A 56,211-nucleotide genomic window follows, 5' to 3' on the forward strand; every position below is an offset into this window, starting at 1 on the left:
TCGCAGCTGGTCCAGGATCCTCTGTTCCGGACGCTCCTCGCCGCGGCGCCGATCCCGGACGCAGCGATCGAGCTTCTGCTCGTGCAACTTCGGGTCGACCTGTTGACGGCCGCCCACGACGAACCGGCGAGCCTGGAGGAGGAGCTTGACCTTGTCGTCGCGATCGCGCGGCAGGCGTTCCTCAACGAATACGTATTCTTCGCCAACGCTGAAGAGCAGGGCTCCGTGGATACCCTGATCGCCCAGCTGGATCACGACGAGTTTGAGGGCGGGGCGGGCGTGGCCGCCAGGATCGCCGTCGTGGCGGCGTACCGCCCGCTCACTTCCACCCCGCTCGCGGCGCGGCTCCGTAGTCTCAATCAGCCCGCCTTGGCCGACCTCTTGCGCGAACAGCTGATCGAGCCTGCGGAGGAGGGCCGTCTTCGGTCTAGCTTGCCGCTGCTGAAGCCCGCGGTCGACGCCACCTCCCTCGCCGTGCAGCAGCAGTACGAGCAAAACCCCTATCCGCGCTGGACGCGCTGCAGCCTGGGCGCGCCGCTGCCGTTCCGAGAGGCCGTTCAAAGTGCGTTGCCTGAGCTCTCCGCGCGAGAGATTCCCGAGGCTCACGCGCCCCGCGTGCTCATCGCGGGCTGCGGCACGGGGCTGGAAACACTGCGGGTGGCGGGCGCCTATCGTGACGCATCGATCGTGGCGATTGACCTGAGCGGCGCCAGCCTCGGCTACGCCATGCGCAAGAGCCGAGAATACGGCCTCGACGTCCAGCACCTGCAGGCGGACATTCTGGATCTCACTGCGCTGGACGAGCGGTTCGATCTGATCGACAGCTTTGGCGTCATCCACCATATGGCCGAGCCAGCGAGAGGTCTTAAGGTGCTCTCTGGGCTGCTGAAGCCGCAGGGCTTCCTCTTCCTCGGGCTCTACAGCGAGATCGGTCGGCGCGCTGTTGTCGAGGCGCGACGCCACATCGCCCAAAAACAGTACGCGGACACGACGGAGGGGATCCGCGCCCTTCGGCGCGAACTGATGCTCGCCGGCGCGCCCGCGCAGTTGCAAGACGTGGTGAGCCCGGCGTCGGATTTCTGGACGCTATCAGACTGCCGCGACCTCCTCTTCCACGTTGAGGAGCATCGATTCACGCTGCCTCAGATTGGCGACCTGTTGGACGCTGCCGGCTTGGAGTTCCTCGGCGTGCAGTTCGGCCATGCGGCGGATCGCACCCGATACCGTGCCGATAACCGGCAATCCGGCGCCATGCGCGATCTCCAACGACTTCATCGCCACGAGGTGCGGCATCCCGAGATCTTCGGCGACACCTACCGGCTATGGGCGCGTCTGAACAAGATGGTCGGATGACGCGAGACCTCCCACCCCCGCCGGTCGACCTGGCGAAGGAGCAGCGAGCGGTCCGCCGGCAAGCCGCCCTCGCGTTCATCTTCTGCGTCCCGACGCTTGCGCTGGCGAGCCTCGGCCTCCCGCGACTCTTCGAATTCCCGGCGTCCCCGGCCGAACGCATGGCCTTTGGCTTGCGGGCCAACCTGGTGCTCGGCCTCTGGGTCCTGCTGGCCGTGCGCAGGGTGGCGAACGTGCGGTTCGCGTCGGCCGCTGACAACGCCGGCTCCGCCTTCAGCCGGCCAAGCGCACGCCTGGCGGTTCCCGCCGCGTTCCTGCAGAACACCCTTGAGCAGGCCTTCGTGGCCGCCCTGGGCATGTTGGCGCTCGCCACGACCAGGGGTGAAGCCGCGCTGGCCTACATCGTTGGAGCCGTCGTCCTCGTCAGCGTCGGGCGGATTACGTTCCTTCGCGGCTATCCCCACGGCGCCGGCGGCCGCGCCTTTGGAATCGCCACCACAACGCTGCCCACCATAGGCGCCTACGGCTGGGCCATCGTCGACATCGGTGCGAATCTGCTGCGCTGATCCAGTTTGAAGTGTGGAGGCGACCTCGCCCGTGGGTCAGCGGTCCTCGATCGCGCGTCTCAATAATAGCGTTGCAGCACCAGCGTGCGCGCAGATCCGTCCGACAGCGACAGCACAGCCTTCCCGCCTGCCGGCCCGTAGCGCCACCGCGCCAACCCTCCCGTCCCGTAGTCCGGTCCGATCGGCACGCCGTTCACGGCGACGATGCTCTCGCCCTCGCGCCAACCGGCCAGGGCGGCCGGGCCGCCCAGAGCGACGTGGACCACCCGAAGGCGATCGGCTTCGAGGGCAAGCCCCAGGCCTGAAAGGTCGCGTTGAAAGGGCGCGGCCAACAGGCGTGGCGCCGGCCGCAGCCAGAGCGCTCCGCCCGCCACATCCAACGCGAACCCGTAGCGCTCGAGGACCGGCAGGCCCAGTTTGGCCGGCGCCAAGGTGGCGTCGGTCTTCGCCAGAACCTCGCAGGGGACGTCGTTCAGCTGGTCCTGCCCGAGGCGCAGCGTCGACACGGAGATGGTGCGGCTGATCGAGATGCCGTCGACGCCACCCGTGGCGGCAGACGAGACCCTGCGACCGTTCAACAGGCCCAGCGCCTCCGCCAGGGCTGGCGAGACGGTCAGCGGGTTGGAGCTGCCCAGATCGAGGGCGGCGTCGACCGGCGCCTTCCCTTCGAGCACGATCGGAATGAAGAGCTGCCCGCGCGCGCTCCGCGCGACCGCGAACCGTTCGGAGTCCTTGCCAGGCTGGAAGCCCGACCGCGGCCAGATCGCCAGGCGCCGGGCGGGGAAATCAATATCCAGCACATTTTCCTTCAGCGCATCGACGCCGAGGATGAGATGGGGGGCGCCGCTGTCCGCGCCGAAGATCGGCCTGAAGTCCATCACGAAGTAGCGGTCGGTGGCCAGCTTCACGCCGCCGATATCGAACGTGAGAGCGCCGCCCGCGCCGAGTGTGACCGAGCCAACATCACCGCGGACACTACGACTCTCCACAGGCTTCAGACCAAGGCGCTGAGCAAGGGCCGCGTCGACCATCGTCGCGGCCGAGCCGGTGTCGACCAGGACGCGCACGCGCTCGCCGAGCACCGTTCCCGTCACGATCACCGCGTCCGGATCGGCGAGCAGCGGCGTCCAAGGATCGTCGGATTTCGGGGCGGCCGGTACGCTCATCGCTCTGCCTCCTAAGGCTGCCCCGCCCCACAGCAGGGCCAGCGCGCCTACGCCGTGCAGCATGCGACGACGAGAACTTCTTCGGCTGCGCATGGATGGTGCTCCCGGTCGTCGGCTCCTGGCGCCCGTTAGCATGGCCCTAACCGGCTTGTGGCCCTTGAGAATGATCGTAGGACTTTAGCCGAGCCGGTGAATTCGCGATCGCGCTGAGTCGCGTGGGCCCGGGATGAGGGGCGACCATGACGTGGACATATTCAGGTTGTGCTGCGGCGCTGGGACTCGGCTTGGCCTTGTCGGCTCCGATCACTGCCCAGGCCGCCGCGGCCGAAGACTACATCAATCCCGATCGGCCGGGCATCGCCGATGGCAGCAATGTCGTGGGACCTGGTCACGTTCAGATCGAGACCGGCGTGCAGAAAGAGTTTCGGCGCACCGGCGGGGTGTCGGACCGCACCCTTCTCCTGCCGACCTTGGTTCGCCTGGGGCTGAGTAAGGACTGGGAACTGCGGGTCGAGACCACAGGCGCCTACATCTGGGACCGGGTGAGCGATCCCACCTCCGGCGTGATGAAGAGTGAAGGCGTCGACCCCATCTCCCTCGGCGTGAAGTATCACTTCCAGGACACTGCTGGCCCGTCGCAGCCCTCGCTAGGCGTGATCCTGCGGATCTTCGCGCCGTCCGGTTCCGGCCCGTTCAAGACCAGCCACACCACCGCCGACCTGCGCCTGGCTGCGGACTGGGACATCGCGCCGAAGTGGTCCCTGAACCCGAACATCGGCGTGGCGGTCTACGAGAGCGCCGGCCGCACCTATGAGGCCGGGCTCTTCGCCACGACCCTCAACTACAACCCGAGCCCGATCCTGAACTTCTTCGTCGATACCGGCGTGCAGTCGCCGGAGACCAAAGGTGGACGCACGTCGGTGATCTACGACGCCGGCGTCGCCTACATCATCGGGCACGACATCCAGCTGGACGCCAGCGTTGGCACGGGCGCGACCGGCTCGACGCCGCCGCATCCCGTCGTCGCGGCAGGGATCAGCAAGCGGTTCTGAGCGCGCATCTGCACAACGTGCAGCCTCATTGTCCACCCGCGGGACTTAGTCGTCGCGCCCACGAGGGCTTGGCCGAGCACCTTGGTCCCAGGTAGCATAAAGCGCGCTGAACGCCGTGGCGGGCCGTTCGGGCAGTCGCCGTTTCACATGACAAGAGGGTCAGCCGAGCTGAGTACGCCGAGACGCGCAAGTTTCTCCGCCTCCTTGAATGACCGGATCGCCCGCGACAGCGTCTGGGCCACAAGTGGTGTCGGAGGGAAGACAACGAAGCTCGGCCTGGCCCCGGCATCGAAGCCCGCCGCACGCTTATCCACGTCGCCGTGGCCGGTCGGCACGAGCGCCCTTCACCAACCGCCGCAAGGCGCCATCATCCAGCCCGCCGCGGACGAGCCGCGGGCCCACGAGGTAGGCCGGCGTCCCCTCGAGGCCCAGCGCAAAGGCCTGAAGCGCGTGGCGGTCGAGCTGCGCCTCGATCTGCGCGGCGTCACGGGCCCGATCCGCCTGAAGGCGCGACCAGTCGACGCCGGCCGACGCGCCGGCGTCACGGATCCGATCCGCCGACAACGCGCCCCGGCTCGCCATCAGGGCGCCATGGACCTCGGCATAGCGTCCCTGCCGCGCGGCGGCCAAGGCGACCTGTGCGGCGGCCCGGGAGGCCTCTCCGAGGATCGGCCAATCCTTGTAGATGACGGCGACCTGCGGATCTTGCGCCACCAGCTGGCCGAGGGCGGCGTCCGTGCGACGACAGATCGGACACTGATAGTCGGTGAAGATCACGACGGTTACGCTCGCCATCGGCGGTCCGATCCGAGGTGAGCCGGGGTCGTCGACCACTTGGCGAAAGAAGGGCGTGTCGCCGAGCCGTTGCGGCGGCGCCCCGCGCCCCCGCAGCCACGCCGACACACCCCATCCCAGCAGGCCGGCAGCGCCGAGGCCCAGCCACGCGCGCCGATCCAACTGTCGAGGTCCGCTTCTCGGGAGCCCTCCGGGCCGGGTGACCCGCGGCTCGCCGGAGCTCATAGCACCAGCCTGTCCCAGCTCGCATAATGTTCGCCACTGCGGCGGCCGCGCGGCAGGCTGAGCGCAACGAGCGCGAGCCCCAGCGCGATGCTGGCGATGCGGCCCACCGGCGTGTCGCCGCTCAATAGGAAGGGCGCGGCGACGAGCCAAAGGCCCAGCGCTGCGTTCACCAGCCGGAGCGCGCGCGCGACCTCCGAGGTGGCGATGATCGCGACGGTGATCACGAGCGCGCCGATGACATGGTCGCTGTTGGCCATCTCGCCGGAGGCTCCGAACACGACCCGCGTCAGCATCAGGAGGCCGCCGACAGCGACGCTGACCACTAACGTCCAGGGCAGGGTCATCCCCCGCACCGAATCCTTCCAGAAGGCGCTGGGGCTGGCCAGCGCGTCGGCGTCGTCCACCTTGCCCGCGTCCACGGGGCCACCCTGGAAGAAGGTGCGGATCACCGGCTTTCCGGTGCAATGCACCCACCAGAGGTACTGTCCCATTGCGATCACCTCATCCAGCGCGAACGGGATCATGACCAGCATCGCCAGGGCCGCCAGCAGGCAGAGCGTACACCAGGTGCCGATGACGATCGGCTGGATGATGATGAAATAGATGCTGACCACACCCAGCGGGATGACCAGGATGCCGAAGAAGGTCACCATCCACGGCATCGTGCGCCAGCGGTCGCGCCCGCCCATGACCGCCATCAGGATCTCGAGCGTGTAGCTGATCGCGCCCAGGCCCGCATCGGGGACCGGCCACGCCTTCGAGACGGAGGAGGAGATGATCTCCTCTGTGCCGTTCTTCAGGTTGGCAGGATCGCCGCCGAAGAACGGCTCGAACACCGCGTCGATGTGCCCGAGCTGATAGGCGGTGAGCACGCGGGAGATCAGCAGGCCGATCAGGCCCAGCAAGGCGATCGGCACGCGCTGCGCCCAGGTCGAGGGACAGTAGGTCCAGCCTGGGGGAATGTTCTTCGGGTCCATCATCCCGGCCATGCTCATCCCCGGCATCATCGGGATGAGCACCGAGAACGCGATCACGAGCACGCCCACGAGAGTGTCGTTGAGGTATTGCGCGGCGCTGGGCGTCCAGAACAGCATCGGTGCGAAGAGCAGCCAGAGGCCCACGAAGGTATTGGCCCATTGGGCGAACCAGGCCGTTCGCCTGGAGAGCGAAAGCGTCCCGAACCCGGCGATCGCCAGGCCGCTGAGGAGATCGCTCAGGAGGAGCGCGGTGGCCCGCGCATCGAGGCTGGCCAGCCCGCGGTCTTCGGTCACCGCCCGAACCAGCGGGCTCGCCGCGGCCGCGCCCAGCCCGTCGTAGATGAACGGGCTGGCGGCGAGCCAGAGGCCCAGGCCGATATTGGCGAAGTGCGCCCAGCGGACGCGGCGGGCGTCGGCCTCCATCATCGCCATGTGGTCGTGTCCGCCCCCGCCGTGTGTGGCGTGCTGTCCACCTGGCGCGGCGCCTGCCGCTGCCGACGGGTCCGGATGATGCGCCATCTGGTCGCCCGTTCTGGGCGGTTCGGCGGGCACGGCGGCGTCCTGGCCGGGCGCGTGCGACGCGTCATGCGGCCGATTCCAGGCCACGACCGCAGAATCCAGGCCATTGGTCTCGTACCATCCCTGGGGATCGCGCTTCAGCGCGTCCACGATCTTCGGTAGGGTGGCCCTGAGACTGTGCCGCGGCGTCCAATCGAGCAGGGTTTGGGCGCGGGTTATATCGAGCACATAGTGGTCGTTCGACTGGTCGACCATCCAGGGCTTGACGAACTTCTGGTCGCCGAGCGCCTCGGTCTGCAACCAGGCGCCCAGTTTGGCGACGGGCTTGGGGATGCGCACCGTGTCCCAGTCTTCGCCGTGCAGCGTCCGGCCGATGATGTCCTGCACCTCGCCATAGCCGATCGCCTCCGGCTCCCCGAGCAACAGAGGGAGCTCGGGCGGCAGTTGGGCGCGGCGCGCGACGAGCTTGGCGATCGCGTCGACCAGATCCTCGAGATGCATAAAGGACTGCCCGGCGCAGAGCATGCCCGGGTAGACGTGCGCGGTCAGCCGATGCTCGTAGATGCGCGCCACGTGCTCAGCGACGAAGGGGGAGTGGGCCAGGTCGTCGTAGACGCCGGCGATGCGCAGCAGCACGAGGGGAATGTCGCCATGCTCCTCGCGCAGCAGGGCTTCACTCCTGACCTTCGACTCCGGATAGGCCCAGCCCGCCGCGATGGGCGAGTCCTCGTTGATGGTCTTGTCCGGCCGGTCGGTCGGCTGATGCACCAGCATGGTGCTCGCCAGGATGAACTGGCCGACCTCGAATCCACGGAGGCCCTCGATCAGACGTCGCGCGCCCTGAACCGTGATCTTGTCGTAGAGCGGATTGGGCTTGCCGGAGACATCGAAGTAGGCGGCCAGATGGACGACAGAGGCGATCCGGCCGCCGAAACGGGCGCGGACCGCCTCCAGGGCCTTGGCGACCCCCTCGTCGGTTCCGAGGTCGAAATCGACCGCGTCAGCCTCAGCGGGGGGGTCCGGCGGACCGGCGCGGTCCAGCGCCACCACCTGGTAGTCCTGCGCCAGGCGTTTGATCACCGCGCTGCCGATGAAGCCGCTGCCGCCGGTCACCAGCACGAACTCGCGTTCCGCCATCGTGCGTTCCCTTCGCCTCAGTCGTCTGGACTCGCTCTATGGGGATACGCGCGGACCCGCGGCCACCCAGCAGAACCAAGTCGGTTTTCCGCCGCCGCGCCCGGCGCGACGGCTAACGGTTGCGGGCATGCCAGAAGGCGTCGATCATGGCTCCGATACCCAGCAAGGCCATGACCGTGGCGTCGCCGAAGAGATGCTGCCGGGACAGACCAAAGACTGGCCCGCCGCGCATCTCGCTGACCCACGCTGTGACGAGGGCCAGAAAAGCCAAGCCGAGGAAGATCCTCCCGATCACCACCATGACTGTCATGCTGCGAGCCTCCTCTGTGATCGACGTCTCAGGGGCGTCGGAGCCTAACGCTCAATCTCGCCCTCAAGAAGGGTGGACGGGGCGAAGTGACCGGCGCTGGAAAACACCGCATAATGCCTCGGCGTGACCATGGCCGACGCGACGAGCGTGGAGCCCGTGGTCACGCCCATCGCCAGCGCCAGCATGATCGAGGCGACCCGTACCGGTAGGAGCTCCGCCAGAACGCGGGCCTCCTCTCGCAGGGCCACGATTCTGCGGAGGACTTCGGCTTCCATGCTATCGAATCGCGCATCGGCTGGCGTCGCCGCCAGGTCTGCCATCAGCCGGTCCAGGCATTCGCTCATCTGCGCACCTTTCACCCCGTCCTTGGGGATACGCGTCAGGCGAACTCCAGCCCTTAGATCGGCGATCGTATGAGCTGATGTTTGGTTAGAAGAGACGGCGGCCCTGTTGCGAACCGCGTCCGCGGGCCTTGCGCTGCAAGCGCGCAAAGAACGCCGCGACGAGATAGACCGCCAATCCGATCATCGAATAGAGCAGGATGTCGCGCAGCATGGTCAGGATCACCGCGTCGCCGCGGCGTGCTCGCTGCCGTGGGCGGCGCTCCCCGTCGCCGCGGCGGCATCGTGTGATGCGTCCGCATCCTCGGCGCCCACCGCCTTGGAGACGCCGACGCCATGCCGATAGACCATCTCACCGCCGAGCCAGCCAGTGATGGCGAGCAATCCGACGCAGATGGCCGACAGGACGACCCCGAATGGGGCCACGGCGGCTTCCGGTTCGCGCCGGCGTAGGATGAGGTTCATCGCGGCCAGCGCCACAAGGCCAAGGTTCATCAGGCCATGGATCCAGGCCAGGCGCCAGCGCCGCGCATGTTCGATCGTGAGCAGGTCGATCGCACCGGGAACGGCGGCGAGCAGCCCCATCGCGACGCCTGCGGCGAGCAGCCAAACGGAGCTTTGCGCCCAGAACGCTCCGCTCGTTGCGAGGTAGACCACGTCCGTAACGAAGGCGCCGATGAAGAGCGTGATCGGAAATCCGACGAGCATGGGGTGGAGCGGGTGGCCCCCTAGCGCCGCCGTGCTGCCGGTCCCCGATGTGTGGGTGTGATGGTCCATGGTGGCCTGTCCTGGAGAACACCCGCCGGTTCGCAGGCGTCCCGCGAAACCTTCCGGCGGGGTAGTGATTTCTGGCGTTTTGAGGGACTAGACCCGGCTGGGGCGTATGCGTCTTAGAGCAGGCCGCAGCGTCTGGAGCGTACCCATGCCCGAACCCCTTGCCTTGCTGATCCAGATCGGGCGTGGTCCTGCGGCCGGTGAGCAGGATCGCGCCTGGCGCGCGCCAAGACGCTTCGCCGTCACCGCCTCGGCTGCACTGCTGTCGCTCGGCCTCAGTGGGTGCATTAGCGCCGCGGAGATGGCGGCTCGACACCGGCAGGCGTGCGTCACCTACGGCTTCTCGCCGGGCACCGAAGCCTATGCCAACTGTCTCCTGCAACTCGACGTCGGGGAGTACGGCTACGGCCATCATGGCCGGCCGCGGCTGGCGCCGCATCCTTACACCGCGCCGCCACCCATATCCTAGCAATTGCGACAATGCGGTCCTCGTCGCGGCTCAGCTACCAAACTGATCTGCGGAACCCTGACCGCGCAGCGCTCGACGCCATGAGGGCCCCAGCCTAAGTCGCGCGTATCCAGATTAGAGCCCCCGATCGGCTCTGGTGGCTGAGCTGGCCCGATCCCCGCCAGCGACCCATCTCGGTCGCGCCCCGTCTTTCCCGGCGTTTCCGCCACGCGGGCCGCTCGTTCGAAGGGGCGACCTGTGGTGACGACAGGAGGCGCGCCATGACACGTTGTTTGAAGATGATCCTGTTTTGTTCGGCCCTGGCGCTCCCCGCCGTAGCCTCTGCGCACGACCGGATGCCGCGAGACCGGCGGGGAGATGGGTGGAACATGGCTATAGCACCTACCCGCGAGGCGACTATCTGCCCGCTTACCGCGGCTACGCCGGTTACTCGGGCTACTCTGCGCCGTATTGGACGCCGGGCCCTCGGGTCTACGTCTACCCACATGGGACGCGCGTCTGGTACGGGCCAAGCGCTGCGCCGAATTACGGCCACGGCCCGGTCGGACCCCCCGGCTACGCGTATGGTGGCCATCACCGCCCCCACCACGTCGACCGCCACCATGGCTGGTAGGGCCCGAGAACATCCGGACCCGGGTTCAGCCTGCGTCCGGGGCGAGGACAACCTATTGATCCGGCTTTAGATCGGAGGCGGACTCGGCGGCGCCTTCGGTCCAGTCATATTCGGCGCTGAGAAATCCGTTCTCGACGGCCGTGGCGCGAACGGCGATCCCGGTGCAAAGGAGGCGCTCTGCGCCAGGCAGGGCTTCGATCGCCTCACGGGTCGCTAAGCGATTGGCGGAAGTGGGCGCGCCGCCCGCAGGGTAGGTGAAGTGGTAGACCGTGACCATTGACATTGCGCCTCCTTAGCGAGCGGCTCTCGGCCGCGCTGCTTCAGTCATGGACGGCGCGCACAGGCGGCAGGCTATTGTGGATCGCGGTCGCGGCGATCGCCGCTTCGCCGACGGCGACGCTGATCTGGTCGAGACCCCGCACCACGTCGCCAGCCGCATAGACGCCCGGCAAGAAGGTGCGCTGGTGCTCATCGACGAGGATACACCCGGACCCGTCAGTGACCACCCCGATGGTCTCGGCGAGACTGGATTGTGGCTCGACGCCCAGGGCGCCGTAGACCACTTCGAAGGGCTCGAGCTCCGATCCGTCGATCCGCAAGGCGTGCAACCGATTGTCCTGGACCTTAAGGCCATCCGGCTGCACCACGATCAACGGGACGCCCGCGCGGTCCAGCGCCTCGTGGCTGACCCGCGAGACCTTATGGTTGGAGCCCAGCGTCAGCAGGCTGACGCTGGGGCTGTAAGCCCGGAGGAACAACGCCTCGCGTGCGGCGTGATCGTCCATGCCGATGACGGCGATCCTGTCCAGCATGGCTTCGAACCCGTCGCAGATGGGGCAAAACCGAAGCAGCCCCTCACGGATCGCCTGCTCGGGCTCGGAGATCGGCGGTCGTCGGTCAATCACCCCGGTGGCGAAGAGAACGGTGCGGCCGAGCACCGCCCGGTCCGCGAGGGTCGCGCGCCAAAGGGTGTCGTCGACGCTATCTAACCGCATCACCTGACCTACCCAATCCACGGGCCCAAACTGCGCCAGCTGTTCGCGCAGTTGGGCGAGCAAGTCCTGCCCGCGGACACCCCCCGCAAAACCGGGGAAATTGTGACTGCGTGGGATTAAGCCCGCGCGGCTCTGTCCGCCGTCGGCCACCAGCACCGTTCGGCGAAACCGCCGCAGATAGAGCGCCGCAGCGAGGCCGGCCGGACCCGCGCCGAGGATCAGACAATCGAAGATGTCGTCCGCTGAAGGCTTCGGATCGACCCCATCGTTAGGGCGGGGGCTCTCGTGTGTCTGCGGCTCAGTGGCCATCGCCAGTGTGCCCGTCTGACTCCTTGGAGGGCATCGCCATGCCAGGCATCCCGCCTTCCTTCATCATCTCGTCGTGGCCCGCGGGAGCGCTCTTGATGGCGGCTTGGTACTGTGCGGGCGACATCTTGGGCAGCTGGCGGACAAAGGCCACCATGTCCCAGATCAGCTCGTCGCTGTGGGTTCGTCCCCACGCCGGCATCGCGGTCATCTTGATCCCGTGCTTGATCGCCCAGAATTGTTCGCCTGCGGAGAGGTCTGCGTGCCGCCAGAGCTCAGGGGCTTGCGGATAGAGCCCTTGGCTCATCTCGGTTTTTTCGAGGCCGGGCGCCAGATGGCAGCCGCTGCACATCTCGGTGTAGAGCCCCGCGCCGCTGGCGATCCGCTTCGGGTCGTTCAGGTTCGCCGGGGCCTTGACGCCCGCCGCCCTGACGCTGATGGACCGGTCGCGCAGGGTTTCCAGCACCTTGTAGACCGGTCGCGTGTGAGGGGCGTCGGCGCCGATGTTGTAGAGCCCCAGCCCGATCGTCACGCCGACCGCCGCTGCCGCGAGCAGCCCAGCCGCGCCAAGCACGACGACGATTCCGAGGTGCGTCCTCGGATGCCTCAGATCCCAGCCCATCACCTGCATACTCTTGCCTCCCTTAGAGATTCGCTGAGATTGAGGGGCTCCCAGTGGGGGGCGCCTGTCTCGAACATGAATTTGGTTTAATGTCGTCAGGTCCGCCGCCGGGCGGCGCTACATGGCCGCGATCCGCTGCGCGATATTCTCCATGAAGCCTTTCATGAGGGCGGCCATCATCGGCAGGAAGATCAGGAGCGCGATGAAGATCGCCACGATCTTGGGCGCGTAAACGAGCGTCTGCTCCTGGATTTGCGTCAGGGCCTGCAAAAGTCCGATCACGACGCCGACAACCAGGCCGACGGTCAATACCGGCGCCGAGACTAGAACCGTCAGCCAGATGGCGTCGCGCGCCACGTCGAGGACCTCGGCGCCGTCCATCAGCGCCGCGGTGCGGGTGGGGACCCGTGGAAATCCCGATGTGACTCGGAGATCCAGATCCGGCCATCTGCTTTGGGTGTGCTCGTTCCGACGACTTCATAGGCGGTCAGTCCGACAATAACGGCGGCGACGAGGAGCGCCGCCATCCAAAAGAGTGGGCCGCGCCGACGGCCGCTCGCGCGATCGGGTCTTGTCTTCTCGCGGACCACAGGATTCCCCTGCCAGCACTGCTAATGGGTTTACGCGCCGGGTCCCGTCCAACCCTCAGCGCGCGCCAGATCGCCTAAATCCGATGTCACGTCCGCTTGCGGTCCACGACATCCGGGTGGGCGACAACGCTCCTGTTCGCCGACCTTCTGTCGGCCAGTCCAAGGAGCATCCCATGCAACGCCTTCTTGCCGCCGCCGCCGCGACGGCCGTCCTCACGATCGCCTCGGCCGCCTCGGCGCAGCCCTACGGCCATCCCGGCGCGTCTTATGCGCATCGGCCAGCCCCTGGCGCGCGAACCCTTACGGCGCCGCGAGAACGTACCAGGACGACCGTGCCTACTACGGCGGCGCCCGCTATGACTACGGCGCCCGTCACAGCTACGGTTCTGCGGTCGGCTCCACCCGTCCATACGGCGCCTATGGGTATGCGCCCAATCGCACCTATGGCGGCTGGGGCGCGCGCTTCACCCTTCCGTTCCGATCACACGGCCGGTCTCACCGGTGACCTCCTTCGCCGCGCGGGCGGGGCGCAGGTCCCGGTCCGGGCTCAGCGGCAAGCGTAACTCCGCCCTGAGCCCGGGCTGATTGTCCGCCAGCACGAGCTGGCCACGATGGACCCGCGCGACGGTCGCCACGAGGGATAGGCCAAGACCGCTGCCGGGCGTGGAGCGGCTCTCGTCCAGCCGACTGAAGCGCTGCACCGCCCGTTCCCGCGCGTCCGGTGCAATCCCCGGCCCTCGGTCGCCAATGGTGAGGCTGCTGGCCGCACCGTCGATTCCCGTGGCGACGACGATCTGCCCACCTGGGTTCCCATGCTTGATGGCGTTGTCGATCAGGTTGGCGGTCGCGTGGAGGAGCAGGCTCGAAACCCCGCGCGCCGGCGCCGGCGAGAGTCGAAGGAGGAGATGCTGCCCCGCGTCTTCCGCCAGCGGCGCGTAGAGGTCGTAGGCCTCCTGGGCGACCGCGGCGAGGTCGAGCGCCACGAAGCTATCGGCCGTGGTGGCGTCAGCCCTGGCCAGCACCAGCAGCCCATTCACCAGCGCCAAGAGGGCGTCGAGGTCGCGCGCCGTCTCCGCCAGGATGTCTTGTTGCGGAGCCTCGTGCCCGCGTAGCGCCGCCAATTCTAGCCGCGCCTTGATCCGTGTCAGCGGCGTCTTCAGGTCGTGCGCCAGGCCATCGGTGGCGGCGCGGAGCGACCGGACCATGCGCTCGATCTCGTCGAGGCAGGCGTTGAACACCTCGGCCAGGCGATCGAATTCGTCGTCGCGGGGTGAGACCTTGAGCCGCTCATCCAAGTGACCGCTTAGGAATCGATCGCCCGTGTCGGCCGCCGCCCGCACTACGCGCACGCCGCGCCGGCTGACGAGCCAGCCGAGGCTCAGCCCGAGCACGGCGGTGGCCAGCACCGACAGGGCGAGGGACACCCAATAGCGACGCCCGAGCGCGATGCGGCTGTCCGCCAAGTGCCCGACCAAGAGCCGCGTGTCCGGCCCGAGGGTGCGGACCTCGGCCTCGATTCGTCTCGATTGGACCTGACCGCTTCGCCGCACCTGCACGGTCGTGATGGCCAGGTGCTCGGCCGCCAACCCGCCTGGCCAGACTAAGACATTGCCGGCCAGACGCCGCCCGGCGCCGTCGGAGACCATGTAGACCACGTCGCGCCGCTGCGTCCGGGTCTGCTCATCGATGTAGCTGGCCAGGCCGCCCAGGCCGCCGTCACGATAGCGGAGGACGAGCGCGTCCGCCTCGCCTTCGAGCAGGTGCTCGAGTTCGATCTTCAGCACGCGGACGGTCTGAAAATGTTGGACGCTCAACGCCACCACGGTCGTGATCACCGCGATCAAGGTGATCCAGAGCGCCCCCCGGAACGCTGCGGCCTGGGGTCGGCGCCGGGGCGGACTAACGCGCGTCAAGCTGGTAACCGGCGCCGCGGACCGTGTGCAGCAGCGGCGGCTCGTCCCCGTGCTCCAGCTTGCCGCGGAGCCGGCTCACGTGGACGTCTATGACATTGGTTCCGGGATCGAAGCTGTAATCCCACGCAGCTTCGAGAAGCATGGTGCGTGTTACGACCTGGCCAGCATGGCGCATGAAGTATTCGAGGAGTTGGAACTCCTTGTTGAGCAGCTCGATGCGTCGGGCGCCCCGCTTGGCCGAGCGCCCTAAGAGGTCGAGCTCCAGATCGCCCACCTGAAGGGTCGTGGTGGCCGTGGCCGCGCCGGAACCCCGCCGGACGATGGCGGCGATCCGCGCCATCAGTTCCCCGAACGAAAACGGCTTTGTCAGATAGTCGTCGCTGCCCGCGTCCAGGCCCTTGATCCGATCGTCGACCTGCCCGAGCGCGCTGAGGATCAGCACCGGTGTGGCCTGGCCCTGCGACCGCAGCGCTTGCAGCACGGAGAGACCATCCAGCTGCGGCAGGTTCCGATCGAGGATGATCGCGTCGTAGGGGTTCGTGAGCGCGGCCGTCAGCCCGTCGAGCCCGGTCTCGGCGTGGTCACAGGCGTGGCCGAGCTCGGCCAAGCCCTGCTGGACATAGCTGGCCGTCGCGCGGTCATCCTCGATCAAGAGAAGCTTCATGGGCAGAGTCTGAAGGGTCCTCGGCATTCGATCCAGGGGGATGTCAGTCTCGGCGATCGCCGCCAGCTGCCGGCGGGATCGACCGGCAGCTGGCGGGCTTGGCCGGCGCCTCGAGCGCGTCCACGGGGGGCAGGTGGACCGCTCGGCGTCACCGCGCCGCCACCGACCAAGATACGGCCGGGAACTTTCAGGCGAGTGGGGCCGGTGTGAACTCGATTTCATGTTCGCGGTCGGGGCTTCGGAGCCGCCATGATGAAACGGAATTCATCCTGCTCCCATGCGCACGACACCTGGCGGGTCCATCTGGTCTGCTCGCTTGGCGCAGAGGAGCGCCCCCCATGATCAAGATCATCTGTGCAACTGTGATGGCGACAGCCGGACTGGCCGCGCCGGCCATCGGCGTCGCACAACCCGTCGGTCCCGCCCCGCCGCCGTTCGTCTATTACGTCGTGCCGTGCGGCAGTCCGGGCGCGATCGCGGCGACGCCGGCCTTGCCGCCATCGGCCGACCCGGCCCTGCCGGCGGAGGCCGTCTGCGTCGTGCCGGTCGCCACCGATGCGGCTCCGCCGCCCCGCCCGCGCTATTCCTCCTATGCTTACGATCCTTGGGGCCCGAACTACTATTCAAGGCCGTTCTACGGCTCCTTCGGCCTCAGCTTCTTCAGTGGCGGCCACCGCGGCGGCGGCCACTTTAACGGAGGCCACTCAAGCTTCGGCCACGGTGGCGGTGGCCATTTCGGCGGTGGGCACGGCGGGGGCGGGCGCAGCCATTGAATCCGAGTCCTTGAGCTCGCCGCCGCGCGGCCGAGCGCGATCGCTTCACGAAAGGGCGTCGCAAGGCATCTGTGAGGGTGTAGTTTCGGGGCGTAAGGCGCGCCTGGACGGGAGGGAGCCAAAGATGGAGACCTGGACCTATTCGGTCGTGCCGGTTCCGGGTGGCTGGGCGGTCGAACAACCTGCAGGCCTACCGCTCATGTTCCTCTCCGGGGGGCGCGCGGAAGCCAAGGCCAAGCAACTCGCCCAACAGGCGGCCGCCCAGGCTGGTTGCGCCGAGGTCCTCGTCTTCGATCGCGACAAAAGGCTCCTGGCCCGCCGGCGATACGCCCAGCATTTCGCTCCTCAGGTCTCCGAAGCGCCGCCACGAGCGGGATGAGGGCGAGGCGCGATCTCCCGCGTAGGCCCTTTAGGACCCGAGCGTCTAGGCGGGGTGACGGAGTCTTATGGGTCGCGAGGTCGTCCTGGTCGTGGAAGACGACCCCGCATGCCGGGACCTGATCTCTGAGATCCTGGCGGACGTCGGCTATGACTGCTTGCAGGCCGACGGCGGCCGTGCGGCCATCGCGCTGATGGCGAGACGGCCCGACGTGCTGCTGACCGACCTGCTAATGTCGGACAAGGACGGCGTCGAAGTGATTATGGAAGTCCGGCGGCGTTGGCCCTCGACCCGGATCGTGGCGATGAGCGGCGGATTCGGGATCTTCGAAGCCAGCCAGCTTCTCCGCACGGCCAATTTCGCGGGGAGGGTTTCGCGGCGTGCGCCGGGGGCCCGGAGGAGCCGTGGAGCGGTCGATGAGAGTCGGAGACGCCATGCGGCAAGCAGGAACACTCACCATATAGACCGTCCGCGGCGTCAGGAATCTCGTCGTTCCACTCCCTGGCGGCCCATACTTAGTCGGGCGTGACCTGGTAATACCTGCCAGCTTCAGGGCGTCACCTCCCCAATTTGGCCCGTCGAGGCTTCTGGATGTCAGCGAGTCGCAGTGAAGCCCTCATGGCCGCGAGGAAGCGTCTTCGGACGTTCGGCAGCGCGCCAGACCCGAAGAAACAGGCGCGCGAGTTGTATTCCGAACTCGTCCGGGCCGACGGGTGGACCCCGCGTGAGCGCGACGCCATCGACACTTGGCGCGACGCTCATGAGCCACTGACGAACCGGCGAGTTTGGCGGAAGCTAGGCGCCGATCGAACGCGGGGCTCCACGATAGACCGGCCGGGGCATCGACCTCACCTCGCGGCATGCGTCTTTACGACAGGGCGACCAGCGCCCGGAGCGTAATCTCGTCGGCGGGACTGCGTCCGTACCTGACCGGGCTGTCGCCTCGGCGGCGGCCTCTTACGCAAGGACTCACCATGCTCCATCTGACCAGCCTCGGCGGCGCCGGCACCGTCACGGGCTCCAAACACCTGCTCGAGTACGACGGCCGCTCGATCCTGGTCGATTGCGGGCTCTTCCAGGGTCAGAAGGCGCTACGCGAGCAGAATTGGGCGCCGTTCCCGGTCGCTCCTGACGGCTTGGACGCCGTCGTCCTCACCCACGCCCACCTCGATCATTCCGGCTACCTGCCGAGGCTCGTCAAGGAGGGCTTCCGCAAGCGCATCGTCAGCACCCATGCGACGCTGGAACTCAGCGACATCATCCTGCGCGACAGCGGCCACATCCAGGAGAGCGACGCCGAAAATGCGAACCGCCATGGCTATTCAAGGCACAAGCCAGCGCTTCCGCTCTACGGCGTGCGAGACGCCGAGCGGGCCATGGAGTTTTTCTCGCCCGCCGAGGTCCACAAACCCGTCGAGCTGCCCGGCGGAGCGCGCCTGACGCTACGTCGCGCCGGTCACATCCTGGGCGCCGCGACCGCGGAGATCGCTTGGGCCGGCCAGAAGGTGGTCTTCTCCGGCGATCTGGGGCGCTACGATGATGCCATGATGCGCGATCCGGAGGTGGTGCCCGAGGCCGACTTCCTGATCGTCGAGTCGACCTACGGGAACCGGCGCCACGAGCGGACCGATCCGACCGATGCCCTGGGCCGCGTGATCGAACGCACCGTTCAACGCGGGGGCACCGTCGTCATCCCGGCCTTCGCGGTCGGACGCGCGCAGTCGCTGCTCTATCACATCTGGAAGCTGAAGCAGGCCGGCCGCATTGGGCTGGTGCCCGTCTACCTCGACAGTCCGATGGCCATCGACGTCAGCGAACTGCTCTGCAGCCACCTGGACGACCACCGGCTCACGCCGGAGGTCTGTCGCGCCGCCTGTGCGGTGGCGACCTATACCCGCGACGTGGAAGCCTCCAAGGAGATCACGCGCAACACCATGCCGAAGGTGATCATCTCCGCGAGCGGCATGGCGACCGGCGGGCGTGTGCTTCACCACATGAAGGCCTACGGCCCGGATCGACGCAACACGATCCTATTCTCCGGCTTCCAGGCGGCGGGCACCCGTGGGGCGGCCCTGCTCGGCGGCGCCAAGGAGGTGAAGATCCACGGCCAGTGGATCCGGATCGCCGCCGAGATTGAGAACCTCCCGATGCTCTCGGCCCACGCCGACGCCGAAGAGATCCTGCGCTGGCTGGGCGGCTTCAAGCAGCCTCCCAAGCGCACCTTCATCGTCCACGGGGAGCCCAACGCGTCTGAGACGCTGCGCACCCGGATCGAGGGTGAGCTCGGCTGGTCGTGCACCGTGTCGGCGCCGATGGAGAAGTACGAGCTGTGAGCCCATCTCTGGAGCCTGCGGACGCGATCCCCCAGGCGCCGCCACTCAAGGTACGGCGGCTGGGATTGGTCACCCAGCATGAGGCGATCGTCGTGATGCGCACCGACTGCCACGTCTGTCGGGCCGAAGGGCTGACGGCCCGCGCGCAGGTGACGCTCTCGGCGAACGGGCGGGAGGCCTACGCCACGCTCTACCAGGTCGACGCCGATTGGCTGGGCCACGATGAGGCGGGTCTCTCGGAATCCCTCTGGAGCCTTCTTGGCGTGGAGGAGGGCGCCGCGGTCACGGTCCGGCACGCCCCCGCTCTGGAGTCGCTCTCCAGCATCCGCCGGCGGATCTATGGCCAACGCCTCTCGGCCGAGGCGTTCCAAGAGATTGTGACCGACGTGGTGGCGGGCCGCTACACCGACATTCACCTGGCGGCGTTCCTGACCGCCTCGTCCGCCCTGCCGCTGGATCATGACGAGACGGTCGCCCTGACGCGCGCCATGGTCGACGCCGGAGAACGCCTGACCTGGCCGGGCGGGATCGTCGTCGACAAGCATTCGGTCGGGGGCCTGCCGGGCAATCGCACGACGCCGATCGTGGTGGCGATCGTCACGGCTTTCGGACTGACGATGCCCAAGACCTCGTCGCGGGCGATCACCTCGCCAGCCGGGACCGCGGACACCATGGAAACCCTGGCTCCGGTCGATCTGGACTTGCCGGCGATCCGAAGGGTGGTCGAGCGGGAAGGGGGCTGCATCGTCTGGGGCGGCGCCGTCAAGCTCAGCCCGGCCGATGACGTCTTCATCCGCGTGGAGCGGGTGCTGGACGTGGACACCGAGGGCCAGCTGGTCGCTTCGGTGCTCTCCAAGAAGATCGCGGCGGGCTCAACGCACGTGGTGCTCGATATCCCCGTGGGTCCCACCGCGAAGGTGCGCAGCGAGGCGGCCGGCCTTAGGCTGGCCGAGACGCTTGGTCGCGTGGCCAAGGCGTTCGGCCTCACCACCCAGAGCTTGATTTCCGACGGCAGCCAACCTGTCGGGCGCGGCATCGGGCCGGCTCTCGAAGCCCTGGATGTCCTGGCGGTCTTGCAAGGCGCCGCGGACGCCCCCCGCGACCTGCGCGCGCACGCCTGTGTTCTGGCCGGCGCCGCCCTGGAGTTCGGTGGCCTGGCGAAGCCCGGCGAGGGCGCGGCGCTCGCGGCCCAAGCGCTCGACGACGGCCGGGCGTGGACGAAATTCCAGGCCATCTGCGAGGCCCAGGGCGGACTGCGCACCCCGCCATCCGCCGCGCAGACGCAACCGCTCGGCGCCCAGCGCGGCGGGCGCGTGGTGCATATCAACAATCGCAAAGTCGCCCGGTTGGCCAAGCTGGCCGGCGCACCGGAGGCCAAGGCCGCTGGCGTGGCCATGACGGTGCGGCTCGGCGACGAGGTGGCGGCGGGGCAGCCCCTGATGATCGTGCACGCCCAGTCTCCGGGCGAACTCGCCTACGCCCTCGACTACGCCGCCCGCAACGCGGACCTGGTCGAGATCGAACCATGACGCGCCAGCTGCTGCTCGTCATGCCCGGCAACGAGGCCTTTGGGGGGCGCCTGGCCACGGCGCTTGAGATCGAAACCACGCCGCTGGAGACACGCCGCTTCCCGGACGGTGAGAGTTACCTGCGGTTCACCGGCGACATTGCTGGCGCCGAGCTGGTCGTGGTTTGCACGCTGGCGGCGCCCGATCCCCAGTTCCTGCGCCTGGTGTTCGCCGCGCGCACCGCGCGCGAACTTGGCGCAGCCAAACTCACCCTGGTCGCGCCCTATCTCGCCTATATGCGCCAGGACAAGCCGTTCCATCCCGGCGAGGCGGTGACCTCCACGCACTTCGCGAGCCTGCTCTCCCGCGAGTTCGACCGCATCGTCACGGTGGATCCCCACCTGCACCGGCGCAAGACCCTGTCAGAGATCTACAGTATTCCCGCCGAGGTGGTGCATGCCGCCCCGGCTCTCGCCGCCTGGATCAAGGCGAACGTCGCACTCCCGTTGGTCATCGGTCCGGACGTCGAGAGCGAGCAGTGGGTCTCGGAGGTCGCCGAGGGCGCGGGCGCGCCGGCAGTGGTGCTTCGCAAGGAGCGCTTCGGAGATCGCGACGTCCGAATCTCCCTGCCGGACCTCCAAGCCTGGCATGGCCGCACGCCCGTGCTTGTCGACGATATTGTCTCGTCGGGCCGAACCATGATCGAAGCGACACAGGGCTTGATCGCCGCGGGCCTCGTTGCGCCGGTCTGCGTCGGCGTCCACGCCCTCTTCGCCCAGGACGCCTATCAGCGCCTCGCCGAGACGGCGCAGCGGGTTGTGTCCACCGATGCGGTTCCCCACCCGAGCAACGAGATCTACCTCGCGGATCTGCTGAGCACGGCGTTGCGCGTCTGAACCCGACCGCCGATCTCACGCGGACCTGGGAGCCCGTTCGCCTTGCTATCGGCCTGGGGCTGCGCCCCCTCCGCTTAGCCCAGCTCTCCCAACTCCGGGGCGTGGGAGGCTGAAGAGCGTCCCAGTGCGTAAGGCTCAGCAGTGTGCGGCGTCGATATCGGAAGGGTGCGCTTGCACAGACTGCGGGTGTTCGGCCCGCACGTCACACTTGGAGAGATGCCATGGCTTGGCTTTCGCAAAACTGGATTTGGATCCTCGCGGGTCTCGCCTTCGTGGCGCTTCACCTATTCGGGCATGGCGGTCACCGCGGCCACGGCGAGGGTCAGCGTGATGAAGGCGGTCCTCACGGGCATGGCCTCGACGACCGGGCGCTGCCGACGGATCGCCCTGCGTCGAGCGACCCGCGGCGGTGAGGGCGGGACCTTCTGGGGTCCAGAAGTGCCGGCCTAGCTGCGACCGCACCAGTTCGTCGGGAGACAAGTCCGGCGCCTCACGCGTCGCCACGGGATGGACGCCTTCAGCAAACGGGCGACAAGTAGACGCCACACAAAGCCGTCCGCAATCCTTCCCCCGCTGAGATTCTCAGCGGCGTCTTTGGCGCGCTGCCGCTGTTCAGCGGTTAGCCCGCGCAGGACATTGGGCCTTTCTTCGGGCCCTCTCAGAGCCGCCCTTTTCAATGACGTCATCGTGTTCGAACTGATCTTCATCGCTGCGAGCATCTGCGCCCTGGTGCGGATCCAGTTCGACAAGACCGGTCCTGGAACGTCGCCGCTAATCTAGATGGGCAGATTCATGCGTGACCGGCGGACCTGCCGGAAAGGTTCGAGCGGCGACCGCCCGCCCATTCCTTGTCACCCAATTGCAAAAGACTCGCGCGCCCGTCAGGGACCCCGCTGGTACGCTCGCCGGCGCTCGCGGAAATCGCTAAGCCTAAGGACATGGGCGGCGCGCGCCTCCTGCAAGTCGGACTTTGCGCCGCCGCCATGTCCGTAATGGTGATCCGCGGGGTGGGTCTCAGCGGCCTCTCCCTGCTTTCACACGTCGGAAATTTCGGGCCCACGCCGCCCTCCACAGGATCTGGATGGCGACCCTCCACGCAGCATTGCACTATTCCACAGACATCTATTCGACGATGGGATTTGGAGGCCCGATCCTCTCGCGCACCAAGTGCATCCTTGTCTTCGCGCAAGGCGTCAGCGGGTTCGGGGGTCGTCGGCCGATTCGGCTGAGCCATGGCCGCCGTAACCGCCATGCATGGATCTGCCGCCGAAGGGCCGGCAGGTTCAGCTATTGGGGTCGCACGTAGGCGAAGACAGCCTTGACCGGATCGTGCTGTCGGCCGGCGCGCGCCACATGGAAGGTCAGGCGATACCGCCCCGGATGTCGCAGGGACACATAGCCGCCATAGGTGGTGTCGCCGTTCACGGTCATCGGCTCAAGCGGCATGGTATTGTGTCCCGGATGGCCTGGACCCTGGAGGTTGAGCATGACAGTGGCGTCGTCGATCCGGGTGTTCGTCTTGGTGTCGAAGACCGACAGGGTGATGTGATCCGTCCCCCGGGCCGCGCCCCCATGCATCTGCGCTTCGACGTGGTCCGGAGGATGCGCCGCCGTGACACTGCTGTCGGTGACGCCGTAGTCGAGCCGGAGGTTCTCCACGACCTGCGACTGCCCCTCGACCGGCTTGGGCTGGCAGGCGGCGAGGGCGAGCCCGACGATCGCGCCCAAGAGGAGGGTCAGCGCCCTATGGCGAAGTCTGATGACGTTGAGCATCCGAGATCTCACATAGCCTTATGGACGGCGCAGCGGGTTTTGGACGCCGCAGGGGTTTTCCCTTCGACGTCGCGGCCAGCCGGGACATTACAATCGTCCTCATTCTCCCCGAGCCGGGGCGTCGGTGATCTGGTGGATGCGGGCCTTGGCCCAACAGTCGGCGAGAGCGCAAGCCTGGCACTTGTCGCTCAGCGCCTGGCGCAGGGCGCCGCGGGCCCGGTGCAGGCGGACCGCGGCGTTGTTGGCGGTGAGGCTGAGCCGCTCGGCGACCTGCTTGAGCGGCTGTTCCTCCAGATAGGCCTGCTGCAGGATCTGCGCATAGTCGGGCTTCAGGCCGGCCACGAGGCCTGTCAGGCACGCGGTCGGGGAGATCAGGTCCTCGGTCTCGCCGGCCGCGTCGGGGACGGGTTCGACAGCCAGGCTTTCGGCCAGCCGCCGCCGGACTGCGGCGCGGCGATAGCGGTCGACCACCAGGCGTCGCAGGGAGACGGCCATCCAGGCCTCGGGGCGCTCCGCGGCCTGCAGGGTCCTGGCGTGTTGCAGGAACTTGATGGAGGCGTCCTGCCAGGCGTCCTCGGCCTCCTCCAGGGAGGGCAGGCGGCTGCGCAGGAAGCGGATCTGAGCGGGGCGTTCGGCGGCCAGACGGCGGCCCAGGCGGTCGATGGCGGGATCAGCAACGCCGGGCGACGCCGAAGATTCCAATGGTTGTAATGTTGTAGACGTCGCGGCGTCAGGGCTCTGCGATGCAGAAAGTGGAAGCATTGGTCGAATCCCTCGAAGTCTCCATCGATGATCCTGGCCGCAATCTGCTTCCTTCGATTTGACCTCGATCAATCTGCTTCTTGTTGTCTCATATAGAAGAAAGTTTGAGGGATTCTATCTCGGCGGCGCGTACTGCCAAATTCCTCCGAACCGCCGTCACAGTCCGATGTCGCCCACAGCTGTAAGACGTTGCGGGGCGCGGCGTCATTGATCGAGCCCTTCCCAGGGCGCGAACGCCATCGGCGGGAGGGGCAGGGTGAAGATTCAGGCACGACAGGCGACGCTGCTGGTGGCGTTGGGGCTTGCGCTGCTCGTCGGCGGCTCCGCGATCGCCTATTGGCGGCTGAAGCCGGCGCCGGCGCCGGAGCAGGTCATCTACGGCAGCGGCCGCATCGAGGCCGACGAAGTCCGGGTGGGCCTGGAGGTGGGCGGACGTCTGGTGGAGAACAACGCGGTCGAGGGGGCGACGCTCCGGGCGGGGGCGCGCGTGGCGCGCGTCGAACCCGCGGATGTGGCGCTGCAGGCGGAGCGCGCGGCTTCGCAGCTGGCGGCGGCGGCGGAGACCGAAGCCCAGGTCGTCAGCCAGATCCGTCTGGCGCAGCACCACGCGATGACGGCGCGCACCGACCTGGACCGTTTCGAGACCCTGGCCCGCGACGGCTACGCGCCGGCTCAGCGCCTCGACGTCGTGCGCAACACCTACCAGGCGGCGGCGGATGAGGTCGCCGTGCTCAAGGCGCGGCGAGCCGAAGCCGCCGCCCAGGCGCAAGCGGCCGGCAAGGCGCTCGAGCTCAGCCGCTCGCAACTGGCGAAGACCAGTGTCGGGGCGCCGATCACCGGGGCGGTCCTACAGCGTCTGGCCGAGCCCGGCGAGGTCGTCGCGGCGGGCCAACCCGTCGCGGTCCTGGCCGACCTGACGCGGGTGAAGTTGCGGATCTTCTTGGGCGAGCGGGATCTGGGCAAGGTCCGGTTGGGCGCACCGGCGCGAATCCGGGTCGACGCTTTCCCGGGGCGCGATTTCACCGCCCGGGTGGCGCGGGTGGACGCCCAGGCCCAGTTCACACCCCGAGACATCCACATGCAGGACGAGCGCAGCCGGACGGTCTACGGCGTCACCTTGGACGCGCCGAACCCGCAAGGGGTGCTCAAGCCCGGCATGCCGGCGGACGCCTGGATCCTTTGGGACGCCCGCGCCGCCTGGCCTGCCCGTCTGACCGCGCCGCAGTAAAGGGCCCGCAGATGAGCGAACCCGTGATCGTGGCGGAGGGTCTGGGTCGGCGCTATGGGCGGCGCCAAGTGCTGGACGGCGTGAGCTTCGAGGTCGGGCCCGGCGAGGTGTTCGGCGTCGTGGGACCCGACGGCGCCGGCAAGACCACGCTGTTGCAGATCCTGACCGCCATCCTGCGGCCGACCACGGGGAGCTGTCGCGTCCTGGGGGAGGACGTGCGCCGCGCGTCCGAGCGGGTCCAGGCGCGCATCGGCTACATGTCCCAGGGCTTCTCGCTCTACGACAAGCTGAGTGTGGCGGAGAACATCGCCTTCGCCGCGGATATCCGCGACGTGCCGCCGGCGGCTCTGGCCGAGCGGCGAACGCGGCTGCTGGCGATGGCCGGGCTGGAACGGTTCGAGGCGCGGCGCGAAGGCCAGCTCTCCGGCGGCATGCGCAAGAAGCTCGCGCTCTGCGCCAACCTGATCCACGAGCCGCCCCTGCTCATTCTCGACGAGCCCAGTCTCGGGGTCGATCCGCTGTCGCGCCGCGAACTCTGGCGCATCCTCGAGCAGGCGAAGGCCGATGGCCGCTCCATCGTGTTTGCGACCTCCTACATGGACGAGGCCGACGCCAGCGACCGGGTCCTGCTGCTTCGCGAAGGCCGGCCGCTCGCGATCGGCACGCCGGCCGAGCTGCGAGGCCGGGCCAAGGGCCGCGTCTATCGCCTGCTCACCGCCGATCCAGGTCCGACGGAACGCCAGCTCAACGCCGACGCCGAGGTGATCAGCTTCCAGCGCCGGGCTGGCGATGAACTGCGCGTGCAGATGCGGTCCGAAGCGCCCCCGGCGCTCTCGGGTGACGCTCGAGCCGAGCCGGCGTAGCCCAGCATGGAAGACGTCTTCACGGTTGCGTCGGCCCCGCCGCCGGCGCTGGCCGGGACGGCCGCGCCGGCGCCGCCTCAACGACCGGCCACCGCTATGGCGCCGGACGTGATTGTCGCTGAAGGGGTGGCGCGCCGGTTTGGTGACTTCAAGGCGGTGGACGACGTGACCCTCAGCGTCGCCCCTGGCGAGATCCTGGGCTTGCTCGGACCCAACGGCGCGGGAAAGACGACCCTGATCCGGATCCTCTGCGGTCTGCTGGCGCCCAGCGCCGGGCGCGCCCAGGTCGCGGGGTTTGACGCCGCCGCCCAGAGCGAGGCGGTGCGGGCCCGCATCGGCTATATGTCACAGCGTTTCTCGCTCTATCCAGATCTGAGCGCGCGCGAGAACCTCCTGTTCTTCGCCCGGGCCTATGGCGTGCCTCGCGCCGAGCTCAAGGCGCGGATCGCCTGGGCGGCGGCGCGCGCTGGGCTCGAGGGGGAGGGGGAGGAGACCGTCTCATCGCTCTCGGGGGCGACCCGGCAAAGATTGGCGCTCGCCTGCGCCATGGTCCATCGCCCGCAGGTGCTCTTCCTGGACGAGCCCACCTCGGGCGTCGATCCGCTTTCCCGCTTCCGGTTCTGGCGGCTGATCGCCGCCCTCGCCGCGGAGGGCGTCGGGGTGGTGGTGACCACCCATTATCTGGAGGAAGCCACCTTCTGCGATCGGCTGGGCCTGATGATGGACGGGCGGTTGATCGCCCTAGGGCCGCTCGCCTATCTGGCCACGGAGCTGGGGCTGGAGACGGCCACCGTGGAGGACGTCTTCTTAGGGTTCATCGCCCGCGAGCGGGCGGCGAGGCGCGCGGCATGAAACTTCGTCGTCTGCTGGCCTTCGCCCGCAAGGAGGTGATCGAGATCTCGCGCGATCGCTTCACCATCGGGGTGGCGCTGTTCATGCCGGTGATGATGCTGTTCCTGTTCGTCTACGGCATCACGCTGGACGTCGAGAACGCGCCCTTGATGGTGGTCGATCACGACAAGAGCGCCGCCAGCCGTGAACTACAAGCGCGGTTCGTCAACTCCGGTTACTTCATGCTCAAGGCGGCCCCCGAGGACGAGCGGGCCGCCGAGCACGCCCTGATGCGCGGCGAGACTCGCGCGGCGCTGTTCATCCCCAAGGGCTTCGCGCGCCGCCTGGGCCGCGGCGACGGGACGCCGGTGCAGCTCGTGGTGGACGGCACCTATGCCAGCACGGCGGCGATCCTATCGGCCTATGGCCGGGCGATCCTCTATGCCTTCCCCGGTGAGCTACGCCTTCCGGTGCAGCCGGAGGTGCGGGTCTGGTACAATCCGCAACTGCGCAGCCGCAACTTCATCGTCCCGGGCCTTTTCGCGGTCATCCTGATGGCCTTTCCGCCGCTGCTGACGGCGCTGGCGGTCTCGCGCGAGAAGGAACTGGGCACCATCGCCCAGATCTACGTCTCGCCACTTACCCGCGGCGAATTTATCGCCGGCAAGCTGCTGCCCTATGCGGGCGTCGCCTTCCTGGAACTGTTGATCGTGGTGGTCGGCGGCCTGGTCTGGTTCCAGGTGCCGGTGCGAGGCAGCCTGGCGCTGCTCCTCGCCGTCGGCCTGCTGTACGTGGTCTGTACGGTGTCGATTGGCCTTTTGGTCTCCACCTTGGTGCGCACACAGTTGGCGGCGATGCTCACCGCGTTGATCGTCACCCTGATGCCCGCCTTCCTGTTCTCGGGCTTCGTCTATCCGATCTTCACCATGCCGGAAGCCTTTCAGGTCTACGCTTCGGCCTTCCCCACCCGATATTTCCTTGAGCTGTCGCGCGGCGTCGTCCTTCGCGGCGCCGGTCTGCCGGAGCTGTGGCCCAACGTGGCGGTCCTGGCGGCCTACACGGTCGTCGTGTTCGCGATCGCCGCGTGGCGCTTCCGCAAGAGGATCGCTTGATGCTGGGCCGCCTGGCGGGACTGCTGGCCAAGGAGTTCGCTCAGTTTCTGCGCGACCCGGTGATGCTGTTCATCGTCCTCTTCCTCTACACCGCCGAGCTGGGCTCACCTCAAGGTTTGTGCGCTAAAGCACGCTTAGAAGCACAAAGCATGAATATCGATTATGCGGCGCGGTAAAACCTGTCCATCCTCGTTGGCGCTGGACACAGGCGACCGCGCCAATGCACTGGCTCCGTGTGTCGCCCCGAACTGATGACCTCTGCGGTGGGAGTGAGCGAATGCGGAGCGGCGATTTTCGAATTTCGCGTCGTTCGGGAGCACAGCAGTGCCCGCCCAAAAGTCAGTCGGTGTAGGCGCCCACGTCGCATCAGGTGATCTAGGAGGCCCGCCAGACCATACAGTCCCCAGCCTCCGACGAGGCCAAAACCGAATGCGCTAGGTGAGGTTGTCGCCATAGTTGCAGATCGATGGGCTGATAGGACTAGTGGGGGGTCGGCAGGGTCGCGAGCTGCCGCGCGACCGTGAGCACGATCTTGCGGACTGGCCCCTCGGGAAGCTGCAGAAACGCCTGGGCCAGGTCGAAGCCGTCAGGAGTTTGGAAGAACCGCGAGGGAGAGTTCGGTGACTCGGGACTCGCCCGATGGGCGCCGTCGCCATAGCCCTCGTAGAAGTAAGTGACCGGAACCTCCATGGCTTCGCTCATTTCCCAGAGCATCGAGGCGCTCACGCGGTTGGCGCCACGCTCATACTTCTGGACCTGTTGAAAGCTGACGCCGAGGGCGTCGGCCAAGGTGGACTGGCTCATCCCCAGCTCGTGCCGGCGACCACGAACGCAGAGACCGACATGGACGTCGATGGGATGGGGCGTTGGGGTGTTTTCACGAGCCATGATGCACTCTTAGCGTGAGGGTCGGATTTGGAGGAAGTCGGTCTAGTCATGGTCGACCAGCAGAACTTGGTCCGTGAGGACCCCCTGGTCATTCTCGTCCAGAAACATCGGCAGGCCATAGCGGCGCTCATGGGTCTGCCCGTCCCTAATGGACGGGAGTTTCATTGTCGTACTCGAAATCGGCGCGGAGCGGCGATTTCGAGTTTGGGAGCACGGCAGTCGTCATGAAACCCCGGACATGTCTTGACTGTGAAGCGCCCAACAAAGCGCGCCAGTTCGGCGGCCTCTCCGTTTAACGAGGGTCACTGAGGTGTCCCCGGCATCTATCCTCCGTCGCTTCGGAGCCTGACTTCGAGGCTTTCGAGCTGGGCGAACAGCACTTGCAGGCGCTTCAGGTTTGCGGCCGCAAGGCCGCTCACCAGCGCCTCGGCTTCAGGCGCCGGACGTGCGTCGAAGCCTGCGGCCTGGGTCGTGATCAGGCCGCGGGTCCTGAGGGTGTGAAGACGTCGTCGAACGCTCGGGACTGGCTGGCTCAGAGAGCATGCCAGAGACGAAGTCCGCAGGGTCGGCCAGACGTCGCCTGAAGCCTCGCGGCCGGTCGCCTCGACTATCCCCATATAGACCATGGCCTCGTTATAGCCGCCCGCCACGTCGGCGATCCTGGCCAGGGTGTCCACGGCGAAGGCCGCGCTGCGGCGATTCACCAGCCTCAAAGGCGGCTCTCCGCGCATGGCTTCGCTCCCGTCGGCCATTGGCCAGTCGACTTGCGGGACCCTGGACTTGAGATCCCGAAGCAGCATCCGAACCGCCGCATAGTTGGCTTGCGAGCCGGCGTGATGGCGCGGCTCGTTGATCAGGCGGGCATGAACCCCATGCTCGGTGCGGACGCATCGGCCCTGGGTGATCAGGCCGTCAACACGCCTCCGTGCCGTCTCATACGGCAGGCCCAGCCGATCAGACAGTGACCGCACGGAGGTCGGACGTCGAAAGCCATCCGGCGGCCCATCTGCGTAGGTGGCGTACCGCCAACCCAAGGCCGCGATCTCGTCGAGATGGCCGATATCGGCGTCCATGATCGCGGTCAGGAGCACGGCGTCGATGATGTCGCCTTTCGAGCCGTCGACGCCGGCGAGGATGACGCGCAGGAGATAGCGGCAGGAGGCGTAGAAGGCCTCGGCGAGTACCTCCGGGCTCACCCTCACCCCGCGCGTGGCGTGAGTGGGCAGCGTCCCCGTCATCGACAAGCCAAGCCAGGGTTCCACGCTTGGTCGGGCCATGTGTCCGCCGCTCCTCGCTGAAAGACGTACACACGATAAGTAATCGCGCATACTGACATTGCTCAAATAGCGCACACTCCGATTTGTTCATTTTGGGTATTCGCCCTCGTCCTGGTCCCACACTGGTAACCTTGCCTGCCTACCTCTCGCGCCAAGCACGGGAGGATAGAGATGGCCAGCGGACTGGCGGCGCTTAGGATTCTGGTCATCGACGACAATCCGCAGATGCGCACCATCGTGGGCACAGTCCTGTCGGCCGCCGGCGTCGGTCGGATCTTCTACGCCCCAAATGGACGCGAGGGCCTCTCGGCGCTGATGACACACCAGCCAGACGTCACCTTCGTCGACTACGAGATGCCGGAAATGAACGGCCTGGACTTCATAACGCGGGTTCGCGCCCTGGACTCTGATCTGCGGATGACCGCACTGATCATGCTGACCGGCCACTCCGATGGCCCTCGCCTGCGGGCCGCCCGTGATCGAGGCGTGACTGAGTTCCTCGCCAAGCCCGTTGCGGCGCGAACAATCCTGGCGCGTCTGCAGTCAGTGATCCTGCATCCGCGGCCGTTCATTCTGTCCGGGAACTATTTTGGGCCCGACCGCCGCCGCCGAAACGCTGAGGACTATGCGGGTCCGCGCAGGCGGGCGAGCGACAGCACGGTCGACACACTGGAGATCTGATCGCGCTCAGCTTACGAACAGGAGTGCAGCCATGAAGGCGGCGACGACGGCTGTGGCGGCAAGGCGCCACCAAGGGCGGCGAGTTCGTCGGCTGAAGCGCTATCAGACTTGTATGAAGTAACTCACGTGGTTGGCAAACTTTGGCGAGTGCCTTCGGGTCAGTTAGCAGTAGCACTTTTCACGCTACTCGGCACTATCCCCACTCCTCAGTGGCCCCCTGTCGCCTGGCGGGAGGCGGAGCCGAGACAGGAGCCCACTGGGGCTTGTGAAGCGGCTTTGCGAAGTGCCAACCTTGGCCAAGCGCGACGCCGAGGTCGCGGACCATATCGGCGGTCTCCCGATTTTCCACCATTTCCGCGACCGTGATGATGCCAAGCTCCGTACAGAGCGCAACGATATGCTTCAGGAGTACGCCGTCGCGCCCCTTAGGCTGCAGAGATTGAATGTAGCGGCCGTCGATCTTGACGATGTCGATGTCCAGGCCTCGCAGTACATCGAGAGAGGCGGCGCCCGCCCCAAAGTCGTCCAGGCAGACGACATGCCCCTTGGACCTAAGGCGCTGGATCACCGTGTTGGCGGCGCCCAAGTCCTCAATCGCTTGAGTTTCGGTGACCTCGAGCATCAGCCGGTTTCGTAAGTCTTGGCGAGGGGAGAGCAACTCATCGAAGGCGGTCATGAAGCGCGGCAACGCCAACGAGCGGGCGCTGAGGTTGACCGCCACTTTGCAGGAGGCAGGTTCGGTCGCCAGAACATCGAGCACCATCCGTGCGACCGTGAGGTCGAAGTCGGCGATCATGTCGAGTTCTTCAGCTAGGCGGATGGTGTCCGCGGGACTGGCGTCGGCTTCGAACCGGGCTAAGGCCTCGAAGTGGTGCAGGCTGGCGTCAGCGAGGCGGACCACGGGCTGGTAGGCGAGTTGGAACTGGCCCGCGGCGACCCGCGCACGAAACTGGGCGGTATCGCGAACCATACGCTGCACCGCAGCCCTGAAACCTGCCGCCGAAGCCTCAGGGCCATCTTCGATGAACCGATCCAGCACATAGCGCATGGCGCGGAGGTTCTGCGCCTGGGCCCCGGCCTCCAGGGGCAGGTTGGCGGTGATGGGCTGCACAAGGTCGCCGGTCGCCTTGCCAAGATCGGCCTTGAGCCGCTCGGGCGACGTCGCCCCAGATGTCAGAATGGCGAACCGGTCCTGGGCGATCTCGGCGCCGCCCAACCCGCCTAGCGAATTGGCGCGCAGTGTGGCCGCAATCCGACGGTTCATGCCTGCGGCCGCGTCGGGATCTAGACCCGACAGACGGCCCTGAAGACCCGTCATTTCGATGAGGTCGAGGCGCACATCGAGGCCGGCGGCTTCGGCCTCGCGCAAGAGTTCGGCGGCGGCCGTGTCAAAATCCGCGGCCGCCAACAGACCGCGGGGCGGCGAGCCTGTCGCCGTCTGCAGTGGAGCGCCCATGCTGAGAGAGCACGATAGCGGCGCGCCGTCGCTTGGCATTCGGAACACCGAAAGGGAGACGTGGCGAGCAAGCTTGCCGGATGTGGCCAAGGTGAGGCGAAGTGGCCCCTGGCGCTCTCCCGGGCGGACGCCCTCGAGCAAGGCGGATAGCAAATCCGCATCGGCCGGAGCGAAGAGCGTGGCCCATTGCACCCCTTGCAGAGCAGCTTCCCGATGTCCGGTGATACGCTCGGCGGCGCCCAAGGCCAAACCGATCTGGCCATCAGGCAGAACGTCGAAGACTAAGTCTGAACCCGCGAAGGCGAATCCCAGCAGATGCTGTGGCATGGCAGCCATCCTAGACCACCCAGGCGTTGGAGGCGGCGCTGCTCGACGTCATCAAGCTGTCCTCGAAGTCCAGGAAGACGTCCATCAACTCTGCGGGCGAGATCATTCGGGCCTTTCCGGGTGGGAAGCGATAGCGCCAGAAACTGATGATGTGCTGGATGCCTCCGAGGCACTCGCCCAGTTCAGTGAACATGCTGGGGGCGGTGAGCAGGAAGTCTCGAAAGCCCATCGGTTTGCCACCCTCGGTAAGGCCAGCATAGGCCTTGTTGTAGACATCGAGCAGGGCCTGGACCCGGCTGAGCGCCTGTCCGACGGTATTGTGAATACGCTGACGAGCTCCGGGTAAGTATTGGGTAGCGTCTGGATCTCTCGGACCGCGAGGGGCGATGGCCGCGATTTCCATGGCGACCTGGCCCACGACGCCGCGCAGCTCTTCCAACTGCCACTTGTAATAGAGGAAGCCCCGCCAGGCGAAGACGCCATCCAGGTATTCCTTGTCGCTCAGCTTGAGTGTGACCTTTAGCGGCTCGAAGCCGTCCTCCGGTCGGCTGGACAGCAGCTTTTCGACAAGTCGGCCAGCGCCCGTCGCGGCGCTTGAGCCCTCTTGCGACGACAGCGCAACGAGGCTGGCGATCTCGCCGCGCACGAACTCGAACATCCGCTGAATGTCGGCGTCCGTGATGCCGAAATACACTCGCGCCGGTTCGATATCGTGACGTCGAAGCTGCTCACGCAGAAGGAACGGATCGAGAGACGGCAGGGAATCGATCAGGTCGAGGACAATCCGGTCGCGGCTCCCCGGCCGGAAGTCCTTGCCGAACATCGATTGGACCACTTCGTCGAAATCACGCTGGCCGACGAAGGCATAGTGCGCACCGGCCCGAAGGTCCTCGTTGTCGATGGGGATCAGCAGCTTCGTAGCCGTCGGCTTCGGCGTCGCGAACATGCTGTATTCGTGTGGCCGCAGCCTGTGCTTCAGGATGATGCTGCGGTCGAGCAGTCTATGCGAGAAGAACGGCGCCTCGATCAGGGCCGGATCGGCTGGGTTCTTCCGGTGGATAGCCGACAAGTTGAGAACACGCGCCGAAGAGGCTGACTGCTCAAGGGCCGTCAACCTGCGCACCGTTCGGTCTTTTTCCATTCCGCCTCAAGTATCTAGCCGTTCGTCAGGAGGCGGGCCATCACCGACTCCAAGGCTTACCTATCGCAGTGCAGTTCCTGAATGGCGGTGATTAACGAAGCGTAAGCACTGCCCAAAACGTGAGCGGCCCTGGCGCTATATGGTGTCACAGGGGCAATCTGGAGAATATTGCATCGCAACACGCCTTCTGTCCCGCCGCACAATATCCTGGTGCGCGGGCGTCAAAAGCGCCTCGTTCAAGCGCGCAATCTTCCTCTCCAGTTTTCCGCCGCGCGCAGGAGAGCAAGCAACAGGTCGTTCGAAGCCGTGGCTGGACGTCGGGGCAGACGCCAGTTCTCGTTGGACGGCAGGTCTTCCAGCATGACCGAATGAAAATGGAGGCGAAGAGCATCGGGGTGCTCGCGACCCTATGCGTCGTCGGCGGACGAGTTCACGCAGGACGCGATGTTCCACGGCGGGGTCTGGCAGCTGGCCTCCAGGGTGGCGAGTGAGTTTGGCCCTGCCATTGTCCTGAACGCGCTCCCAAGGACCTCGCAAGACGGGCCGGCGTCACGGTCTGGTGCCGGCCCTGCAGGACGGCCTCACCCAGCGCATGCCGCTCGACTGCCGTGATCAAGGTTCATGTCGCCCATGCGCGGCCCTTCTGGCGGCCCGTCAGCCGATCGGCCGCATTCGTTGGACCGGAGCTGAGAGCGCCGACGCCGGGTTAGGCCATATCGACGGAGCGATCCGCTCCGGAGAGCGCAGCGTTCAAGAAGTCAGTGCGTCACCCGTCGCTTTGCGGGATACGCGCGATCGTGGCCTTACTGACCCCCAACACTCGGGCCAAATGGCGAACGCTCTCACCCTTCGCCCGCTCACGGGCGACAAACGCGCGTTGATCAATTGAGAGCTTGTGTCGACGGCCAAGCTTCACGCCGCGAGCTTTCGCGCGGGCTCGTCCCTCACTGGTGCGCGACCGGATCAGGTCACGCTCGAACTCCGCTAAGCCGCCCAGCACGGTCAACATCAGCCGGCCGTGCGGCGTGGTGGTGTCCGCCCACGCATCGTGCAGCGACTTGAACTGCGCCTGCTTCTCGGTAATCGCGGCGAGCACGTTGAGGAGGTCCCGCGTTGAACGCGCCAGCCTGTCCAACCGGGTGACCAACAACACATCTCCATCCTCTAGCGCGGCGACGGCGCGTTTGAGTTGAGACCGATCGGTCTTGGCGCCGGAGGCCGTCTCGCTGAACACTTTCGCGCATCCGGCGGCTGAGAGCTCGGCGACCTGCGCCTGGACGCTCTGACCGTCCGTGGAGACCCGTGCGTAGCCGTAAATCATGATCGGATTCTGAGACTATCTTCTGAGACGGGCAAGCGTCTGTATTCATTGACACTGGCCAGCGTCTCAGAAATCGTGAATTGTGAGCCGTCGCAAAATGCGGCGGGGAAATCCCATGGCGCGGCGAAGCTTGCTCACGGGTGACGAACGGCGTCGGCTATTCGAGCCTCCGGTCACTGACCGTGAGGTGGCGCGCTGCTACACGCTGTCACCTGACGATCTCAAATGGATCGATGAGCGCAGAAGTCCCGCCAACAAGCTGGGCGGCGCAGTGCAGATGGCGTTGCTTCGTCATCCGGGTTTCGGATGGTCGCCCGGCCAACCGGTCCCAACGATCGTGCTTCGCTTCCTCGCCGACCAGGTTCACGTCGCGTCCGAAGCGTTGGGCGACTACTCGAAGCGACAGCCAACTCGTATCGAACACGCTGGCCAGTTGCACGCCCGGTTAGGACTTCGTGTGTTCATCCGCAGCGACATTCGCCCGTCGGTGGCCATCGCCGCCGCAGCTGCCCGATCGACCGACAAGGGCGGACCGATTGTCGAAGCACTCATTGCCGAGCTGCGTAGGCGACATATTGTTTTGCCGTCGCCCGACACCCTGGAACGCATCGGCTTGGCCGGTCGAGCGCAGGCCCGGCGCAAGGCCGCCGAGGACCTGTTGGCGGCGATTTCGCCCTCGCAGTTGGAGCGCATCGACCAGTTGCTGAACAACGACCCCAAGCTCAAGAAGTCGCCGCTGGCCTGGCTGCGCGACATCCCTGAATCGCCGAGCGCCGCGAGCATGGCGGCGATCACTGAACGCCTCGCCTACGTGCGCGCGATCGCCATTGATCCGGCGGTCACCAAAGCGATCCATGAGCGGCGCTTCGAACAGTACGCTCGCGAAGGCGCCGTCGCGCCAGCCTTCCTGCTTAGCGGCTATGGTGTCGGCCGCCGGCGAGCGACCATGGTCGCCCAACTCATTGAGCTCGAAGCCCGCTTGAGCGACGCCGCCGTCGATGTGTTCGACAAGATGGTCGGCTCTCTGTTCGCCAGGGGGCGCCGCGGCCGCGAGCGTAAGTACCAGGCCAGCAGCCGGGAGGTCAGCCAACTCATGCGGCTGTTCAGCGGCGTGATCGGGGCCGTTGACCAGGCGTGGGCGGATGGCGGCGACGTACTCGACCGGATCGAGACTCAGGTCGGATGGTGGAAGGTCATTGCAGCTAGGCCCAAGATCGACGCCTTGGCTGCACTGGCGGTTGAGGACCCGCTCGTCAGCGCCGCCGACCGCTATGGCGCGCTGCGCCGGTTCGCTCCGACCTTCCTTGAGCACATCCGTTTTCGGGCCGGAACGGGCGGCGCGCCTTTGCTCAGAGCGCTGGAAATCTTGCGCGCCCTCAATCTATCCGGCCGCCGTGAGGTTCCGGACGACGCGCCGCTTCCGTTCGCCTCCAAACACTGGAAGGCCCTGGTCAAGCCGATCGGCGGCCCGATCAACCGTAGGCTCTATGAAACGGCGCTGGTAGCCACGCTGCGTGACCGCCTAAGGTCCGGTGATATTTGGATCGAAGGTTCGCGGGCTTACAAGCGCTTCGTCGACTACCTGCTACCCACGAGCGAGGTCGCCGCCGAAGCCGAGGCCCTGCCGGTCAATGTCGAGATGGGCCCCTATCTGGCCGAGCGGGCCAGCCTACTGGATCAGCGGCTCGCCAGCTTCGCCCGGCGATTGGCGAAAGGTGACTTGGTCGGCGTCGCCCTGAACGGCGAACAGCTATCGGTGACCCCGGTGAAGGCCCATGCGCCAGAAGAGGCCAGGTCGCTGGACAGGGCGATAGATGCCCTGCTGCCACGCGTCCGGATCACCGAACTTTTGCGAGAGATCGATGCCCTGACTGGGTTCTCGACGATGTTCCGAGAGCTTCGATCCGGAAAGGTCCATGAGAACCCTAGCTGCATCCTGGCCACGGTTTTGGCCGACGCCACCAATCTGGGGCTTGAGCGGATGGCCAACGCCAGCCAGGGCGTTTCTTACGCACAGCTCGCCTGGACCCAGAGCTGGTACCTGAGCGAGGAGAACTACAAGGCGGCACTGGCCAGGATCATCGAGGTCCACCACGCACAGCCGTTCGCGAGGCATTGGGGCGACGGCCAAGCCTCATCCTCCGATGGACAGTTTTTCCGCTCCGGTCGCCGGCGTGGTGGGGCGGGCGAGGTCAACGCGAAGTATGGTCCCGAGCCCGGCTTACGAATCTACACCCACCTTTCTGACATGCACGGCTCGTTTCACACCCGCGTGCTGTCGGCCACCTCATCCGAAGCGCCCTATGTGCTCGACGGCCTGATCGGACGTGGGGGCGGCGAGCATTACACCGACACCGGCGGGGCGACGGATCATGTCTTCGCGCTGTGTCACCTGCTCGGCTACCGGTTCGCGCCACGTCTGCGGGACTTGCAAGACCGCCGCCTGGCCATTATCGGCGCGAAGCCTCGCCACAAAATCCTTGAGTCGCTCCTGGGCCGGCCGATCCGGATCGACGTCATCGAGGAGAACTGGGATGACATCATCCGGCTCGCGGCGTCGATCCAGGGAGGATCGGTCGCACCGTCGGTGATGCTCAAGAAGCTGTCGGCCTTCAAACGTCAAAACCGGCTGGACATGGCGCTGGCCGAGGTCGGGCGGATCGAGCGAACACTGTTCACTCTGGACTGGCTGGAAAGCCCCGAACTACGCCGGCGTTGCCAGGCTGGGCTCAATAAGAGCGAGGCCCGCCACGCGCTAGCCCAGGCGGTGTTCGTTCACAAGCAAGGCCGGATCGCTGATCGCACCCTGCAGAACCAAGAGCACCGCGCTTCGGGGCTCAACTTGGTGATCGCCGCGATCGCGCTCTGGAACACATTATATATGCAGCGCGCCGTTGAGCATCTGCGCGCCCATGACGTCGCTGCGCCGGATGAGCTTCTTGCTCATCTCTCTCCGATGAGTTGGGCCCACGTCGGCTTAACGGGAGACTACCTGTGGGCCGACGCCGCGGCTGCGGGCGGGTTGAGGCCACTGAACGATCCAACCGACAGGCTTTACCGCGCCGCATAGTCGATGTTCATCGTTTGTACTTCTAAGCGTACTTTAGCGCACAAACCTTGAGGTGAGCCCAGCTCGTGATGTGCACGTTGGCCCTCGGATTCGACGTGCAGGATCTCAAGCTCGGGATCATCGATCACGACCGATCCGCCGCCAGCCGCACGCTCGTGCAGGAGCTGACGACCGGCGGAAACTTCGTCCTGACCGACCAGTTCTCGAGCCTAAAGCAAGCGCAAGGCCGTCTGCAGCGCGGCGCGCTCGACGTGGTGGTCGAGATCCCGCCCGATCTGAGCGCACGGCTGGCCGGCGGCCGCCAAGCGTCTCTGGGCGTGGTGGTGGACGGCTCGAACGGCAATGTCGCCGCCCGGGCGCGCGCCTATGTGATCGAGATCCTGGCGCGGTTCGCCCAGGCCCGAGCCGTGGCGTTGCCCGGCGCGCCATCCGTTCCGGCGGGCGTCCAGTCGGAGGTGCGAGTCTGGTACAATCCGGACCTGACGAACACGCGCTTCATGGCCTTGGCGATGCTGGCCCAGGCGGGGTTGATGTTGGGGGTGGTGCTGCCGGCCGCCGCCATCGTGCGCGAGAAGCAGGGCGGCACCATTGAGCAGCTTCGGGTGACGCCGATCCGCGCCCATGAGCTGTTTATCGCCAAGGTGACCCCCACCATCGTCATCTGCACCGGCGCGGTGCTTCCGGCGCTGCTGATCATGACCCTGATGGGCGTGCCCATGCGCGGCGACGTCACGACGCTGCTGGCGCTCACCGCGGTCTATCTGCTGAGCGCTGTCTCCTTGGGGACCTTCGTCGGCACGATCACCGAAACACTTCAGCAGGCCATGTTGCTGGGCTTCTTCAGCCTCTTCCCGCTGCTGTTCCTGTCGGGGACCATCGCCCCGATCGAGAGCATGCCCGGCTGGCTGCAAACGGCCTCCCTGGCCAGCCCCCAGCGCCACTATGTGGATATCGTCTCCGGCCTCTTCCTGAAGGGGGCCGGCCTGGCGGAGCTCTGGCCGCACGCCCTGGCGCTCGTCGGGATCAGCGTGACCATGTTCCTGGGCGGATGGCTGCTCTTTCGGCGGCAGTGGTAACGCGAGGCGGCGCGGCCAGACAACAAAGGCGGAGACGGCCACCGCCTGCGCACCGCTCGCGCCATCGGATCGACTGACCTACGCACGCGCCGTTGGCGACAGGCAGCATCGATGGGTTCGTCCGAGGCTGAGGGCCCAAATGAAAAATGATGACATGCGTAAGGGGCCGCTCCGCCTTGCGTCTGGGATGAAGCAAGGGAACCCGTCGTTGCGCCCCGAGAGCCATCCGTCCTTACCGCTGCGGCGCCCCATGGCGCTCGGACTCGTCCTGTTGGCCCTGGCGCTGGCGGCGCTGCTCGTTCCCTTTGCGCCGGCCGCCCAGGCCCTGGTCGCCCTGGGCGGAATCCTGCTGGCAGGAGGGGTCATCGGACTGCTCACCGTCTCCGATGCGGGTGGGGCGGCGCGCGCGCTACGGCTGGGCTGGGTGATCGCGGCGACCCTGACGGGGGCCGCGGTGTTGTGGCATCATCGCTCAGGCGTGGGCTCCCTGCTCCCATACGTGGGCGGCGGGATCGCCCTGATGCTCGCAATCACGCTCGCCGAGGCTTGGCGTCAGCATCGACGTGGCCCGGTGCGTTGGGGCGGGCTGGTCGCGGGCGGCCTGCTCCTGGTCGGGCTGGGCCTGCTGATCGTCCGCGCCGCGCCGCACGCCGGGCTGATGACGCTCGGCATGTTTCTCGCTGTCAGTCTCGGCGGCTTCGGCCTGTCGCTGGTCGCGCGCACGTTCATCGACCGGCTCGGCGCCTGGTTCCTCTGAGGCTCGAGATGACGTCTTCGTGCGCAAGTTCGGGAGCGGACCCTTGCAGGCCCGCTCCCGGCGCGACCCCAGCGGGGGAGCCGTCAGGCGGACGAGCGTGGGGGGGGCAGGGTCGCTCGTCCGGTTGCGTGGCTCAGCACCGCCGCGGAGGCGGGCCTCGTCACCCTATCCCTGACGCGAACGCCGGCCTTCGCTTACAGCTGCCGGGACATCCGCGCCCTGCGCCGCGCAACCGGGCGCTCAGGCGGGACGGCTTGGGCAGCTGGGCGCCTGCCGCCCCCTGACGCTTCGGCGCCGTTCCATCGCTGCGCGGGTTCCATCCTGAGGTCGACGCCGCTCTGACGCGATTTCACTCCACGCGGGAGGGCCTGCTCTGCCTGGAACGCCCGCAGGTCCGCCCGCGCAACCTTACCGCGCAAGGAGGGCGCACGAGCGCGCCGTTTTGAGTTCGATGAGCCCGAAAGCGCCGCCGCCATCAAGACAGACGATCCGCGCGATGGCATGGACGCCCGTCAACGGGAGGAGCGGCCATCTCCCATCCGGTCGAACGCTTCTATCAGCGTCGTCCAGGGCGCGACGCCTTGGCGGGAAGGATCGGTGGCTGCGCGCGCCCTAGGATCATACATTTGGGCCCCGGGCGCGAGCACGTCGAGATCGAGCGCGCCCATGGCGGCGAGCAAAGTTGCCGAGGCGACGTACTCGTCCCGACGAGCGCTGACGAGTCCGAATTGGGCTTCCCGCAGCGCCTGCTCGGCGTTGAGGACGTCCAGCGGCGTCCGCAATCCGACGTCAGCTTCGCGTCGAACGCCTTCCCAGGCCGCGCTCGCGGCCCGCACCTGCTCGGCGTTACCTGCGACGCTGGCCCGGGCGGCGGTCACTTGCCGCCAAGCCTGCGACAGGGCCCGCTCCGCCTCTCGCCGGGTCTCCTCCACCTCAAGGTCAGCCGCTCCCGCGCGCGCCGTCGCCTGTCGTACGCCCGAGGCGATGAGGCCGCCGGAGGACAGCGGCAATCTGAAGACGAGCGCGGCCGCGCCGAACCGATCATAGTTGCTGAAGGGCGAAGCCCCAGCCGGGCCGCCCCCCGCCACACCCAGAGCGGCCCGGACGCTGACTTCGGGGCGGCTGCGCGCCTTCGCCTCGGCGACGCGGGCTGCGCTGGCCCGGGCGGTCGCCTCAGCCTGTCGTATCCGTGGATCGCGTTCCGCGGCGACGCGCAGAGCGTCATCCAAGGTGTGTGGCAAGGCGGCGGCGATCGGCGGTTCGGGCGCAAGGTCGACGGGCGCATGGCCGACCAGAGCCCGATAGTGATCCTGGCTGATCCCAAGCTGGGCCTCGGCGGCGGCGACGCGGGTCCGGGCCGCGGCGAGTCGGCCCTCGGTCTGGGCGAGATCCGTGCGCGTGATCACCTTTACCCGCAGGTTCGCCTGCGCCTCGTCGAACCGATGGCTCAGCACCTCTGCGCTCTCCTGGCTGATGGCGAGACGCTCCAGATCGAGTCGAACATCGACATAGGCGGCGATGACGTTGAGCAGCAGGGCCTGGTCGGCGGTGCGCAGGCCCTCGCGTCCCGCAGCCACGTCGGCCTGCGCCGCCGTGATCGCATGTGCGACCCGCCCGCCCGTGTACAGCGGCTGCTCACCGACCAGGCCGACGCCGGAAGCATTAATCTGGCCAAGCAAGGGAAGGGCGGTCTCGCTGCCGAGGACGCCTGCGGTGACGCCGAGCGTGGGCTGGTAGCCGGATCGCGCCTGCGACACGCCTTCATCAACGGCACGCTGATCTTCCCGCCGCGCCTGCAAGCCCGGATAGGTCCAGTAGGCGGCGATGAGCGCATCACCCAAGGTTTCCGCGGTCGCTTGCGAGGCGAGCAATCCCAGCGTCAAACCGAGGACCGGCGCTGACCACGTGCTCCAACGTGCCATTGTCATGGCGATCCCTCCCGCGAAACTGGAGCCCCGAGCCGCCATCGGAGCGTTGACCGCGCACGCACGCGTAACGGGCGCGCCGACCGCATCTCCTAAGGACGATGCGCGGCGCGTGCGATTACAGCGGAGGTTGGGCCGGCCTCTCGCTTCGGCTGTAAGGGCGCGACGCTGCGCAGCGTCTGCTTGCCGGGGCGTATAGGAGCCTCGGCGAGCCGGAGGTTGCGCGGGCGTGTCAGAATTTGAAGCCTTGGGGCGGCTAGGTGTCTCCCTGGCCATCGGCCTCCTTATCGGACTGGAACGCGGCTGGCGGCGGCGAAGCGCCGGGGAGGGCCGCCGCGCGGCGGGGCTTCGGACCTTGGGCTTGACCGGCCTGCTCGGCGGCGTGGTGGCGTTGACCGGATCAGACGCATCGGAAGCCCTGTTGGCCGCTGCATTCTTATCCGTCGCCCTGACGCTCGGCACGTTCCAGTTCATCGAGGCCCGGCGCACGCGAGATGCAAGCGCGACGGGCGTGATCGCCGGGCTGCTGGCGTTCGCCTTGGGCGCCTATGCGGCCCGCGGGGCGCTCCTCGTCGCTGTCGGCGCCGCCGTGGTCGCGACCGCCGTTCTCGCCTTCAAACGCCCTCTGCACGCCTGGGTGCGCGCGCTGAGTTGGGTGGAGTTGCGCGCGGTCCTGGTCTTGCTGGTCATGACGGCCCTCATCCTGCCGCTGCTTCCGGACCGGACCTTCGATCCTTGGCAGACGCTCAATCCGCGGCGAATCTGGCTGCTGGCTGTGCTGATCGCCGGCATGTCGTTTCTGGGATACGCCGCCGTCCGGATCGTGGGCGCGCGCGGTGGCCTGGTGCTCTCAGCCCTCGCCGGCGGCCTGGCTTCATCAACGGCGACGACTTTGAGCTTTGCCCGCCTAGTGCGCGGCAACCCTGGCCTCTGCACATGGCTCGCGGGTGGCAGCCTCATCTCTAGCGGGCTGATGGCCCTGCGCGTTGTCGTCCTCGCCGCGACAATTAACCCGCCGCTCGCCGTGGCCCTCGCGTGGCCGATGGGAGCTTTCGCCCTGGTGTTGGGTGTGTCTGGGGCGCTGCTGATGGCCATACGCCGCGCCGGCGCCGGGTCTCAGGCGATCACGACCCTCACCAACCCCCTCGAGTTGGCCGAGGCGCTCAAATTCGCCGGGCTGATCGCGGTGATCATGCTGCTCGGCAAGATGCTTGCGCGCGGATTTGGCGCGATCGGCGTTTACGGTCTGGCGGTCCTATCCGGCGTGGCGGACGTGGACGCCCTGACCCTGTCGGTCTCCGAGCTTGCCGGACGCGATCTGGCGGTGGAGGCCGCCGTTCTGGCGGTCAGCTTGGCGGTGGCGTCAAACACATTGTCAAAGGCAGTCATGGCGGCCGGCATCGGCGGACGAAAGCATGGCCTGCTGATCGGCGGAGCCAGTCTGATCGCCGTCGTGGCGGCGGCCTTGGTTCTCGGTGTGCGGAGCGGAACTAGCTGATCCATGTCAACGCACGACGGGTCCAACCGGTCGAGCTTGCCGAAATCGGCTCATGGACTTCTGGCTAGACGCGCCTGGTCACGCCTTGTAGAGGCGCGCCTATTTGATGGGCAGATCGCCGCCTGGGGGACTGCCCGCCCGCCACGGCGACGCGTCGGCGCGCGGTCTTGCGGACCGTGTGTCCGCCGCCGAACTGCTCCGACCACATTAGGGCAGACCTCTGCCGTTGCTTCTTCAAGCCCACGCCCGGAGATGCCGGCAAGGCCCTTTCGCGGAGCCAACTGCCCCGGCGCGTCGGGCGCGAGATGCTCTGCGCCGACCACGGGGGCGCAAGCCTATGCGCCGCTCAGCAAAGGCGTTGGGCTGAGGGAATGGAGAGCCCGTTCGGTTGGACCTCGACGCCAAGCTCGACACCGACGACGAATTCGTGATTTTGACGACCGCCCTGTCCGCCAGACGACGAATTTGCGCGCACCCGCCGCCGGCTTGGCTCCGATCCTAGTGCTACGCCGACCGACGTAGCCCGGGGCCGCGCGTAGAATTCGCCGCCCGCCGCTCGAAGCGGCCTGCCGTCCGACCAGCTTCAGTGCGGCGCCGCTGGCGCGGTGACGGAGTCCGCAGGCTTGTCCATCATCGCCTGGCACTTGTCATGCATCGCCTTCATCTCGGCGGGCGAGAGCGGCTTGCCCCTCGGGTAGCTCGTGACGCCCATCTTCTCGCGCGTGTGATCATGCGGTTGTTTGGGATCCATCATCCGACCCATGTAGGCTTTGCAGTCCTCGTGCAGCTTGTCGTCGGCCGCCTTCGCCCGCGCCTCGAGGACGCCCGGATGGTGCGCGGCGTGATCTTGAGCCATGGCGGCGTTCCCGCTCAACAAAGCCGCCGCAACGCCCGCGATGATGACTCTCATGATGATCTCCTTGGGAGACGTCGACGTGACCCTCACCTGGGGTCTGACGCATTTCCGCACGAAGCCTTACGGGCGACCGCTTCGTCGATTCGACGACGATGACGGAGGCGCGCAGCAGTCCTGAGCTGAGCGCATATCGGCCCGCGTGTCTCCATGGTCACGGCCGACATCGCAGAACACCACGCGCGCCGCCGACGCAGAGGTGAAGCCCAGCCCGAGCGCCACTGGGCTGCACGCACACGAAGGTCCTGGCCTGCGCCGGGAGGACCACCGACGTCGTGTCAGGGGCTCCGCGATATTGGGCCAGTTATCCCGTCAGCGTCATTAGGCCATCCGGCCAGCATGTCGCCGGCCGTGCGGTCGGCCAAGGACGGTCGTCACCAAAGGAGGCGGACACCCGCGACAAACCGTCGATCCATCGCGGCGTCTCCGTCGGCCCGCTTCAAATCTGCGGTGGCGCCCAGGGATCGGTCCCATACATAGCCGACGTAGGGTGCAAACCTGCGGCTCATCACATAGCGCAACCGAATCCCGAGCTCGACATTGCTCACGCCATCGCCGACACCGCGAGCCTTCTCGCTGCGGCTGTAGAGGTTCGTCTCGCCTTGGGGCGTGAGGACCAGCCGGTTTGTCAAGCGCAGGTCCTGCGAGGCCTTCAGACGCGCGGAGAGCCGTCCATCATCGCCAAGATATCCTGTCACTTCGACGTCAAACCAGTAGGGCGCCAGACCTTCCACGCCCGCGGCGAGCCAAGTATGGGCGCCTGGACCGATGTCGCGCCTGACCCCCGCCACGCGGCCCCAGAACGGGCTGTAGGCGTGCCACCACATGGCTTCGAGATCAGAGTTCGCCTCCAGCTTCGAGCCGGAGACCTTGGAGCCCTGGGTGCGCAGCAGGAGCTTGTCGTTATCGCCGCCGTGGAAGAACTGGGCCGACCAAGCCATTCCATCCCCCGCGTCGCCAGAGACGAATTCCAGTTCGTCGATCAGAGCGAGCCCGAGCGGGATCTGATCGGTCTTCTCGAAGCCGGCCATCCCCGTGTACTCGAAGCCGTCAGCAAAGGCGTTCGGGTCTCGCGCGCCTTCCGGGGCGGATCCGCCTTGCATCCCGCCCATCTCCATGGCGGCCGCGCCGGCCGGCGATGGGCTATCACCCGGCATGTCGGCCGATACAGAATGAGCAGGCGGGGCGGTCGCGTGATCGTGGGCAGGCGGGGCGGGTAGGCTCTGGGCCAGGCCCGGCGTGGCAGGAAGCATCAGGGCGCCGATCGTTGCGACGACCGCTCGGGTGAGAGCCATGCGCTGGGGGATTGAAGTCCAGGTCATGCGACCACCACTTCGCGGAACATGCCCGCGGCCATGTGATAGAGGAGATGGCAGTGGAAGGCCCATCTGCCGGGGGCGTCGGCGGTCACGGCGAAGCTGACGCGCTGCGCGGGTTGCACCGAGATCGTGTGCTTCCTGACCTGAAAGGTCCCGTCGGGGGCCTCCAGTTCGCTCCACATCCCGTGGAGATGCATGGGATGGGCCATGGTGGAATCGTTGACGAAGGTGATGCGAAGGCGTTCGCCCTGACGGAAGTGGATCGGCTTTGCGTCGTTCAGCTTCAGACCATCGAGCGACCAAATGAAGCGTTCCATATTGCCGGTCAGATGCAGCTCGATCTCGCGATCGGGCGCCCTGGGGTCGAGTGCGCCGCCGACCGTGCGCAGGTCCGCATAGGTCAGGACACGCCGACCATTCCGTCTCAGGCCTGCGCCGGGATCGTCTAGGTTGGAGCGTGGGTAGTCGACGCGCATATCCGTGGTCGGACCGTACTCGGTACGCGCGTGGCGAGCCTTTGGCGCCATTTGGGTCATGCCATGACCGGCATGGGGACCCGACATCGCAGCCATCGCGCCCATCATGTCGATCGGATCGAGCCAGGGCTGCGCATCAAGGGGAGGCACCTCGGCCGTCATGCCCTCCTGCGCCGCCAACGTGCCGCGGGTGAAGCCGGTCCGGTCCATCGACTGGGCGAAGATCGTGTAGGCCCGGTCGTCCGGGATCTGGACGACGACATCATAGGTCTCGCCGGGTCCGATGCGGAATTCGTCGACAGTCACCGGTTCGACCCGCTGCCCATCGGTGGAGACGACCGTCAGCTTCAGGCCAGGTATGCGCACGTCGAAATAGGTCGCGGTGCCCGCGCCGATGAAGCGCAGGCGCACGGTCTCGCCCGTCTTGGCGATCGCCGACCAGTTCTCCCTTGGGGGCGTGCCGTTCATCAAATAGGTGTAGGTCGTGGCGGAGACGTCGCTAAAGTCCTTCGGACTCATCCGCGCGCGGTTCCACATCTCGCGTTTGGCGATCGCCGCAGCGACGCCGTCGCGCGACACGTCGCCGAAGAAGTCGCCGACCGTGGGCTGGGCGAAATTGTAGTAGCCGCCCATCTTCTTCAGGTTCAGGAAGACCTGCAGCGGGTTCTCGTCGGTCCAATCGCTCAGAATGATCGGATAGTCGCGATCCGAGGCGATGGGGTCCACATCACGGGGTTCGGCGATGATGGCCCCATAGAGGCCGGTCTGCTCCGCCAACGTATGGGCGTGATACCAGAAGGTGCCGCTCTGTCGGACCGTGAACCGATAGGTGAAGGTCTCTCCCGGCGCGATGCCTGGAAAACTGATCCCCGGCACGCCATCCATGTCTGCGGGGACGATCATCCCGTGCCAAGGGATCGTCGTCATTTCCTTGAGCCGGTTGGCGACGCGGATCGTGACCGCATCGCCTTCCCGCACGCGCAGGACAGGACCGGGCACCAGGCCGTTGACGGCCGTCGCGAAGCGCATCCGCCCGGTCGGATCGAAGGCGATCTGCGTCACCTCGAGATCAAACTCGGTTCCGGTCAGCTCGACCGGCTGCGGGGCTCTTGGCAGGGCCCAAGCCTTCGTCCCCAGGGCTCCAAGGGCCGTCACCGCCGCGCCGGCCTGCAGTAGGCGCCGTCGCGGGAACGCCGCCGCGCCGCTGCGCTGTCGCCTTAGATCATCCATCATTGCTAAAATCTCTCCTGGGGACGCGTGACCAAGGCGCCGCCGCGGCTTGGCGCTCGGCGTCGGTCGCCAGGGATGACGCGGCTAGAGGCGAAGCATTACGCGACCAGCGCACGTACACCTGGCAGCGTCGCCGGGCGGCCTCCATGGCCTCTCGGACCGCGCGTTGGCCCGCCGGGCCGTCGATGTCTCTGCCGGAGGCCTACCAACGCCACGGGGGGTCAAACGGCGGGTTTGGGGGCCGTCTTAGAGATGGCGGGCCGACGATGCCCCTTTGGCTCGCCCAGCCGGGTGCGCTTTAGCAACAGCGCGTTGATGGCGACGATCGCCGAGCTTCCGGACATCGAAAGCGCGGCGATCTCCGGGCTCAGGGTGATCGGGTAGAGCACGCCTGCGGCCAAGGGAAAGGCCACGACATTGTAGCCGACCGCCCACCAGAGATTCTGGTGCATCTTGCGCAAGGTGGCGCGGGAAAGCTCGATCGCCTTCACCACATCCAGGGGATCGCTGCGCATCAAGACCACGTCGGCGCTTTCGATCGCGACGTCGGTGCCTGCGCCGATCGCGAAGCCGACGTCAGCCTGAGTGAGCGCCGGCGCGTCATTGACGCCATCGCCGACCATGCCGACCTTGTTGCCCTGGCTCTGGAGCTCCTTGATCTTGGCGGCCTTGTCGCCGGGCAGCACGTCGGCGAGGACGATGTCGATTCCGAGCTCGTCGCCGATCCGCTGCGCCGTCCCGGCGTTGTCGCCGGTGAGCATGGCGACCTTGACGCCCAGCGCCTGGAGCTGGCGGATGGTCTCGCCAGCCGTGGGCCGGGTGGCGTCGGCGATGGCGACGAGGCCGATCAACTGGCCGTCCCGCGCCAGATGCACGACGGTCCGCCCCGAACCCGCAAGCCGCGCCGCCTCGTCGGCAAGCGCGCCGAGCGCGATCTTGCGCTCATCCATCAGTCGCCGGTTGCCGAGCAGGACGGCCTTTCCATCGACCCGCGCCTCAGCGCCGCGTCCTTCCAAAGCCTTGAACTCGGCGGCGGCGGGAATGGTCAGTTGCGCCGCGCGCTCTAGGATCGCCACCGCCAAGGGGTGTTCAGACCCTTTCTCGATCGCTGCGGCGGCGGTGATCACCGCAGTTTCGTCGAAGCCCGCCGCCGCAACCACCTGCACGACCTTCGGCTGCCCCATGGTCAGAGTGCCGGTCTTATCGAGGACGATCACGTTGAGCTTCACGGCGTTTTCGAGCGCGCCCGCATCCTTGATCAGGATGCCGTGTTTGGCGCCCAGCCCGGTGCCGACCATGATCGCCATGGGGGTGGCCAGGCCAAGCGCGTCGGGGCAGGCGATCACAAACACGGTGATGGTCAGGGTCATGGCGAACAGCAGGGTCTGGCCGACAACCCAGAACCACACAGCAAAGGTCAGCAGGCCGATGGCGATCGCCGCCAGTACAAGCCATTGGGAGGCCCGATCCGCCAGGAGCTGGGCAGGCGCCTTGGAATTCTGGGCCTCCTGTACGAGTTTGACGATCTGGGCGAGCGCCGTGTCTGAACCGACCTTGGTCGCGCGATAGCGGATGACACCGGCCTTGTTGATCGCGCCGCCCACGATCGTGTCGCCGGCCTTCTTCGAGACGGGCATCGATTCGCCCGTGAGCATGGACTCGTCGATCTCTGACGCGCCGTCTTCGATCACCCCATCGACGGGGATCTTGCCGCCGGGGCGAACGACGACCAGTTCGCCGACCAGCACCTCGGACGTCGGCACTTCCTTTTCCACGCCGTCGCGCTCGACCATGGCCATGGGCGGGGCGAGGTCCATGAGACCGCGGATCGCGTCCGATGCGCCGGCGCGCGCCCGCATCTCCAGCCAGTGTCCCAGGAGGATGAAGACCAGCAGGAGCGCGGAGGCCTCGTAGAATTGATCGGCCTTGAAGAAGAAGGTCGCGCCGACGCTGAAGAGATAGCCCGTGCCGACGCTTAGCAGGACCAGCACCGCCATGTTGAACACCCCCCGGCGAAGGGCGCGAATTGCAGCGATGACGAAGGGCCAGCTGGGCCAGAGGATGGCGGCGCTGGCAAGCACGAACAGGGTGCGGTCGAGATCCCAGCCGAAGGGGGGCGGAACCCGCAGGAAGTCCATTCCCATCGGCGCCAGCAGGAAGATCGGGATGGTGAAGCCGAACGCCACGAAGAAGCGATTGCGCATGTCCCGGGCCATGGTCTCCATGTCCATGCCGGGGCCGTGGCCCATATCCGCCATGGCGTCATCGCCAGCCTCGGTGGATTTCGCGCCGGCGGGTCGGGGCGACCCGGCATGACGGGCATGACCGGCGTGACCGGCGTCCGCGCCATGTGGGTGGCCGGGCGCTTTCGGATTGTCGGGCCCCACCGTGTCGGAGCCCGGCGCGCAAACATGGCGGGGCACGACCTCGCCGCTGCAGTGAAAGCCGCAATCCTGGACCGCATCGCGCAAGGCCCCCACATCGGTCGTGGCCTCGTCATAGGTCACTGTCGCCGAAGCCGACGCAAAATTGGCGGAAACGGTTCGCACGCCCGGTAGGGCGCGCAACCGCTTCTCGACCACGAGCGGATCGAGCGGCGTGCGGAAACTGGTGACATCGACCGTGGTGGTTTTCACAGGGCTCACTCGCGTTGGCGTGGGGAGATAGGCGTCGAGGCGCGCGTCAGTTGGTCAAGCCGCCGGCTTGGCGCCGGTCGCCCAGGCGCGGAATGAAGGCCGGCGTGGTGCGTCTGTAGGCGCGGTAGGCTTCGCCGAACACCGCTTCGGTGTCCCGCTCTTCGGCGACCGCCAGACGCCAGTACATGATCACCAGGACCGGGAACATCAGGACGGTCAGGATGGTCGGCCATTGCAGGAGGAAGCCGAACATGATCAGCACGAAACCATCATATTGCGGATGGCGCACCTTGGCGTAGAGACCCGAGGTCGCCAGTACGCCATCTCTTTGCGCGCGGTAGAGGATCGGCCACGCGGCTGAGATCAACCAGAAGCCCGCGCCGATGAACACGAAGCTGAGGATGTGGAAGGGCCCGAAATGCGGGTTGGCGCGCCACCCGAACATCTCCTCCAGCAAATGTCCTGCGTCGTGGGACAGCCAGTTGACCTCTGGGAAGCGCGTCTGCAGCCACCCCGAGAGAAGGTAGATGGTCAGAGGGAAGCCGTACATCTCCGTGAACAACGCCACGACGAAGGCGCTGAACCCGCCAAAGGCGCGCCAGTCCAGCCGTGTCTTCGGCTTGAAGAAGCTGAAGGCGAAGAAAATGAACAGCACGGAGTTCAGGACCACGAGGGACCAGAGACCGTAGGCGGGGGTTGTGTCGTGCACCAGGGCCTCCTTCAATGGCGATGCGGGGGATCGGTCGGGCCGGTTTGGGCGTCACCATCGGATTCCCGCCGACCGTGGCCGCCATGTCCGCCGTGCATCGTCATGTGCAGTAGTGGACACAGCGCCAGCAGCAACAGGATCGGGAGCCAGCCCAACACATGCGCCCGATGCTCGGTGAACAGCAGACCCACGAGCGCCAGGACAAAGACCGCGATCACCAGTTTTCCGATGGCCCCGGTCCAGGGCTTCGAGGATGGGCGCGTGGTCTCGCCTTGCTTTATCGACATGGGGGGTCCTGGACGTTTCATCGGGCCTGCTCATAGCTGAAGACGGCTCTTGCCGGATCGTGCTGGGGTCCCGCGCGAGCCACGCGAAATGTCAGGCCGTGACGGCCGGGATCGCGCAGCGAGACGTACCCGCCATAGGTGGTGGCCCCCTCGATCCTCATGGGTTCGAGCGGCAAGGTTGCGCGGCCAAAATGGCCGGGGCCCGACACGGTCAGCGACACCGTGGCGTCTTCGATTCGCGCCTTGGTCTTCGCATCAAAGCCCGCGAGGACGCCAATGCGGCGGCTGTCGATGAGGGTCATGGGGCTCTCCAGCCACTCCATAGCGCGTCGCGGACCACAGCCGCTGCAGGAGGAGACGCGCGCCGGCCGGTAATCTTACACGTTACGACGGCGCCCCCGCCGATGCGGTCGCCGGCGGCTGTCTATATCGGCGGTGGCCTCTCCTCCTTCTCGGCCATGTCGCCCAGGGACGATGCGCCTGCGTCCGCCCGGCCCGCGGCGTGGCGCATCCAACCGAAGAGCTCACGGCCGTAGCCGGGCTTGGAGCCAGGATTGGCCGCCGCGTCGCGGCGCATCAACTCCGATGCATCTACGCGGATGGTCAGGGCGCCGTTGGGCGCGTCGATCCGGATGATGTCGCCGGACTGGACGCGAGCCAGCGGCCCGCCCTCGGCGGCCTCCGGCGTGACATGGATGGCGGCCGGGACCTTGCCCGACGCCCCCGACATCCGCCCGTCGGTGACCAGCGCCACCTTGAAGCCCTTGTCGAGCAGGACGCCGAGCGGCGGGGTCAGGTTGTGCAGCTCCGGCATGCCATTGGCTTTGGGCCCCTGGAAACGGACGACGGCAACGAAGTCCTTGTTGAGCTCGCCGCGCCCGAAGGCGGCCTGCAGCTCGTCCTGGTCCTCGAACACCACTGCCGGGGCCTCGATGACCAGGTGCTCGGGCTTGACCGCCGAGGTCTTGATCACCGCCCGGCCCAGGGGCCCGTTCAGCAGGCGAAGGCCGCCCTCGGCCTGGAACGGATCGTCCACCGGCCGCAGGATGTTGGGGTTGAGCGAGGTCGCCGTCCCCTCGCGCCAGACGAGCTTGCCGCCGTCGAGGAAGGGCTCGGTCTGGAAGCGGCGCAGGCCAGGGCCGGCGACGGTCATGACATCGTCGTGGGCGAGGCCGGCGTCCAGCAGCTGGCGCACGACAAAAGCCATGCCGCCGGCTGCATGGAAGGCGTTCACGTCCTCGCTGCCGTTCGGATAGACCCGCGCGATCAGCGGGGTGACCCGGGAGAGGTCGTCGAAATCCTCCCAGGTCAGCTGGATGCCGGCCGCGCGGCCCATGGCGATGAGGTGGAGCGTATGGTTGGTGGAGCCGCCGGTGGCGAGCAGGCCCGCCAGCGCGTTCACCAGGCTCTTGACGTCCACCACCTGGGCCATCGGCGTATAGGCATTGGAGCCGTCGCGGATATCCACCGCCCGCTTGGGCGCGGCGGCCACCAGGGCGTCACGCAGCGGCGTGTTGGGATGCACGAAGGCCGAGCCCGGCAGGTGCAGGCCGGTCATCTCCATCATCATCTGGTTGGAGTTGGCGGTGCCGTAGAAGGTGCAGGTGCCGGGGCCGTGGTAGGACGCCATCTCGCTGTCGAGCAGTTCCTCCCGCGTCGCCTGCCCCTGCGCGTAGAGCGCGCGCACCTTCGCCTTCTGGGCGTTGGAGATGCCCGAGGTCATCGGCCCGCCGGGCACGAAGATCACCGGCAGGTGGCCGAAGGCGAGCGCGCCGATCGTCAGCCCCGGCACGATCTTGTCGCAGATGCCCAGCATCAGGGCCGCGTCGAAGGCGTCATGGGTGAGCGCCACGGCGGTCGCCATGGCGATGACGTCGCGGGAGAACAACGACAGCTCCATACCGGGCCGGCCCTGGGTGACCCCGTCGCACATGGCCGGTACGCCGCCGGCGTACTGGGCCGTGGCGCCGACTTCACGGGCTGCGGTCTTGATGATCGCCGGGAAGCGCTCCAGCGGCTGATGGGCCGAAAGCATGTCGTTGTAGGCGCTGACGATGGCCAGGTTGGGCGCCGTCGGGTTGCGCATCGTCGCCTTGTCGGCGTCGCTGTCCGCCGCGAAAGCGTGCGCAAAGTTGGCGCAGGAGAGCTTCGCCCGTCCGGTCCCGGCCGAGCGCGCGTGCTCCATGCGCTCCAGGTAGTCGGCGCGGGTCTCGCGGCTGCGTTCGACGATTCGTTCGGTGACTTCCGCCGTGACCGGATGCATCATATGTCCTCCTCTGGTGGCCGTGGTCCCGCCAGCCTTGACCCGCCTTGGTCGATCGGCGCGCGCGCCTGTCGTTCGCCGCTAGTCGCCGCTGATGTTGTTCGAACCGCGTGTCGAAGTCTCTGCGGCGACCCTGAGTGAAGATCGCCCCTCGCGGATCGCTTTCCCATTCACCACGGCCGGACAAGGCGTCGCGTTATGGGGGTCGCCAGCGACGTCAGACGCCGCGGCCTCGATAAGATCTCGAACGTCCGATCCGGGCAGAGTCTCATGCTCCAGAAGCGCCGCCGCCAGCCGCCGCAGTTCGCCGGATCTTGCGGTGAGGATCATCCTCGCTCTGGCTTGCCCCTCGTCGACGATGCGCCGGATTTCCTTGTCGATGATCTGCGCGGTCGCCTCGGCGATATTCGACCGCCGGGCGCCGACGTGGCCGAGATGGCTCGACGGGTCCTGTTCCTCGTAGCCGAGCGGCCCCAGACGGTCGCTGAAGCCGAACTCAGTCACCATCCGACGCGCCAGGTGGGTGGCTTGGCGCAGGTCGTCGCTGGCGCCCGTGGTGACGCTGTCCTTTCCGAACACCAGTTCCTCGGCCACTCGGCCGCCGAACATCATAGCGATCTTGGCCTCGAGCTCCTGCCGCGTGTAGCCGTACCGGTCGCGCTCCGGCAGCAAGAGGGTCACACCGAGGGCGCGCCCGCGCGGGATGATCGTCACCTTGTGCAGGGGATCGTGGCCCGGCGTGCAGAGGGCGACCAAGGCATGGCCGGCCTCGTGAAAGGCGGTGACCTCCCGCTCGGCCTCGGTCATCGCCAACGAACGCCGCTCGGACCCCATCAGGATCTTATCCTTCGCCGCCTCCAGATCGGCCGCCCCGATATGCTCGGCCCCTCGGCGCGCCCCGAGGAGGGCCGCCTCATTGACCAGGTTGGCCAGTTCCGCGCCGGAAAAGCCGGGCGTGCCCCGGGCGATCTGCTTGACGTCCACGTCCGCCGCCAGTGGCGTGGCGCGCAAGTGGACCTTGAGAATGTGCTCACGTCCGATGATGTCTGGCGGGTCGACCGCGATCCGCCGGTCGAAGCGACCGGGGCGGAGCAGGGCGGCGTCGAGGACATCTGGTCGGTTGGTGGCCGCGACGAGCACAACGCCTTCATTGGGCGCGAAGCCATCCATTTCGACCAGGAGCTGGTTCAGGGTCTGGTCGCGCTCGTCGTTGCCCCCGCCGAGGCCGGCCGCCCGGTGGCGGCCCACGGCGTCGATCTCGTCGATGAAGACGATGCAGGGAGCGCAAGCACGCGCTTGAGCGAAGAGGTCGCGGACCCGCCCGGCGCCGACGCCCACGAACATCTCCACAAACTCGGAACCGGAAAGGCTGAGGAAGGGAACCCCCGCCTCGCCCGCGATGGCGCGCGCGAGCAAGGTCTTGCCGGTCCCGGGCGGACCCATCAACAGGCAGCCGCGGGGGATCTTGGCGCCCAGCCGGCGGAATTTTTCGGGCGCCCTGAGGAAATCCACGAGCTCCCTCAGATCCTGCTCGGCCTCCTCGACCCCCGCGACATCTTCGAACGTGACCTTCTCGCTGTTCGGAGGCGATAGTCTCGCCTTTGATCGACCAAAGCCCATGGGCGCGGGGCTTCCACCGCCGGATCGCGGTTGCGAGGTCCTTCCGGAACCGACCGACACCCCGACCAGGAACAGGATGGCCGAGACGGCCACAAGGGCGCCGATCCAAGGCCAACCCGCACCCGTCCTGGCGGCCGTGACCTTGACGCCACGGGCGAGGAGCGAGGACACCATGTTCGGATCGTCCGGCGTGGTCGTGCGAAAACGCGTTCCGTCCGATAGTTGACCTTGGACGAAGTGGTCGTCGATGATGACTTCTCGGACGAGGCCCTCCTGCACCTTACGCATGAAGTCCGAATAGGCGGTGGACGTTTCCGTTGAGGTGACCGGGACTGAGGCCGCGGCGCTGTCGATCGCCTCAGCACGTCCCGAGCCAGCAAGGCCCAGGCTCATCATGATGACCGCAGCAGCGAAGCCAGTGCAGGATGTGGTCACGCGGGACATGGCTCGCACTCCCAGAAAAGCTAGCGCGGGGCCGAGCGCGCCATGCGGTGTCTAGGACGTGGTCAGCGGCTCTCGGTTACAGCCGGCCCGGCTTTGGGCCTTGTCCCTACGTGACGAAGGCCAATCGGCGCGAGCCCGCGGGGTCCGACGTCAGCCTTTGGCGGACGATCGTGCGAACGCCTCGAAGAAGCGACCGAACTCGACGGGGAAGGGGAAGACGATGGTCGAACTCTTCTCCCCGGCGATGGCGGCCAAGGCGCCGAGATAGCGGAGCTGCATGGCTTCCGGCCGTCCGGAGAGGGTCTCGGCCGCCTCCAACAGTTTTTGCGCCGCCTGCTGTTCGCCCTCTGCGTTGATCACCCGCGCGCGGCGTTCGCGTTCTGCCTCCGCCTGGCGCGCGATCGCTCGGACCATGGTTTCTTCGATGTCGACGTGCTTGATTTCGACATTGGCGACCTGAATGCCCCAGGCCGTGGTTTGGGTGTCGATGATCTCTCGGATGTCCTTGTTCAGCTTGTCGCGCTCGGCGAGCATCTCGTCGAGGTCGTGCTTTCCCAGCACCGAACGCAGCGTCGTCTGGGCCAGCTGACTGGTCGCATCGACATATTGTTCAACCTGGATGATCGCGCGTTCCGGATCGACTACCCGAAAATAGATCACCGCGTTCACATGGACTGAGACGTTATCTCGGGAGATGAGATCTTGCGTCGGCACATCCAGCACGATCGTTCGTAGATCCACACGCACGATTGTCTGCACGAAGGGGAAAATGAGAATGAGGCCCGGGCCTTTGACGCCGGAGAATCGACCTAGGGTGAAGAGCACCGCGCGTTCATATTCGCGCAGGATGCGGATCGTTCCGGCCAACAGCGCCAGAAGGCCAATGACGACGAGGATTGCTAGGGTGAGACTGCCGGTCATCTTCTGCTCCTGTATGATCAAGGCCTGCGGAACTTCCTGTTCTTCGCGCGCCTGACGCCATGAGGGCGGCGGCGCGCGCGCACTGGCTGTGAAGGATTCACCCGCAGCCCAGTGAGGACTCACGAACTCAACTG

At 67.0% G+C, this 56,211-nt stretch carries 53 protein-coding genes (1 of these 53 cut by a window edge); 21 read left to right on the top strand and 32 right to left on the bottom strand.

Annotation, left to right across the window (positions count from 1 at the left end; translation table 11 throughout):
• A protein-coding gene (locus tag GGQ61_RS17995; RefSeq protein ID WP_246371058.1) for a class I SAM-dependent methyltransferase crosses the window boundary here: on the top strand, positions 1-1,353 show its 3' portion. Its footprint begins 861 nt before the window's first position; the window shows 1,353 of its 2,214 coding nt (coding positions 862-2,214); its start codon lies beyond the left edge, outside the window; it ends in the stop codon at positions 1,351-1,353.
• Positions 1,350-1,916 carry an MAPEG family protein gene (locus GGQ61_RS18000; RefSeq protein WP_183775875.1) on the top strand — a complete coding sequence of 189 codons (567 nt, stop codon included), beginning with the start codon at positions 1,350-1,352 and terminating at the stop codon, positions 1,914-1,916. Before GGQ61_RS17995 ends, GGQ61_RS18000 begins: the two co-directional genes overlap by 4 nt.
• A 59-nt stretch (positions 1,917-1,975) precedes the next feature.
• Here GGQ61_RS18000 and GGQ61_RS18005 read toward each other — a convergent pair whose 3' ends face one another.
• A complete protein-coding gene (locus tag GGQ61_RS18005; RefSeq protein WP_183775876.1) occupies positions 1,976-3,082 on the bottom strand; it encodes an aspartyl protease family protein in 1,107 nt (368 codons plus the stop codon).
• A 239-nt stretch (positions 3,083-3,321) separates the two neighbouring features.
• On the opposite strand from GGQ61_RS18005, the gene GGQ61_RS18010 reads away from it, so the two are divergent.
• Entirely contained in the window at positions 3,322-4,134 is an 813-nt protein-coding gene (locus tag GGQ61_RS18010) for a transporter (protein WP_183775878.1), read from the top strand.
• Between the two features lie 306 nt (positions 4,135-4,440).
• Here the strand turns inward: GGQ61_RS18010 and GGQ61_RS18015 are convergent, their stop codons facing one another.
• The 6 genes from GGQ61_RS18015 to GGQ61_RS18040 all read right to left on the bottom strand — a co-directional run bounded on the left by GGQ61_RS18015 (position 4,441) and on the right by GGQ61_RS18040 (position 9,215).
• A complete protein-coding gene (locus GGQ61_RS18015; protein WP_183775880.1) occupies positions 4,441-5,091 on the bottom strand; it encodes a DsbA family protein in 651 nt (216 codons plus the stop codon).
• Between the two features lie 59 nt (positions 5,092-5,150).
• Positions 5,151-7,787 carry a vitamin K epoxide reductase family protein gene (locus tag GGQ61_RS18020; protein WP_183775882.1) on the bottom strand — a complete coding sequence of 879 codons (2,637 nt, stop codon included), beginning with the start codon at positions 7,785-7,787 and terminating at the stop codon, positions 5,151-5,153.
• Positions 7,788-7,899: 112 nt separating this feature from the next.
• Positions 7,900-8,097 carry a hypothetical protein gene (locus tag GGQ61_RS18025; protein ID WP_183775884.1) on the bottom strand — a complete coding sequence of 66 codons (198 nt, stop codon included), beginning with the start codon at positions 8,095-8,097 and terminating at the stop codon, positions 7,900-7,902.
• Positions 8,098-8,141: 44 nt separating this feature from the next.
• On the bottom strand, positions 8,142-8,441 hold the full coding sequence (locus tag GGQ61_RS18030; protein ID WP_183775886.1) for a hypothetical protein: 300 nt from the start codon (positions 8,439-8,441) through the stop codon (positions 8,142-8,144).
• 85 nt (positions 8,442-8,526) lie between these two features.
• Positions 8,527-8,664, bottom strand: coding sequence for a hypothetical protein (locus GGQ61_RS18035; protein ID WP_183775888.1), 138 nt, complete (start codon positions 8,662-8,664; stop codon positions 8,527-8,529).
• Positions 8,661-9,215: a DUF2231 domain-containing protein gene (locus tag GGQ61_RS18040; protein WP_183775890.1), complete on the bottom strand. Its 555-nt coding sequence runs from the start codon at positions 9,213-9,215 to the stop codon at positions 8,661-8,663. The genes GGQ61_RS18035 and GGQ61_RS18040 overlap by 4 nt, the downstream gene beginning before the upstream one ends.
• 145 nt (positions 9,216-9,360) lie before the next feature.
• On the opposite strand from GGQ61_RS18040, the gene GGQ61_RS18045 reads away from it, so the two are divergent.
• On the top strand, positions 9,361-9,681 hold the full coding sequence (locus tag GGQ61_RS18045) for a hypothetical protein (RefSeq protein WP_183775892.1): 321 nt from the start codon (positions 9,361-9,363) through the stop codon (positions 9,679-9,681).
• Between the two features lie 665 nt (positions 9,682-10,346).
• Here GGQ61_RS18045 and GGQ61_RS18050 read toward each other — a convergent pair.
• From GGQ61_RS18050 to GGQ61_RS18075, 6 genes are all read right to left on the bottom strand, one after another.
• Entirely contained in the window at positions 10,347-10,571 is a 225-nt protein-coding gene (locus tag GGQ61_RS18050) for a hypothetical protein (RefSeq protein WP_183775894.1), read from the bottom strand.
• 43 nt (positions 10,572-10,614) lie between these two features.
• Positions 10,615-11,598 (bottom strand): NAD(P)/FAD-dependent oxidoreductase, encoded by a 984-nt coding sequence (locus tag GGQ61_RS18055; RefSeq protein WP_183775896.1) that lies wholly within the window; start codon positions 11,596-11,598, stop codon positions 10,615-10,617.
• The gene (locus GGQ61_RS18060) at positions 11,588-12,226 is read right to left on the bottom strand and encodes a c-type cytochrome (RefSeq protein ID WP_246371063.1); all 639 of its coding nucleotides are present in this window, start codon (positions 12,224-12,226) and stop codon (positions 11,588-11,590) included. The genes GGQ61_RS18055 and GGQ61_RS18060 overlap by 11 nt, the downstream gene beginning before the upstream one ends.
• A gap of 108 nt (positions 12,227-12,334) precedes the next feature.
• Positions 12,335-12,601, bottom strand: coding sequence for a flagellar biosynthesis protein FliQ (gene fliQ, locus GGQ61_RS18065; protein WP_183776084.1), 267 nt, complete (start codon positions 12,599-12,601; stop codon positions 12,335-12,337).
• 670 nt (positions 12,602-13,271) lie between these two features.
• Positions 13,272-14,642 (bottom strand): sensor histidine kinase, encoded by a 1,371-nt coding sequence (locus GGQ61_RS18070; protein ID WP_343056206.1) that lies wholly within the window; start codon positions 14,640-14,642, stop codon positions 13,272-13,274.
• 64 nt (positions 14,643-14,706) lie between these two features.
• Complete coding sequence (locus tag GGQ61_RS18075; protein WP_183775900.1) at positions 14,707-15,384, bottom strand: winged helix-turn-helix domain-containing protein; 678 nt, start codon at positions 15,382-15,384, stop codon at positions 14,707-14,709.
• Between the two features lie 338 nt (positions 15,385-15,722).
• Between GGQ61_RS18075 and GGQ61_RS18080 the strand changes: the two genes are divergently transcribed.
• The 7 genes from GGQ61_RS18080 to GGQ61_RS18110 all read left to right on the top strand — a co-directional run bounded on the left by GGQ61_RS18080 (position 15,723) and on the right by GGQ61_RS18110 (position 21,686).
• Entirely contained in the window at positions 15,723-16,157 is a 435-nt protein-coding gene (locus tag GGQ61_RS18080; RefSeq protein ID WP_183775901.1) for a hypothetical protein, read from the top strand.
• Positions 16,158-16,281: 124 nt separating this feature from the next.
• Positions 16,282-16,536: a hypothetical protein gene (locus GGQ61_RS18085; protein WP_183775902.1), complete on the top strand. Its 255-nt coding sequence runs from the start codon at positions 16,282-16,284 to the stop codon at positions 16,534-16,536.
• Between the two features lie 67 nt (positions 16,537-16,603).
• Positions 16,604-17,065 carry a response regulator gene (locus GGQ61_RS18090; protein WP_183775903.1) on the top strand — a complete coding sequence of 154 codons (462 nt, stop codon included), beginning with the start codon at positions 16,604-16,606 and terminating at the stop codon, positions 17,063-17,065.
• 445 nt (positions 17,066-17,510) lie between these two features.
• Positions 17,511-18,869 carry an MBL fold metallo-hydrolase RNA specificity domain-containing protein gene (locus tag GGQ61_RS18095; protein WP_183775904.1) on the top strand — a complete coding sequence of 453 codons (1,359 nt, stop codon included), beginning with the start codon at positions 17,511-17,513 and terminating at the stop codon, positions 18,867-18,869.
• Positions 18,866-20,398, top strand: a complete 1,533-nt coding sequence (locus tag GGQ61_RS18100; RefSeq protein ID WP_343056188.1) for a thymidine phosphorylase family protein — start codon at positions 18,866-18,868, stop codon at positions 20,396-20,398. The genes GGQ61_RS18095 and GGQ61_RS18100 overlap by 4 nt, the downstream gene beginning before the upstream one ends.
• Complete coding sequence (locus GGQ61_RS18105) at positions 20,395-21,273, top strand: ribose-phosphate pyrophosphokinase (protein ID WP_183775905.1); 879 nt, start codon at positions 20,395-20,397, stop codon at positions 21,271-21,273. The genes GGQ61_RS18100 and GGQ61_RS18105 overlap by 4 nt, the downstream gene beginning before the upstream one ends.
• A gap of 221 nt (positions 21,274-21,494) precedes the next feature.
• The gene (locus GGQ61_RS18110; RefSeq protein WP_183775907.1) at positions 21,495-21,686 is read left to right on the top strand and encodes a DUF2933 domain-containing protein; all 192 of its coding nucleotides are present in this window, start codon (positions 21,495-21,497) and stop codon (positions 21,684-21,686) included.
• 874 nt (positions 21,687-22,560) lie between these two features.
• Here the strand turns inward: GGQ61_RS18110 and GGQ61_RS18115 are convergent.
• On the bottom strand, positions 22,561-23,046 hold the full coding sequence (locus GGQ61_RS18115) for a hypothetical protein (RefSeq protein WP_183775909.1): 486 nt from the start codon (positions 23,044-23,046) through the stop codon (positions 22,561-22,563).
• A gap of 99 nt (positions 23,047-23,145) precedes the next feature.
• Positions 23,146-23,748: an RNA polymerase sigma factor gene (locus GGQ61_RS18120; RefSeq protein WP_246371067.1), complete on the bottom strand. Its 603-nt coding sequence runs from the start codon at positions 23,746-23,748 to the stop codon at positions 23,146-23,148.
• Positions 23,749-24,064: 316 nt separating this feature from the next.
• On the opposite strand from GGQ61_RS18120, the gene GGQ61_RS18125 reads away from it, so the two are divergent.
• Genes GGQ61_RS18125 through GGQ61_RS18145 form a run of 5 tightly spaced genes read left to right on the top strand, consistent with a single transcriptional unit; the run spans position 24,065 to position 28,018 of the window.
• On the top strand, positions 24,065-25,036 hold the full coding sequence (locus GGQ61_RS18125) for an HlyD family secretion protein (protein WP_343056191.1): 972 nt from the start codon (positions 24,065-24,067) through the stop codon (positions 25,034-25,036).
• A gap of 11 nt (positions 25,037-25,047) precedes the next feature.
• Positions 25,048-25,899 (top strand): ABC transporter ATP-binding protein, encoded by an 852-nt coding sequence (locus GGQ61_RS18130; RefSeq protein WP_183775913.1) that lies wholly within the window; start codon positions 25,048-25,050, stop codon positions 25,897-25,899.
• 6 nt (positions 25,900-25,905) lie between these two features.
• Positions 25,906-26,751 (top strand): ABC transporter ATP-binding protein, encoded by an 846-nt coding sequence (locus tag GGQ61_RS18135; protein WP_221221118.1) that lies wholly within the window; start codon positions 25,906-25,908, stop codon positions 26,749-26,751.
• Positions 26,748-27,842, top strand: coding sequence for an ABC transporter permease (locus GGQ61_RS18140; protein WP_183775915.1), 1,095 nt, complete (start codon positions 26,748-26,750; stop codon positions 27,840-27,842). The genes GGQ61_RS18135 and GGQ61_RS18140 overlap by 4 nt, the downstream gene beginning before the upstream one ends.
• The gene (locus GGQ61_RS18145) at positions 27,842-28,018 is read left to right on the top strand and encodes a hypothetical protein (RefSeq protein WP_183775917.1); all 177 of its coding nucleotides are present in this window, start codon (positions 27,842-27,844) and stop codon (positions 28,016-28,018) included. Before GGQ61_RS18140 ends, GGQ61_RS18145 begins: the two co-directional genes overlap by 1 nt.
• A 304-nt stretch (positions 28,019-28,322) precedes the next feature.
• On the opposite strand, the gene GGQ61_RS18150 is transcribed toward GGQ61_RS18145, so the two are convergent.
• The 3 genes from GGQ61_RS18150 to GGQ61_RS18155 all read right to left on the bottom strand — a co-directional run bounded on the left by GGQ61_RS18150 (position 28,323) and on the right by GGQ61_RS18155 (position 30,082).
• The gene (locus GGQ61_RS18150; RefSeq protein ID WP_183775918.1) at positions 28,323-28,730 is read right to left on the bottom strand and encodes a helix-turn-helix domain-containing protein; all 408 of its coding nucleotides are present in this window, start codon (positions 28,728-28,730) and stop codon (positions 28,323-28,325) included.
• A 42-nt stretch (positions 28,731-28,772) separates the two neighbouring features.
• Positions 28,773-28,895 (bottom strand): hypothetical protein, encoded by a 123-nt coding sequence (locus GGQ61_RS22530; protein ID WP_281372732.1) that lies wholly within the window; start codon positions 28,893-28,895, stop codon positions 28,773-28,775.
• 158 nt (positions 28,896-29,053) lie between these two features.
• A complete protein-coding gene (locus GGQ61_RS18155) occupies positions 29,054-30,082 on the bottom strand; it encodes a hypothetical protein (protein ID WP_183775919.1) in 1,029 nt (342 codons plus the stop codon).
• A gap of 96 nt (positions 30,083-30,178) precedes the next feature.
• On the opposite strand from GGQ61_RS18155, the gene GGQ61_RS18160 reads away from it, so the two are divergent.
• The gene (locus GGQ61_RS18160; RefSeq protein ID WP_183775920.1) at positions 30,179-30,688 is read left to right on the top strand and encodes a response regulator; all 510 of its coding nucleotides are present in this window, start codon (positions 30,179-30,181) and stop codon (positions 30,686-30,688) included.
• Between the two features lie 193 nt (positions 30,689-30,881).
• Here GGQ61_RS18160 and GGQ61_RS18165 read toward each other — a convergent pair whose 3' ends face one another.
• From GGQ61_RS18165 to GGQ61_RS18175, 3 genes are all read right to left on the bottom strand, one after another.
• Positions 30,882-32,471: an EAL domain-containing protein gene (locus GGQ61_RS18165; RefSeq protein ID WP_183775921.1), complete on the bottom strand. Its 1,590-nt coding sequence runs from the start codon at positions 32,469-32,471 to the stop codon at positions 30,882-30,884.
• A 10-nt stretch (positions 32,472-32,481) separates the two neighbouring features.
• Positions 32,482-33,612: a hypothetical protein gene (locus tag GGQ61_RS18170; protein WP_183775922.1), complete on the bottom strand. Its 1,131-nt coding sequence runs from the start codon at positions 33,610-33,612 to the stop codon at positions 32,482-32,484.
• Between the two features lie 766 nt (positions 33,613-34,378).
• On the bottom strand, positions 34,379-34,933 hold the full coding sequence (locus GGQ61_RS18175; protein ID WP_183775924.1) for a recombinase family protein: 555 nt from the start codon (positions 34,931-34,933) through the stop codon (positions 34,379-34,381).
• A 115-nt stretch (positions 34,934-35,048) separates the two neighbouring features.
• On the opposite strand from GGQ61_RS18175, the gene GGQ61_RS18180 reads away from it, so the two are divergent.
• The 3 genes from GGQ61_RS18180 (at position 35,049) to GGQ61_RS18190 (ending at position 39,836) form a co-directional block, all read left to right on the top strand.
• Positions 35,049-38,003 (top strand): Tn3 family transposase, encoded by a 2,955-nt coding sequence (locus tag GGQ61_RS18180; RefSeq protein ID WP_183775926.1) that lies wholly within the window; start codon positions 35,049-35,051, stop codon positions 38,001-38,003.
• A gap of 68 nt (positions 38,004-38,071) precedes the next feature.
• Positions 38,072-39,079 carry an ABC transporter permease gene (locus GGQ61_RS18185; RefSeq protein WP_183775928.1) on the top strand — a complete coding sequence of 336 codons (1,008 nt, stop codon included), beginning with the start codon at positions 38,072-38,074 and terminating at the stop codon, positions 39,077-39,079.
• A gap of 250 nt (positions 39,080-39,329) precedes the next feature.
• Positions 39,330-39,836 (top strand): hypothetical protein, encoded by a 507-nt coding sequence (locus tag GGQ61_RS18190; RefSeq protein ID WP_183775930.1) that lies wholly within the window; start codon positions 39,330-39,332, stop codon positions 39,834-39,836.
• A gap of 512 nt (positions 39,837-40,348) precedes the next feature.
• On the opposite strand, the gene GGQ61_RS18195 is transcribed toward GGQ61_RS18190, so the two are convergent.
• Positions 40,349-41,803, bottom strand: a complete 1,455-nt coding sequence (locus GGQ61_RS18195; RefSeq protein WP_183775933.1) for a TolC family outer membrane protein — start codon at positions 41,801-41,803, stop codon at positions 40,349-40,351.
• A gap of 187 nt (positions 41,804-41,990) precedes the next feature.
• Between GGQ61_RS18195 and GGQ61_RS18200 the strand changes: the two genes are divergently transcribed.
• A complete protein-coding gene (locus tag GGQ61_RS18200) occupies positions 41,991-43,259 on the top strand; it encodes a DUF4010 domain-containing protein (RefSeq protein WP_183775935.1) in 1,269 nt (422 codons plus the stop codon).
• A gap of 583 nt (positions 43,260-43,842) precedes the next feature.
• On the opposite strand, the gene GGQ61_RS18205 is transcribed toward GGQ61_RS18200, so the two are convergent.
• The 10 genes from GGQ61_RS18205 to GGQ61_RS18250 form a co-directional block, all read right to left on the bottom strand.
• Positions 43,843-44,169 carry a hypothetical protein gene (locus tag GGQ61_RS18205; protein ID WP_183775937.1) on the bottom strand — a complete coding sequence of 109 codons (327 nt, stop codon included), beginning with the start codon at positions 44,167-44,169 and terminating at the stop codon, positions 43,843-43,845.
• A 377-nt stretch (positions 44,170-44,546) separates the two neighbouring features.
• Positions 44,547-45,467 carry a copper resistance protein B gene (locus tag GGQ61_RS18210; protein WP_221221119.1) on the bottom strand — a complete coding sequence of 307 codons (921 nt, stop codon included), beginning with the start codon at positions 45,465-45,467 and terminating at the stop codon, positions 44,547-44,549.
• A 23-nt stretch (positions 45,468-45,490) separates the two neighbouring features.
• Positions 45,491-47,200 carry a copper resistance system multicopper oxidase gene (locus tag GGQ61_RS18215; RefSeq protein WP_221221120.1) on the bottom strand — a complete coding sequence of 570 codons (1,710 nt, stop codon included), beginning with the start codon at positions 47,198-47,200 and terminating at the stop codon, positions 45,491-45,493.
• Between the two features lie 218 nt (positions 47,201-47,418).
• The gene (locus GGQ61_RS18220) at positions 47,419-49,833 is read right to left on the bottom strand and encodes a heavy metal translocating P-type ATPase (protein WP_183775939.1); all 2,415 of its coding nucleotides are present in this window, start codon (positions 49,831-49,833) and stop codon (positions 47,419-47,421) included.
• A 46-nt stretch (positions 49,834-49,879) separates the two neighbouring features.
• On the bottom strand, positions 49,880-50,542 hold the full coding sequence (locus tag GGQ61_RS18225) for a methyltransferase (protein ID WP_183775941.1): 663 nt from the start codon (positions 50,540-50,542) through the stop codon (positions 49,880-49,882).
• Positions 50,543-50,553: 11 nt separating this feature from the next.
• Positions 50,554-50,829 (bottom strand): DUF2933 domain-containing protein, encoded by a 276-nt coding sequence (locus GGQ61_RS18230; RefSeq protein ID WP_183775943.1) that lies wholly within the window; start codon positions 50,827-50,829, stop codon positions 50,554-50,556.
• 17 nt (positions 50,830-50,846) lie between these two features.
• A complete protein-coding gene (locus GGQ61_RS18235) occupies positions 50,847-51,131 on the bottom strand; it encodes a KH domain-containing protein (protein ID WP_183775945.1) in 285 nt (94 codons plus the stop codon).
• 122 nt (positions 51,132-51,253) lie between these two features.
• Complete coding sequence (gene edd / locus GGQ61_RS18240; protein ID WP_183775947.1) at positions 51,254-53,095, bottom strand: phosphogluconate dehydratase; 1,842 nt, start codon at positions 53,093-53,095, stop codon at positions 51,254-51,256.
• A 78-nt stretch (positions 53,096-53,173) separates the two neighbouring features.
• On the bottom strand, positions 53,174-55,156 hold the full coding sequence (gene ftsH, locus GGQ61_RS18245; protein ID WP_246371070.1) for an ATP-dependent zinc metalloprotease FtsH: 1,983 nt from the start codon (positions 55,154-55,156) through the stop codon (positions 53,174-53,176).
• A 150-nt stretch (positions 55,157-55,306) separates the two neighbouring features.
• The gene (locus tag GGQ61_RS18250; RefSeq protein WP_183775949.1) at positions 55,307-56,077 is read right to left on the bottom strand and encodes a slipin family protein; all 771 of its coding nucleotides are present in this window, start codon (positions 56,075-56,077) and stop codon (positions 55,307-55,309) included.
• Between the last annotated feature and the right edge of the window lie 134 nt (positions 56,078-56,211).

It is taken from the genome of Phenylobacterium haematophilum (assembly GCF_014196295.1).
Lineage (GTDB): Bacteria > Pseudomonadota > Alphaproteobacteria > Caulobacterales > Caulobacteraceae > Phenylobacterium > Phenylobacterium haematophilum.

What these genes read in the sequence shown, in the direction of transcription:
- GGQ61_RS18000 (WP_183775875.1), top strand. Translation starts at nt 1,350, where the DNA reads ATGACGCGAGACCTCCCACCCCCGCCGGTCGACCTGGCGAAGGAGCAG.
- GGQ61_RS18005 (WP_183775876.1), bottom strand. Translation starts at nt 3,082, where the DNA reads ATGAGCGTACCGGCCGCCCCGAAATCCGACGATCCTTGGACGCCGCTG.
- GGQ61_RS18010 (WP_183775878.1), top strand. Translation starts at nt 3,322, where the DNA reads ATGACGTGGACATATTCAGGTTGTGCTGCGGCGCTGGGACTCGGCTTG.
- GGQ61_RS18020 (WP_183775882.1), bottom strand. Translation starts at nt 7,787, where the DNA reads ATGGCGGAACGCGAGTTCGTGCTGGTGACCGGCGGCAGCGGCTTCATC.
- GGQ61_RS18025 (WP_183775884.1), bottom strand. Translation starts at nt 8,097, where the DNA reads ATGACAGTCATGGTGGTGATCGGGAGGATCTTCCTCGGCTTGGCTTTT.
- GGQ61_RS18030 (WP_183775886.1), bottom strand. Translation starts at nt 8,441, where the DNA reads ATGAGCGAATGCCTGGACCGGCTGATGGCAGACCTGGCGGCGACGCCA.
- GGQ61_RS18040 (WP_183775890.1), bottom strand. Translation starts at nt 9,215, where the DNA reads ATGGACCATCACACCCACACATCGGGGACCGGCAGCACGGCGGCGCTA.
- GGQ61_RS18045 (WP_183775892.1), top strand. Translation starts at nt 9,361, where the DNA reads ATGCCCGAACCCCTTGCCTTGCTGATCCAGATCGGGCGTGGTCCTGCG.
- GGQ61_RS18050 (WP_183775894.1), bottom strand. Translation starts at nt 10,571, where the DNA reads ATGGTCACGGTCTACCACTTCACCTACCCTGCGGGCGGCGCGCCCACT.
- GGQ61_RS18055 (WP_183775896.1), bottom strand. Translation starts at nt 11,598, where the DNA reads ATGGCCACTGAGCCGCAGACACACGAGAGCCCCCGCCCTAACGATGGG.
- GGQ61_RS18060 (WP_246371063.1), bottom strand. Translation starts at nt 12,226, where the DNA reads ATGCAGGTGATGGGCTGGGATCTGAGGCATCCGAGGACGCACCTCGGA.
- GGQ61_RS18075 (WP_183775900.1), bottom strand. Translation starts at nt 15,384, where the DNA reads ATGAAGCTTCTCTTGATCGAGGATGACCGCGCGACGGCCAGCTATGTC.
- GGQ61_RS18080 (WP_183775901.1), top strand. Translation starts at nt 15,723, where the DNA reads ATGATCAAGATCATCTGTGCAACTGTGATGGCGACAGCCGGACTGGCC.
- GGQ61_RS18085 (WP_183775902.1), top strand. Translation starts at nt 16,282, where the DNA reads ATGGAGACCTGGACCTATTCGGTCGTGCCGGTTCCGGGTGGCTGGGCG.
- GGQ61_RS18090 (WP_183775903.1), top strand. Translation starts at nt 16,604, where the DNA reads ATGGGTCGCGAGGTCGTCCTGGTCGTGGAAGACGACCCCGCATGCCGG.
- GGQ61_RS18095 (WP_183775904.1), top strand. Translation starts at nt 17,511, where the DNA reads ATGCTCCATCTGACCAGCCTCGGCGGCGCCGGCACCGTCACGGGCTCC.
- GGQ61_RS18105 (WP_183775905.1), top strand. Translation starts at nt 20,395, where the DNA reads ATGACGCGCCAGCTGCTGCTCGTCATGCCCGGCAACGAGGCCTTTGGG.
- GGQ61_RS18110 (WP_183775907.1), top strand. Translation starts at nt 21,495, where the DNA reads ATGGCTTGGCTTTCGCAAAACTGGATTTGGATCCTCGCGGGTCTCGCC.
- GGQ61_RS18115 (WP_183775909.1), bottom strand. Translation starts at nt 23,046, where the DNA reads ATGCTCAACGTCATCAGACTTCGCCATAGGGCGCTGACCCTCCTCTTG.
- GGQ61_RS18130 (WP_183775913.1), top strand. Translation starts at nt 25,048, where the DNA reads ATGAGCGAACCCGTGATCGTGGCGGAGGGTCTGGGTCGGCGCTATGGG.
- GGQ61_RS18135 (WP_221221118.1), top strand. Translation starts at nt 25,906, where the DNA reads ATGGAAGACGTCTTCACGGTTGCGTCGGCCCCGCCGCCGGCGCTGGCC.
- GGQ61_RS18140 (WP_183775915.1), top strand. Translation starts at nt 26,748, where the DNA reads ATGAAACTTCGTCGTCTGCTGGCCTTCGCCCGCAAGGAGGTGATCGAG.
- GGQ61_RS18145 (WP_183775917.1), top strand. Translation starts at nt 27,842, where the DNA reads ATGCTGGGCCGCCTGGCGGGACTGCTGGCCAAGGAGTTCGCTCAGTTT.
- GGQ61_RS18150 (WP_183775918.1), bottom strand. Translation starts at nt 28,730, where the DNA reads ATGGCTCGTGAAAACACCCCAACGCCCCATCCCATCGACGTCCATGTC.
- GGQ61_RS22530 (WP_281372732.1), bottom strand. Translation starts at nt 28,895, where the DNA reads ATGAAACTCCCGTCCATTAGGGACGGGCAGACCCATGAGCGCCGCTAT.
- GGQ61_RS18160 (WP_183775920.1), top strand. Translation starts at nt 30,179, where the DNA reads ATGGCCAGCGGACTGGCGGCGCTTAGGATTCTGGTCATCGACGACAAT.
- GGQ61_RS18165 (WP_183775921.1), bottom strand. Translation starts at nt 32,471, where the DNA reads ATGCCACAGCATCTGCTGGGATTCGCCTTCGCGGGTTCAGACTTAGTC.
- GGQ61_RS18170 (WP_183775922.1), bottom strand. Translation starts at nt 33,612, where the DNA reads ATGGAAAAAGACCGAACGGTGCGCAGGTTGACGGCCCTTGAGCAGTCA.
- GGQ61_RS18175 (WP_183775924.1), bottom strand. Translation starts at nt 34,933, where the DNA reads ATGATTTACGGCTACGCACGGGTCTCCACGGACGGTCAGAGCGTCCAG.
- GGQ61_RS18180 (WP_183775926.1), top strand. Translation starts at nt 35,049, where the DNA reads ATGGCGCGGCGAAGCTTGCTCACGGGTGACGAACGGCGTCGGCTATTC.
- GGQ61_RS18185 (WP_183775928.1), top strand. Translation starts at nt 38,072, where the DNA reads ATGTGCACGTTGGCCCTCGGATTCGACGTGCAGGATCTCAAGCTCGGG.
- GGQ61_RS18190 (WP_183775930.1), top strand. Translation starts at nt 39,330, where the DNA reads ATGGCGCTCGGACTCGTCCTGTTGGCCCTGGCGCTGGCGGCGCTGCTC.
- GGQ61_RS18195 (WP_183775933.1), bottom strand. Translation starts at nt 41,803, where the DNA reads ATGGCGGCTCGGGGCTCCAGTTTCGCGGGAGGGATCGCCATGACAATG.
- GGQ61_RS18205 (WP_183775937.1), bottom strand. Translation starts at nt 44,169, where the DNA reads ATGAGAGTCATCATCGCGGGCGTTGCGGCGGCTTTGTTGAGCGGGAAC.
- GGQ61_RS18210 (WP_221221119.1), bottom strand. Translation starts at nt 45,467, where the DNA reads ATGGCTCTCACCCGAGCGGTCGTCGCAACGATCGGCGCCCTGATGCTT.
- GGQ61_RS18215 (WP_221221120.1), bottom strand. Translation starts at nt 47,200, where the DNA reads ATGATGGATGATCTAAGGCGACAGCGCAGCGGCGCGGCGGCGTTCCCG.
- GGQ61_RS18230 (WP_183775943.1), bottom strand. Translation starts at nt 50,829, where the DNA reads ATGTCGATAAAGCAAGGCGAGACCACGCGCCCATCCTCGAAGCCCTGG.
- GGQ61_RS18235 (WP_183775945.1), bottom strand. Translation starts at nt 51,131, where the DNA reads ATGACCCTCATCGACAGCCGCCGCATTGGCGTCCTCGCGGGCTTTGAT.
- edd (WP_183775947.1), bottom strand. Translation starts at nt 53,095, where the DNA reads ATGATGCATCCGGTCACGGCGGAAGTCACCGAACGAATCGTCGAACGC.
- ftsH (WP_246371070.1), bottom strand. Translation starts at nt 55,156, where the DNA reads ATGTCCCGCGTGACCACATCCTGCACTGGCTTCGCTGCTGCGGTCATC.
- GGQ61_RS18250 (WP_183775949.1), bottom strand. Translation starts at nt 56,077, where the DNA reads ATGACCGGCAGTCTCACCCTAGCAATCCTCGTCGTCATTGGCCTTCTG.